Origin of the sequence: Yersinia ruckeri ATCC 29473, from assembly GCF_000754815.1 — a bacterium.
Taxonomy (GTDB): Bacteria; Pseudomonadota; Gammaproteobacteria; order Enterobacterales; family Enterobacteriaceae; genus Yersinia; species Yersinia ruckeri.
On sequence record NZ_KN150747.1, the window covers coordinates 2,922,805 to 2,980,475 of the forward strand.

The window sequence follows — 57,671 nt, forward strand, 5'->3', positions numbered from 1 at the left end:
ATATTGTGGCTAATAATAATCTCAACTCCCTTTATTTCAGGACAGGAGCCAGACGGCATGGGTAGCACAACAATGGGCGTGAAACTGGATGAAGCCACACGCGATCGTATTAAAACGGCAGCACAACGTATTGACCGTACACCGCACTGGCTAATCAAACAGGCCATTTTCAACTATCTCGAACGGTTGGAATATGGCGCTGACATGCCGGAAATTCCTGCACTGGCAGTGGTTCCGCTGGCTGAAACGGACGACATTATGCCGCAATCGGCAGAATCCGCCCACCAACCTTTTCTGGATTTTGCCGAACAGATACTGCCGCAGTCAGTAACGCGCGCAGCCATTACCGCCGCTTACCGCCGTCCAGAAACCGAAGCCATCCCAATGTTGTTGGAACAGGCACGTTTACCCGCAGCACTGGCCGATGCAACCCATAAGCTGGCTTACGGTATTGCTGAGAAACTGCGTAACCAAAAAAGTGCCCATGGCCGCGCCGGTATTGTGCAAGGCCTACTACAGGAATTCTCACTTTCTTCACAGGAAGGCGTCGCGTTGATGTGCTTGGCCGAAGCCCTGTTGCGCATTCCCGATAAACCAACCCGCGATGCGCTGATCCGCGACAAGATCAGTCATGGTAATTGGCATTCCCACTTAGGACGCAGCCCGTCGCTGTTCGTCAATGCGGCAACCTGGGGTCTGCTGTTCACTGGTCGGCTGGTTTCTACGCATAATGAAGCCAAACTGTCCAGCTCGCTGAACCGTATTATTGGCAAAGGTGGTGAGCCGCTGATCCGCAAAGGTGTGGATATGGCAATGCGCTTAATGGGCGAACAATTCGTTACTGGCGAAACCATTGCCGAAGCCTTGGCCAACGCCCGTAAACTGGAAGATAAAGGTTTCCGTTATTCTTACGATATGCTGGGCGAAGCAGCGCTGACGGAAGCCGATGCCCAAGCCTATCTGATCGCCTATCAGCAAGCGATTCACGCCATCGGCAAAGCCTCCAACGGGCGTGGTATTTATGAAGGACCGGGGATTTCTATTAAGCTTTCCGCCCTACACCCACGCTATAGCCGAGCCCAGTATGAGCGAGTGATGGAGCAGTTGTATCCGCGCCTGCTGTCGCTGACGCTGCAAGCACGCCAGTATGATATCGGTATCAATATTGATGCCGAAGAGGCCGATCGTCTGGAAATCTCCCTCGATCTGTTGGAAAAATTGTGTTTTGAACCACAGTTGGCGGGTTGGAACGGTATTGGCTTTGTCATTCAGGCCTATCAAAAACGTTGTCCGTTCACCATTGATGCTGTCATCGATATGGCTCAGCGTAGCCGCCGGCGCTTGATGATTCGTTTGGTGAAAGGGGCATATTGGGACAGCGAAATCAAACGCGCTCAAGTTGATGGTCTGGAAGGCTATCCGGTCTACACCCGCAAAGTGTATACCGATGTCTCCTATCTGGCCTGCGCCCGCAAATTGCTGGCAGTGCCTAGCCTAATCTATCCACAGTTTGCCACCCATAACGCCCACACATTGGCGGCGATTTATCATCTGGCAGGCAATAACTATTATCCGGGTCAGTACGAATTCCAGTGCCTGCACGGTATGGGCGAACCGCTGTATGAACAAGTGGTGGGTAAAGTAGCCGATGGAAAACTCAACCGCCCATGCCGCATTTATGCGCCAGTCGGCACTCACGAAACACTATTGGCCTATCTGGTGCGCCGATTGCTGGAAAATGGTGCCAACACCTCCTTTGTGAACCGGATTGCCGATGCCACCCTGCCGCTGGATGAGCTGGTAGCCGATCCGGTTGCCGCCGTGGAAGCGCTAGCGGCTGCCGAAGGGCAACTGGGGCTGCCACATCCACGCATTCCGTTACCACGGGAGTTGTACGGTAGCGATCGCACAAACTCTAGCGGTCTGGATTTGTCGAACGAACACCGACTGGCCTCGCTATCCAGCGCCTTGTTAACCAGTGCCACACAGGTCTGGCGTGCAGAACCGATTATTGATGCCGAACGGGATCAGGCGGGTGTTGAACAACCGGTGATCAACCCTGCGGAGCCGGGTGATATTGTCGGTTATGTGCGTGAAGCCAGCGCCGATGAAGTCAGCCGCGCACTGGATGCCGCCGCCGCCGCGGGGCCAATCTGGTTTGCGACGCCACCGACCGAACGCGCAGCCATTTTGGTTCGAGCTGCCGAGATGATGGAAGCTCAGATGCAAAGCCTGATGGGGATTCTGGTGCGCGAAGCCGGTAAAACCTTCAGTAACGCCATTGCCGAAGTGCGGGAAGCCGTTGATTTCCTGCACTACTACGCCGGTATGGTACGCGACGATTTCTCCAATGACAGTCACCGTCCACTTGGCCCGGTGGTGTGTATCAGCCCGTGGAACTTCCCGCTGGCGATCTTCAGTGGACAGGTTGCAGCCGCATTGGCCGCCGGTAATAGCGTATTAGCCAAACCAGCAGAGCAAACGCCGCTGATTGCGGCACAAGCGGTACGCATCTTGCTGGAAGCCGGTATTCCACCGGGTGTGTTGCAACTGTTGCCAGGTCAGGGTAATAGCGTGGGTGCACAGCTGGTAAACGATGCCCGAATCCGCGGCGTAATGTTCACCGGCTCTACCGAAGTCGCCAGCATTCTGCAGCGCAGTATTGCAGGTCGTCTCGATCCTCAGGGTCGCCCAACGCCGTTAATCGCTGAAACGGGCGGTTTAAACGCGATGATCGTCGATTCCTCGGCACTCACCGAACAGGTGGTCACAGATGTGGTGGCCTCGGCTTTCGACAGCGCCGGTCAGCGTTGTTCTGCCCTCCGCATTTTGTGCATTCAGGAAGATGTGGCGGAACATACACTGCAAATGTTGCGCGGTGCGATGGCTGAATGCCGAATGGGGAATCCTGAACGTCTGTCTACCGACATCGGGCCGGTTATCGATAGCGAAGCCAAAGCCGGTATTGAGCGACATATTCAGGCCATGCGTGCCAAAGGGCGTAAAGTCTATCAGGCAGTGCAGGCCGACAGTCAGGATGAAAAAGAGTGGCAACGCGGCACCTTTATTAAACCGACGCTGATCGAGCTGGAAAGTTTTGACGAGTTGCAGAAAGAAGTCTTCGGGCCGGTATTGCATGTAGTGCGTTTCCAACGTCAGAACCTAACGGCGCTGGTGGATCAGATTAATGCTTCAGGTTATGGCTTAACCTTAGGGATTCATACCCGTATTGATGAAACCATTGCCCGCGTAACCGAACGAGCCAAGGTCGGTAATCTCTACGTTAACCGTAATATGGTCGGTGCCGTTGTCGGTGTGCAACCTTTCGGCGGCGAAGGCCTGTCTGGCACGGGGCCAAAAGCCGGTGGCCCGCTGTATCTGTACCGCTTGCTGTGCAGCCGTCCAGAGGAAGCCGTCACCACAACGCTGAACCGTCAGGACCGCGAACACTCACAGGATGTGACCGTACGCACGTCATTGCTGACAGCACATCATGCGTTGATCGGTTGGGCCAATGAGCAGAAGCATAACGATCTCGCGGCACTGGGTGAGCGTTATACCGAGCTGGCTCAGAGTGGCACCGTGCGTCTGCTGCCAGGGCCGACGGGTGAGCGTAACACCTATGCATTACTGCCGCGTGAGCGAGTATTGTGTCTGGCGGATAATGAGCAGGATATACTGATTCAACTGGCGGCAGTCATGTCGGTAGGCAGTCAGGTATTATGGCCGGATAACGGTATCCACAAGGATCTATTCCGTCGTTTACCCGTCGCGGTACAGGCACGCATTGCATTGACAGTGGATTGGCAAAGTGACAAATCGGTATTTGACGCCGTGATTTATCATGGTGATGCCGATCAATTGCGTATGCTGTGTGAACAAGTGGCATTGCGTGATGGCGCGATTGTCTCGGTGCAAGGTTTTGCCCGCGGAGAAACCCACATCCTGCTGGAGCGTTTGTTGGTGGAGCACTCTCTGAGTGTCAACACTGCCGCTGCTGGGGGAAATGCCAGCCTGATGACCATTGGATGATGGCTTGATTGTGGATTCTGTATTTGAAAAGAGGCCCTTCGGCGCCTCTGAGGCTCATAACCAATGTGCTCGGCCGCGGTGAAAACCGGCAGGTCGTCAAGACGCCGTGAATACGTCCTTGTCGGCTCGTTCCGCGCTATCCTTGGCGCGGACGCTCGACTCTTTTGCTGGTCTTCCCCTCCAGAGATCGCTGCATCGAGGTGGGTCAGTAGTGATAAGAAACTCCTCGGTGACTCGTAGCTCTGGTACAGACAAAAAAACTTATCTGTTGTTGAGAAACTGATCCAAAAACTGTTTCGTCCTTTGATGCTGAGGGTTGGCAAATAACGCCTTGGCAGAACCTTGCTCCACAATTTGCCCGTGATCCATAAAAATAACGCGATCGGCCACGTCGCGGGCAAAACGCATTTCATGGGTGACAATCACCATGGTGCGTCGCTCTTCCGCCAGAGCACGAATCGTGTTCAACACTTCGGCCACCAGCTCTGGATCCAACGCCGAGGTCGGCTCATCGAACAAAATCACTTCCGGCTGCATTGCCAACGCTCGGGCAATCGCGACACGCTGTTGCTGACCGCCGGAAAGACGCCGTGGAAAAGCATTTTCTTTACCGCTCAACCCCACTTTAGCCAGTAACTCCCGCGCCCGTTTCTCTGCCAGATCGCGTTTCTCACCTTTGACAATAACCGGCCCTTCAATAATATTTTCCATAACCGAACGATGCGGAAATAAATTGAAATTCTGAAACACAAACCCCACTTGCTGCCGCAGCGCCCGTACCTGCTTTTGCTGCTGACTGATCGGTTTATTGCCGTCAATCTCAATATTACCCACGCGAATAGTGCCAGAACCCGGAGTTTCCAACAGATTGATACTCCGCAGCAAGGTAGTCTTACCCGAACCGCTTGGCCCAATGATCGCGACCACTTCGCCAGTATTTACCTGTAAATCGATACCGTGCAGTACCTGTTGACCGTTAAACTGCTTGGTCAATTTTTTCACTTCAATGGTACTCATGGCGACTCCTGATCCTGACGATTAACATGTGCTTCTAAACGATTCTGTAATGTAGAAAGCAACGTCGCCATAATCCAGTAAATCAGCGATGCCGCCAGATACATGGTGAAAACTTCTAATGTCCGCGAGGTGACCAACTGTGCCTGACGAAATAGCTCCGGTACCTGAATGGTGGCCGCCAGCGACGTGTCTTTGACCAGACCAATAAAGCTATTACCCAATGGCGGTAATGCCGTACGCCCCGCCTGTGGTAAAATCACTCGATACAGTGTTTGCCAGCGGGTCATGCCAATACTGGCTGCCGCTTCCCACTGCCCCTTCTCGATTGATGAGATCGCTGCTCTGAGTGTTTCAGAAGTATAAGCCGCCGTATTCAGCGACAAACCCATCAGCGCGGCGGGCATGGGGTCAAGCTCAATACCAAATTGCGGTAATCCGTAATAGATCATAAATAGCTGAGCGATCAACGGCGTACCACGAAAAATAGAAACATAAAAGCGGGAAAACAGTGAAAAAGGTAAAAAAGAAGACAGGCGCATCATCGCCAGCATAAAGCCTAACGCTAATCCCAGAAACATGCCCCCCAGACTGAGCTGGAGGGTTAACCAGGCACCTTTTAGTAAAAAGGGTGCTGAATCCAGCACCAGTTGAATACTTTCTTGCATTATTTAGTGACGTCCGCAGCAAAATACTTGTCAGAAATTTTGGCTAAAGTGCCATCTTTCTGCATTTCAGCAATAGCCTGATTAATAGCCGCCAACAGTTCCGGATTATTTTTACGCAACGCCACACCGGATTCCTGACGAGCAAACGCCGGACCAGCAGCGACCAAGGTATCACCGGTTTTTTTCACCAGATCCAGCGCCGCTAAACGATCGACCAAAATAGCGTCGGTACGACCTATTCGCAGATCCTGATATTTAGTTGGGTCATCATCATAGGTGCGAATATCGACACCTTTCAGATTGGCTCGCAACCATTGTTCATAGTTACTGCCCAAACCCACACCGACTTTCTTGCCCTGTAAGTCTTCCGGTTTGGTAAATTGGCCTTCATTGCCCTTTTTGGTCAGCACCTGAATACCGGATAGGGTGTAAGGCGTGGAGAAATCGTATTTCTTCTTACGATCTGCAGAGATGGTCACCTGATTGATGGCCACATCAATACGTTTGGATTCCAACGAAGCCAACATGCCATCCCATTTGGTGGGTTGCAGTTTGGCTTTTACGCCCATGTGCTGCGCCAGCGCGTTAGCGAAATCCACCTCAAAACCGGTCAACTTGCCATCTTCGCCCTGGAAACTGAACGGCGGATAAGTGCCTTCCAGCCCGACAATCAGGATGCCACGTTGCTTAACTTGATCCAGCAAGTCGCCAGCCGCATAGGATTTTACGTTCAAACCCGTTGCCAGTGCGACCGCCATCATACCCAGAACCATTCGACGACGTACAATTGAAAAGCCCATAGTTACCCCGGTTGTCATGTTTATCGTTTTGATATCGCTACGTTATCACCACCATGAATCAAATAAAGGAATATAACCTGATAACTATAGTTCAAAATGGAATAGCTAATACTCGAATTTATATATCGGGATGATAGGCAAATAGCGCAGGAGCACCACCAGTATGGATAAACAGAACCGGTCCATTATCGCGGAAACGCTGCTGTGCCAACCCATCGATCAAACCAGCCATCGCTTTGCCAGTGTAAACCGGATCAAGCAATACCCCTTCCTGCTGCGCCAATAGCTGCACTGCCGCCATCCCTTCGTCATTAGGAATACCGTATTGTGGGCCGAAGTATTCATCCCATAAATTAATCTCGGATACTGCAGAAATGCCTAACGACAGCGCCAAATCCCGTTGAATCTGCGCCACTTTTGGCCGTTGTTCTGCCGCTTTGCGTGAAACCGTCACGCCAATCAGTTCGACTTCCGGTAACAGTTGTTGCAATCCTACCGCCAGACCGGCATGAGTACCCGCACTACCCGAGGCCACAACCACTGAGCCAAAGTGAACCTGGCCTTGAGACTGGGCGGCAATTTCCAGCGCACACTGTATGTAGCCTAGAGCGCCGAGGGCATTGGAGCCGCCAACCGGCACGACATAAGGGCGGAAACCCTGCCCTTCTAAGCGGGTGGCCAATTCAGCTAACTGAGCATTCGGATCCACCAAGCCATCACACATCACCACTTCGGCACCAAATAGATTTAACAACAACCGATTGCCATTGGTCAGATAGTTCTCGGCCTCAGTACCCATCGGATTTTCCAGCAGTGCCACACAGTGCAACCCGAATTTGGCGGCGACCGCAGCAGTCTGTCGCACATGATTCGATTGAATCGCCCCTGCGGTTACCAAGGTGTCGGCACCTTGTTGTAGTGCATCGGCGACCAGAAACTCCAGTTTACGTAACTTATTGCCACCTAAGGCGATCGGTGTAACGTCATCCCGCTTGATGTATATTTCGCGGCCAAGATAGTCAGACAGTCGGGAGAGTTTCTCTAGGGGCGTGGGATTTCCCACCAGATCCAGACGTGGAAATTGCGCCAATTTTTGCTGAAGTATCACCGAGTCCTCCGAAAGGAATAAAATAGAACGACTCTATAGATTTATCAGATGTCAGAAAATTAATCACTGACTTTTAGCAAAGGTTAAATAGCTTATTAAAAGGATGTAAATAAAAATGCCCAACAGGACATATTTCACCGTCGGGCATTAATCAATATTTAAATAAAATTAGTAAGTTTTTTGCCAGGCTAAATATTGATCGTATTTTCGCAACGCAATACGATAATTATTATGTGCTGCATTAGGCAGATCATCGATAATTCGCTGATGTATAGTCTCGCTGGCAAATTTCTCCGCCGGATAATTGCTGGCCACCAGCATTTCATCCAAACGACGCAGACGCACCACATATTCCCGTACAGTGCTGTGACTCATTTCAGTCTGTTCAAATAAATATTGCTTGAACGCCATAATATCGAAATAACCCGGTGAGCTATTACAGTATATTTCACTGCAAAAGCGGCACAGCGCCGTCAGCTCATTTTGCAGACTCAGCCACACCTGATCATCGATCGGTTGATCCATGCCAGCGATCGCTTCTTTATTGATGATTTGTCCGCGAAAAACCAATGCCATGCGATCTAACTGCTTGTGGCAGTGGGAACAATGGGTTTGCGTGTGTTTGTAGTCTTTGAGGTAACGGCTTAGGGGCCTTTTTTTTAAGATAAGTCCAGACATAAGAAGACCTGCAACAATTAACATGGAGCAAAAAATAAAATTGAGCGAAAATGAATTAAGCGTCGTTATTCAGACGGGCACGTAAGCGTTTAATCGCCTGGCTATGAAGCTGGCTAACGCGAGATTCACCCACCTCCAGCACGGCACCGATTTCTTTCAGGTTCAGCTCTTCCTGGTAATACAGCGTCAGCACCATTTTTTCGCGTTCAGGTAAAGCCTCAATGGCTTCAATCACGCGCTGACGTAGATTCCCTTCCAACAGTTGTTGCAATGGATTGGCATCGTCTAGCCCATCCAGAACAGGTTCAACACTTTCACCATGCTCTTCCCGCCACTCATCATAAGAGAACAGCTGGCTATTATTGGTATCCAGCAAGATCTGCCGATACTCCACCAGACTGATATCCAGAATCTGAGCGACTTCCTGCTCGCTCGCTGGGCGTCCCACTTTCTGTTCAACCTGACGCATTGCTTGTGCCACTTCGCGGGCATTACGACGAACGCTGCGCGGTGCCCAATCGCGGCTGCGCAGTTCGTCCAGCATGGCTCCACGGATGCGCTGTACCGCATAAGTCGTAAAAGCGGTTCCTTGCAGAGCATCGTAGCGCTCTACCGCATTCAGCAGACCAATGCCACCGGCTTGTAGTAGATCATCCAGCTCAACACTGGCTGGCAGGCGTACCTGCAAACGCAACGCCTCATGACGCACTAGTGGAACGTAGCGTTGCCAGAGGGAATTTTTATCCATCACGCCTTCGGCGGTATACAGATCGCTCACGATGACAGGCACCTAGGGTAAGAGAGTCATACCATTATCCTGTCAGGGCATGCAGACAATCGCCGGAATAGACATAGAAAAAGGCGGCTATTTACCTTATGCGCTTTTTTAGTTCGAGAGTGACAAAAAATTTCTGTATAAAATAGTTGGCTCAGATCAATTTAAACCGGCACCACAGCACGTTTGACTACAACAGTCGTTGCAAAAGAGATAAATCGTCGCTCACTTTAACCTGATCGATTTCCTGAATAAAATCGGCGATAGCCTGGGCTATGGTGTTGGCAAAAAGTGTGATCCGTGTAAAAAACCATCAAGAAATTTAATTTTTGCTTTTTATCGCTGTGTGCTACGTACCGATAAGATAAAAGGCGGCGAAATACCGCCTTTTGTTATTTAAAACATAACCCAATTAACGCAGCAGAGACAAGACAGTCTGTGGAACCTGGTTAGCCTGAGCCAATACAGAAGTCCCGGCTTGTTGCAGGATCTGCGCACGGCTCATGTTGGAAACTTCGGTAGAGTAATCCGCATCTTGGATACGGCTACGGGCTGAAGTCAGGTTGTTCACGGTGTTGTTCAGATTAGTGATGGTAGACTCAAAACGGTTCTGGGACGCACCCAGTGAACTGCGCTGAGAATCAACCGCTTTCAATGCCGCATCGATATCAGCCAGTGGGGTTGTACCCGCAGCTGTACCTGCTGCACCACCGGACACGTTACCTTTCAATACGTCAAAACCTTTGGCTTCAACGGAACGCAAATTGCCATTAACCACTGCACCAGTATTGGCATTAGCGGCAACAGCAGCATCTTTAGCTGCTTTAACTTCAGCGGCTGTTTTCGCTACAGTGTAGTTTTCGCCATTTGCCGCAGCGTTATACACGCCACTTTTCACATTGGCTTTCTGCTCAGTAGTCAAATCAGTACCAAACTTGGCTGAGCTGACAGCAGTACCCAAATCAGCACCCGCTTTTAAACCCAGAGCCGTGGTTAACGCCCCTTTTGCCGTGACCACAGCCGCATCATTAGCGGCAGCCTTAACGTCGGTCGTAAATTTGGTCAGTGCAGTGTTGATTTCTGCTTCAGTTTTTCCTGACAGCGTTTGCGCTACCGTTTCATTGGCTTTCTGTACTAAAGTCGCGGTGTTGACAACATCAGATGAAGTACCACCGGCACCGGCAGTCGCCAGGTTCCAGCCCGCGCTTGAACCAATTTCGATATTGATTTTCTGGGCATCTTGCGAACCCACCTGGAAAGCATATTCTGCGTTGGCTGCCGTGCGGTTATCCAAGACTTTAATGCCGTTGAAATCGGTTTGTTTGGTGACGCGGTTGATTTCTTCCATACGCTGGTTAACTTCAGACTGGATGGAATCGATATCAGAGGCAGAGTTAGAGCTGTTCTGCGCCTGCACGGTCAGGTCACGGACACGTTGCAGGTTGTTGTTGATTTCGCCCAACGCGCCTTCAGCGGTCTGAGACAGTGAAATACCGTCGTTGGCGTTACGTGCTGCCTGAGTCAGGCCGTTGATGTTAGAGGTGAAACGGTTGGCAATCGCCTGACCCGCTGCATCATCTTTAGCGCTGTTGATGCGCAGACCGGAAGACAAACGCTCAATGGCGGTGCCTAAAGAGCCCTGGGATTTGTTCAGGTTGTTCTGGGTCAGCAAAGACAGGCTGTTAGTGTTAATGACCGCCATGGTATTAATTCCTTTAAATATGTTTCGGCTAAGGTTTAGGCTGATTGCCTACGGCTTTAATTACCGTCCACATATTTATCGGCAACAACACTGATAGCTTTAATGAATTATTCAATTTTCTCACGAATAACCCACTGAATCGCAGAGACAAAAAAGCCCCCGCCAAAGCGGAGGCTTGATAGCATTGCCAAGCTGAAATTAACGCAGCAGAGACAAGACAGTCTGTGGAACCTGGTTAGCCTGAGCCAATACAGAAGTCCCGGCTTGTTGCAGGATCTGCGCACGGCTCATGTTGGAAACTTCGGTAGAGTAATCCGCATCTTGGATACGGCTACGGGCTGAAGTCAGGTTGTTCACGGTGTTGTTCAGATTAGTGATGGTAGACTCAAAACGGTTCTGGGACGCACCCAGTGAACTGCGCTGAGAATCAACCGCTTTCAATGCCGCATCGATATCAGCCAGTGGGGTTGTACCCGCAGCTGTACCTGCTGCACCACCGGACACGTTACCTTTCAATACGTCAAAACCTTTGGCTTCAACGGAACGCAAATTGCCATTAACCACTGCACCAGTATTGGCATTAGCGGCAACAGCAGCATCTTTAGCTGCTTTAACTTCAGCGGCTGTTTTCGCTACAGTGTAGTTTTCGCCATTTGCCGCAGCGTTATACACGCCACTTTTCACATTGGCTTTCTGCTCAGTAGTCAAATCAGTACCAAACTTGGCTGAGCTGACAGCAGTACCCAAATCAGCACCCGCTTTTAAACCCAGAGCCGTGGTTAACGCCCCTTTTGCCGTGACCACAGCCGCATCATTAGCGGCAGCCTTAACGTCGGTCGTAAATTTGGTCAGTGCAGTGTTGATTTCTGCTTCAGTTTTTCCTGACAGCGTTTGCGCTACCGTTTCATTGGCTTTCTGTACTAAAGTCGCGGTGTTGACAACATCAGATGAAGTACCACCGGCACCGGCAGTCGCCAGGTTCCAGCCCGCGCTTGAACCAATTTCGATATTGATTTTCTGGGCATCTTGCGAACCCACCTGGAAAGCATATTCTGCGTTGGCTGCCGTGCGGTTATCCAAGACTTTAATGCCGTTGAAATCGGTTTGTTTGGTGACGCGGTTGATTTCTTCCATACGCTGGTTAACTTCAGACTGGATGGAATCGATATCAGAGGCAGAGTTAGAGCTGTTCTGCGCCTGCACGGTCAGGTCACGGACACGTTGCAGGTTGTTGTTGATTTCGCCCAACGCGCCTTCAGCGGTCTGAGACAGTGAAATACCGTCGTTGGCGTTACGTGCTGCCTGAGTCAGGCCGTTGATGTTAGAGGTGAAACGGTTGGCAATCGCCTGACCCGCTGCATCATCTTTAGCGCTGTTGATGCGCAGACCGGAAGACAAACGCTCAATGGCGGTGCCTAAAGAGCCCTGGGATTTGTTCAGGTTGTTCTGGGTCAGCAAAGACAGGCTGTTAGTGTTAATGACCGCCATGGTATTAATTCCTTTAAATATGTTTCGGCTAAGGTTTAGGCTGATTGCCTACGGCTTTAATTACCGTCCACATATTTATCGGCAACAACACTGATAGCTTTAATGAATTATTCAATTTTCTCACGAATAACCCACTGAATCGCAGAGACAAAAAAGCCCCCGCCAAAGCGGAGGCTTGATAGCATTGCCAAGCTGAAATTAACGCAGCAGAGACAAGACAGTCTGTGGAACCTGGTTAGCCTGAGCCAATACAGAAGTCCCGGCTTGTTGCAGGATCTGCGCACGGCTCATGTTGGATACTTCGGTAGAGTAATCCGCATCTTGGATACGGCTACGGGCTGAAGTCAAGTTGTTCACGGTGTTGTTCAGGTTAGTGATGGTAGATTCAAAACGGTTCTGGGACGCACCCAGTGAACTGCGCTGAGAATCAACCGCTTTCAATGCCGCATCGATATCAGCCAGTGGGGTTGTACCCGTTGCTGTACCCGTTGCGCCGCCCGTCACGTTACCTTTCAATACGTCAAAACCTTTGGCTTCAACGGAACGGAAGTTACCGTTAACCATCGCACCAGCAGTTTTAGCACCCGCTTGAGCAGCGCTAACTTCAGCTTCAGTTTTTGCTGTAGCGTAATTTGCCCCGTTAATTGCAGCGCTGTAAACACCACTTTTCACGCCAGCGATCTGGTCGACGCTTAAATCAGTACCAAACGCAGCGGAGCTGACGGCGGTACCTAAATCGGCATCCGCTTTTAAACCCAGAGCCGTGGTTAACGCCCCTTTTGCCGTGACTACACCGGCAGCATCGGTTGCCGCCTTAACGTCAGTCGTAAATTTGGTCAGTGCGGTGTTGATCTGTGCTTCAGTTTTCCCTGACAGCGTTTGCACTACCGTTTCTTTAGCTTTACTAATCTGAGTAGAATCGTTCACCACATCAGATGAAGTACCACCGGCACCGGCAGTCGCCAGGTTCCAGCCCGCGCTTGAACCAATTTCGATATTGATTTTCTGGGCATCTTGCGAACCCACCTGGAAAGCATATTCCGCGTTGGCTGCCGTGCGGTTATCCAAGACTTTAATGCCGTTGAAATCGGTTTGTTTGGTGACGCGGTTGATTTCTTCCATACGCTGGTTAACTTCAGACTGGATGGAATCGATATCAGAGGCAGAGTTAGAGCTGTTCTGCGCCTGCACGGTCAGGTCACGGACACGTTGCAGGTTGTTGTTGATTTCGCCCAACGCGCCTTCAGCGGTCTGAGACAGTGAAATACCGTCGTTGGCGTTACGTGCTGCCTGAGTCAGGCCGTTGATGTTAGAGGTGAAACGGTTGGCAATCGCCTGACCCGCTGCATCATCTTTAGCGCTGTTGATGCGCAGACCGGAAGACAAACGCTCAATGGCGGTGCCTAAAGAGCCCTGGGATTTGTTCAGGTTGTTCTGGGTCAGCAAAGACAGGCTGTTAGTGTTAATGACCGCCATAGTTATTATTCCTTAAAATTATTGATTTATGGTTTGGGCGTCTGCCCACGGCTTCATCACCGTCCCAAACTGTATCGGCGCATTTATCCGAACCTTTAGCCATTCAGCAACAATTCTTTTCATCTCAGGAAAAAACTTTGATGATCTTCTTTTCTATTTGATTTCAAATTCAATGGCACAAATAGCCACGGGTAATGCCCCGCTATTCTAACCATTACTATTTGCATTTTATGTGTAAACTTTTTCTCCTCCTGGCCGATAACCCGGTATCGACACTTGAATATTAAGGATTAGACATGGCAAGTATCAGCTCATTGGGCGCCGGTTCAGGATTGCAATTAAGCGAGCTTTTAGACAATTTATCTTCCGCAGAGCAGAAAAAGCTGGTACCGCTGACCCAACAGCAAACCAGCTATAAAGGAAAACTGACTGCGTTTGGCGTGCTGCAAAGCGCATTGGCTAAAGTAGAAACTGCAGCGGCGGCCCTAAAGAAGGCCAATACCATCAATGGCACCTCGGTCAGCAGCAGTAATACCGCCTTTAGCGCAACAACTGACAGCGCAGCTAGCGCCGGTAGTTACTCCATAACCGTTGAACAATTGGCACAATCTCAATCTTTGCTGTCGGCCAAAATGCCGAATGCAACAGATAAATTGGGTAATGATAATGAGTCAAGAACATTGACCATTACTCAGCCAGGCCAAAAAAAACCGATGGAAGTCGTTCTGACAAAAGATCAGACCTCGCTAACGGACATTAGAGACGCCATCAATAAAAAAGAAGGTAACGTTACCGCCAGTATTATGAAAGGCGATGACAATTCCTATTACCTGTCCCTGACCTCGAAAACCACGGGTACCGAGTCAGAGATGACCGTTAGCGTCACTGGCGATGATGATTTAAGCAAAGTTTTGAGCTATACCCCTGAACCTGCTGGTGGCTCAGGTTCAGGTAGTGGTGCAATGACGCAAACAGTGAAAGCGGCAGATGCCAAGTTAACCGTCAACGGTATTAGCATTACTCGACAGAGCAATGTGATCACCGATGCACCAGAAGGCGTAACCCTGACGCTGAAAAGTAAAACCAAAGCTGGCGAGCCAGAAACACTGAATGTCGTCCACGACAGCAAGCCAACTAAAGATGCCATTCAGGCGTTTGTTGATGCCTATAACTCACTGCAAACCACCTTTACCTCACTGACTAAATATACCGCGGTTGAAGCCGGTGCTGATCAGTCTACCAGTAACGGCGCGCTAGTCGGTGATGGTACTCTACGTAATATCCAAACCCAGTTAAAATCTCAATTAGCTTCATCCCAAGCGGGTGATATTAAGACTTTAGCCAGTTTGGGTATTACTCAGGAAATCTCCGGCAAACTGAAAGTCGATTCAGATAAACTGGATAAAGCCCTAAAAGACAAACCCAATGCCGTTACTCAGTTCTTTGCTGGCGATGGCGAAAATACAGGGTTCGCGACCAAGATGGATAAGTTGCTAAATGATGCTCTGGATACCAGTAAAGGCACATTAAAGAATGCAACCGATGGCATTAATAAATCCTTAAAAAACCTGGATAAACAGGTTGTGAGCACCACCGCCAATATTAACGCCACTATCGAACGCTATAAAATCCAGTTTGCCCAGTTGGATAAGTTGGTAACATCATTTAACAGCACCGGCAGCATGCTGACGGCACAATTTAAATAATAAAGGATAGAAACATGTACAACCGGTCAGGGAGCCAGGCTTACGCACAAGTAGGATTGGAAAGCGGGGTAATGAGCGCCAGCCCCCACCAGTTGATCGTGATGCTGTTCGACGGGGCGCAAAGCGCCCTGGTTCGCGCACGTATTTTGATGAATCAAGGGGAGATTGCCGCAAAGGGATTAGCTATTTCCAAAGCTATCAATATTATTGATAACGGTCTGCGTACCGGGCTTGATATGGAAAAAGGCGGCGAGCTGGCAGAGAATCTGTCAGCGTTGTATGACTATATGTCACGACGCTTACTGCACGCCAATTTGCATAATGACGAACAAGCGATTGTTGAAGTAGAAGCCTTGCTTGAAAATATTGCTGATGCCTGGCGGCAGATCGGCCCCAATTATCAACCCAATTAGGACCCCATTTAATGGAACGTCACCAGCACCTTCTATCCGAATATCAACATATCCTGACCCTCAGTGAACAAATGCTAGCCTTTGCCATTGAGGGGAATTGGGATGCGCTGGTTGATCTGGAAATGACTTATCTAAAAGCTGTTGAAAGTACCGCCAACATCACCATTTCTTCCTGTTCATCTCTTTCGTTGCAAGAGATATTAAGGCGGAAATTAAAAATGATTTTAGATAATGAAACTGAAATTAAGCGTTTATTACAACTACGCCTAAATGAGCTCAGTGAATTGGTGGGCCAATCAACTCGGCAGCAAGTGGTGAATAATACCTACGGTCAATTTCCTGACCATGCTCTGTTATTAGGCGAAACACAACAATGATAGCATTATCAAGATAATAACAAAGTAGACATTTCTATCGTACATCCAGATAAAATCATTAACATTGCGGACTTTTTACCTGTTATATGCCTGCGTATGATGTTATCGCCCTACTTGTCCTGCTTCTGAAAGCTATTTTTGTGTGTCAACGACTGAGGTTTTTTTCTCGCAGAAATAGCATCGTGTGTAAAATTTGTATTAAAATAAGTTGCTAGTCTGGCGCGCAACGAGTAAAGATATTCACATGTCAATTCTGTGAAATGAATATCGATGGAACGTGTAATTAATTTTTGTTCGGGGATAGGCAGTTCAGCGCTGGTTATTCAACACACAGAGCTGGAGCTCAACTCGATTTATATTGACCATCCACTACTGATTATGGTTAACCACGGCCATAAAATTGTTCGTTGGGAAAATCAGGAGTGTATTATCCGACCCGGCGAGATCGCCGCCATTAATGGTGGTCAAGCAATTGATATTACTAATGTATTATCTGCTGATGGCGTATACTTTAGCCATACATTGAGTCTCGACCCTCCATTACTTAGCGCATTCGCTCAATCACCTGAAACACATATTCTTCCCACTGTTTCTGGCGTGATGCCAATTCGCGCTCCTTCGGGCGAATTTATCAATGCCTTCAGCTACACATTCAAAGCATTAACCGATAATAATGACATTCCCAATTCGATTATCCGTCATCGTGTAGAAGAGTTATTACTCTGGCTAGCGCTACATGGTGGAAAATTCCTATTAAAAAAAGCGGAAACACTGACAGAAAAAGTACGTCATTGTCTAGCAACCGACCCGCATAAAATATGGACGGCTGCCGAGGTGGCACAAAGGATGTCGATGAGTGAGGTTGTATTACGCCGCAAGCTCTCGGCTGAAAACACAATATTGCGTAATTTAATGATTGATGTTCGCATGACCAGCGCATTAAAAATGCTGCTGTCCACCGATTGGCCAATCTCATTAATTTCCAGTCAGGTTGGTTATGAAAGTTCATCGCGTTTTGCCGAACGTTTTCGTAAGCGTTTTGGTTTCGCACCCACAGCGATTCGTGGTCATCACCGAACCCCCCCCACATCGCTGGTTACCGACTCAGAATATAAGAATGATTTTAAACCCTCTTACTCCTAACTGCTTGGGGAATGACGATGTTATCCACTCAATCTTAAAACGCCTGTTTTACCTTGGCATTTTCGTTCATCAGCAGTTTTCTTCGCGATTAATCGCTGTATTTTATAATAAATAAAGTCTTTATAATCAAAAAATGAAGCACGACATTCCTAATAGCACCTAATATAGAAGTAACCAAGGCAATATGTATCGAGAATACCTATGCTACGTATGACCATCGGTCTGAAAAATCGTTATCCTTTGCATATCCAGATTGCAACGCTCTTCACACTGCTCATTTTGGCCATTGGCAGCGTGATTATTCTATTTAATCACCAGCAACTGACCAAGCTGACTGAACTCAGCACCCTCGAAAAGTATCAAAAAACGGGAGAAGCCATCGCTGTCGAGCTTAACGGCATCACCCGCTCAATGTCGCTATCAGTTAATATTCTAGCCAGTTTGCCGATTACTGAAAACACCCAGTTTGAACAACAGATGACCTCGGTTAACCGGTTAACTGAACTGCTCAATTTAAATAGCTATGCCAGCGCCCTTTATAGTGGCTACGACAACGGTGACTTTTTTCTGTTAAGACGTGCAACCGATCTAAGCAATAAATTATTCTTGGCTCCGGTTAACACCGCATGGATCATACAGCGTAACTATCAAGTTGATGGCGATGCTGTAAAAGACTACCTGTTTCTCGACCTGCAAAAAAATATTATCTCCAGCCGAAAAGTAATGAATGAACCTTTCGATCCCCGTTTACGCAGTTGGTTTACACAGGCTTTGCAAAACAACCGGATGGTTGTCTCTCCTATTTATATTTATAAAGCCACGGGCGAACCGGGAATAACCTTTAGTAAACGAGCGGTAAATCAACATGCCGTAGTCGGCCTGGATATTTCACTGGCGGCACTGAATCAGTTCCTGCAACAGCAAAATCTGCCTACTGGCAGCCACGCGATGATCATTGATGCGCAAAATGAAGTGATCGCCAACTTGCCAGTGCTGGCTAGCCGTGAAACATTAAATCCGGTGCTAAAAACATTATTGGAACTTAATCAAACATCCCCAGAAAAATCGGGGATAAGTCGGTTATTTACCAGTGAAAATGAGTCTTGGTATGGTAGCGTTATTTCAATTGATGAAAATAAATATCAGTTAGTCATCGCTACGCCTGCCGACTATTTAACGATAAATGCCAATCAAATTCGTAATAATTCAACGTTCATCACCTTTATTTTACTACTACTAAGCCTACCGATTATTTGGTTCTTCTCCCTGAAAATATCCCATCCACTCATCCGACTTCGTCAAGACGCCGATGCCATCAGCAATTTGGACTTTGAAAGTCAAGAAGGCGAAAACTCGCTGATTAAAGAGATCGACGAACTGCATTTCTCAATGAGAAAAATGAAACTCACACTTAATCAGTTCATTTCAATGGGAAATATACTCGCAGCAGGCCATAATTTTTCGGCCAAAATGGAAGGGTTACTGTTGGAAACCACACAGATTGCCAATATGTCCGGTGGCGTCATATTCCTGAACGACAGTAATAATCCCGGTTTTTCACCTATTGCATTCCTTTGGAATAATGAGTCCATTGATACGGCATGCATGCCTAAATTGGCACTGGATGACGCTTATTTTACCCCATTTAACTCCGTTCTATGGGGTAAAACATCCACAGGCGTCGTCAATAACGACAACTTATGGCTTCCCTTGCAAAAAATACTCGCCGATAAACTGCCTCTGTACTTTATTGCCGCACCAATCCAGAGTCACGATCATCAGCTATTAGGATTTTTACTGTTATTTAATAGTAATGCCCCTAATCAGCAAAGAGAGTTATCCCGAATTCAGTTAGTCAATGCGCTGGTTGGCAGCCTTTCTATTTCGGTTGAAGCCCAGCATTTATTACAAGAGCAAAAAAATTTACTGGATTCCTTCATCAAACTTATTGCCGGCGCGATTGATGCCAAAAGTGCCTATACCGGCGGACACTGCCAGCGGGTTCCGGTAATAACCGAAATGCTGGCTAAAGTCGCAGTGGAGGCCAAAGAGGGACCCTTTGCCTCATTTACATTGAATGAAGATGAATGGGAAGAACTGCGTACCGCCTGCTGGTTACATGACTGTGGCAAAATTACCACACCCGAATTCGTCGTGGATAAAGCCACTAAACTCGAGACTATTTATAACCGAATTCACGAAGTAAGGTTGCGCTTTGAAGTATTGAAACGCGAGAAAGAAATCAGTTTTCTGCATCAGTGCCTAGCCCATCCTGAACAGGTTGCAGATTGGTCATTATTAACACAGCAACTACTGCAAATAGATGAAGACTTCTATTTTATCGCTCAGTGCAATATTGGACAGGAAGAATTATCTGACGCAGCGATAAGTCGCATTCATCAAATAGCCGAGTACCGCTGGAATCGTACATTGGATGACAGAATCGGTATCGGTCATGAAGAAATGCGTAGGAAAAATCGATCACCGCAAGCCTCATTGCCGGTGTCAGAACCCCTATTGGCCGATAGAGAAGAACATATCATCTACCGGGATGATAAAGGTAAACATCCAGAATATGATGATTTCAAAGTACAACCGCCAACTTATCAATACAATCTTGGTGAAATTTACAACCTGAGTATCAAACGCGGCACGTTAAATGAGGAAGAACGCTATAAAATTAATGAACATATTATGCAAACCATTATCATGCTGAAAAAACTGCCCTTCCCACGCACAATGGCGAATGTGCCAGCGATTGCTGGCGGCCATCATGAGCGCGTGGATGGAAAAGGTTATCCGAATCAACTTCATGCTGAGCAGATGAGTATTACCACGCGAATGATGGCGATTGCTGATGTGTTTGAGGCCTTGACTGCCGCCGACCGTCCTTACAAAACGGGGAAAAAACTCTCTGAGTCTCTGAATATTATGGCGAATATGGTGAATGACCATCACTTGGATCGGCAACTATTCATTCTATTTCTACAGTCGGGGGTGTGGCAGGAATATGCTGGAGTTTATCTCCAACCAGATAAGATCGATGCTATCGATATAGCGGCATTAATGCGTAAAGTGGCCGAATCCTGAGTGATTTCGCAGCCATCTTAAACAAGCACAATAACCGAGGATAGACGATAAGTTATTCTCAGTTATTGTGCTGATGATTAATTGGTTTTCACACTACTGCCAAAAAACATTTCAGTGATCAATTCATTATTTATCGTCTCACCGCTTAGCGTTCTGACCAATAATTCACTGCCCAATAACTGTAGCGAAAATACCATATCAGGATTGACCCGTTTAATTTTAGGCTGATTTTGACTTTCATTAACCAAGGAAATAGTTTTGGTTTCAGGCCCTGCGATTTCTTTGGCTGCCAGCAATGTAAAGACATTTTCCGCATCACTATTACATAAGGTGATAATATATTTAGCCCTGTCAGCTCCCGCATCTTTCAACGTCGCCACCGAAGAAGGATCGCCGGTAACAATATCAGCGCCTTTCGGCAGTTCGATGGCCGTTCCAGTGGCAACCACCAGCGTTACCGCTTCACCACGATCGTGCAGACCATGATAAACATTAAGGGCTAAGGGGGTTATACCAACGATAATATAATGATTTTTACGTATCACGTGAGAGATCCTGCCTTTAACAATTCGCTGAATATTATGACTGATCATTGGACCAACGATTGCGGTAATAGACGCCGCAAAAACGGTGATACCCATAATAATAATCGAAAGTGTAAACATACGGGCGTTAGTGGTGTCAGGAACAATATCGCCAAAACCCACCGTGGACATAGCAACAATCGAAAAATAAATCGCGGTGGCCAGATCTTCGATCGGAGGAGAAAATTCCGCACCCAGATAAAGCGTCCCAATGACGGCATACAGCAATAATGACGAAATGCTGACAATAGCGAATAAACTGCTACTAGCCAGGCTTTGATGATCAAACTCTCGCCAGTAAAACAGTAGACCAACAATAATAGCGATAGATAAACCCGTAATATGCACATCGCTGTTGCCATTCAGAAAATTCAACAATGTCATTGCCAACAGCAGAAACAAGGTGAAAACCCACGCAGTACGGGCTTTGAGTGATAAACCTATAGCCATCAGAATCAGGCCAAGGCCAATAACAAAACGTGGAATCTCCAATAGCCCCAACATGCCGAGCGTTTCTTTCCAGGTACTGAAACTACCCAACGTTTGGGGCATATATTTTAGTGCCCGTGTCAGCACCGGCGCTAATATCAGATAACCATTAATTGCGACCATCACGGCCAGACAAAATACGGGGGATATTCGCCCTTTAATCCTATGAAATAATCTCATCAATAGACTAACCATGAGTGGCAAAGTGAGTTTAGTATAGGTTTAATCCGAATAAAAATATAGGGTTAAGCACCAAGTCACTTACAGCTTATTCGTGTGAAAACCCGGTAATCCTACCCCGGATTATCTCTATCAGATAAATATCAGGCTGAATAACCCGATAATTTACTTCAAGCCTTGAGCGGCGCACAGCCCATTCGTTCGGATAATACCCCCGGTGTATTTTTCAGGCTGCTCTGAATTTCCGTCGGCAAACCCGACCATATAACCAAACCTGTCCGCCGTTCGACATCCGTTACCGTGGCTTGAAAATCGCAGAAGTTGGCCGAGGTCGGTGTATCTTGATCCAGGATAAAAGTCGCGTAGTGGTTCACGGCTGGACTGTGATTAATAAAGATGATTTTCCAATACCCGCTGGGAATACGATGTGGTTTTTTCGCATTCGGCAGTGTACCCATATTTCGTTCATATAACGGGCCAGTAACGGTATAGACCGCTCTGATATCAGCACGATTTGCCAGAATACGTTCCTGATTCTCGAGTTTCGCCCACGCCCCCTGATTCAGCATGGCTTTCTGCGGAGTGATATTGGACAGGTAATTCAGACTCGGCCAGTCCGTGGCGGCGGCCAGACTGGCTAACGGTGCCTGATGACCGCGATCAATATTTAGCACCTTACTGGCACCTTGATAATCTTCTGGATCGAGGGTGTCGGCCGCAGGCAGGTCTGGATCGGTTTTCCAATGACGTGGCCGCCCACTCGCCTGTGTTGTGCGCGTAATTTTATATGCCACCCAATGGGCAAATTTGGTGGCCGCACTGTTATTCAGCGTATAGGTCTCTCGAATCAGTATTTCATCACTGCCGCTGCCCGTTGGGCACCCTACGCCACAGTTGTCAATTTCGTGCCGGGTCAATAAGGCCTGTGGCACGCGCAGCGATTGAGTCGAAGTACAGGCGACAATCAGCAATACCTGTGTAAACACAATGATTTTAATGATTAATTTGATACTCATGGATTCTTCCTTGATCGGTTTAAAATAATTGCGTGCATCTACAGTGAAATATTTAATTATGAATGCTGCCAACTAGCCAAAATGATAAAAATCCCTTTATTATATTCACGCCAATATTTATTCCAACACTCACATCACCAATAATACTATATTATTAGAAACTCATTTTTAATTTCATCTAAAAAATAACTCACCGCCTCTACTCCCGCCAGATAAAAAACATCATTCCACCCGCATGATGAAATCGTTTTATTAAATACAGAATAAATCGATGAATTTACCCTCTTTATCGAACTCACTGACGTGAAGTTAGCTATAAATATATATTTTTATATAAAATATATAACAATAAACAATTCAAATGACATGGAAATATAACAATGAAGAATGGGTTAAATAAATGGGTTGCCAGTCTGGCTGTATTAACCTCTATCGGAGTGAGTTTGCCGGTGGCTGCAAATGAATCTGACAGGTTTGTTCCACCCACGTCATATCGCTGCATGGCTTATAAAGGTGTCGAGCATATGCGTATCTTGAATATCGAAGCTGAGAATGAAAGGATCGCTGTTGCTGAGGCTCAATCCAGACAATCATCGGGCTGGGAAGTACACTCTTGCGTTAAAAACTGATAAAAATAAACCACGGAGCAATAGCCGCAACTATTTATTTTTAAGATTTATTTTTGAGGACTTGCCCCGCGGAATACCCCGGGGCTTGTTCGTCATGACTAGCAGGTTTACACGCCCATGTTCATCACTTCCTGGTAGGCGGATACCAGTTTATTTCGAACCTGAATGCCCATTTGCAGGGAAATAGAGGATTTTTGCATATCAACCATCACGTCATTCAAACCGACGCCTGGCTTACCCAACTCAAAATTCTGCGCCTGAGTGCGAGCGGTGGTTTGCACTTCACTGATTTTTCCCAGCGCGGCTTTCAGCTCACTGGCAAAACCCGGCTCGGCTGGCATGATTTTGTTCGTGCTACCGGCAGCCTGCAACGCACTGACCTGCATTTGTTGTAAAACACCTTCAATACCTTGAACGGACATAAAAACCTCAGTGAAAACCCGTGCTCAGGACAGAAAAACACCATGTCCGGCACAGATTGGTATTTTCAGGCTGACACCCTAACACACCCTTTCTCAGCTAAACCGGCTAATTAGATACAAAAACACCGCCTTATTGACTCATCAAATTATCCCGATCCGGCAAATAATGGCATGCCCGTAAAAGGGGAGACCGGCGATTGTTGCTTTGTCGCTTACGTACCAGGGAGTCTGTTTTGTTTCGATACACAACTTACATAATTAATAGCAACGTCAGTGTTGTCCAGCCTGGCAAGGAATGCGTATGAATGCCTCGATAACTGGCGTAGAAAATCGTGAGAATGGCTTTACCGGGCTGTTGAACCGCCTACGCGCCAATCCAAAGATTCCTTTGCTCGTCGCCGCTGCCGCCGCAGTATCTATTGTCGTCGCTCTGATGTTATGGGCAAAAAGCCCCGACTATCGCGTCCTTTACAGCAATCTGAGCGATCGCGATGGCGGTGCCATCGTCACCCAACTGACTCAGCTTAACATTCCTTATCGCTTTGCCGAAAACGGCGGTGCATTGCTGATCCCCGCAGACAAAGTGCATGAAACACGCCTGCGCCTAGCCCAGCAAGGTCTGCCGAAAGGCGGAGCTGTGGGTTTTGAGTTGCTGGATCAGGAAAAATTTGGCATTAGCCAGTTTAGTGAACAAATTAACTATCAACGGGCGTTGGAAGGGGAATTATCCCGTACCATTGAAACTCTCGGCCCGGTACTGAACGTTCGCGTTCATTTGGCTATGCCGAAACCCTCTCTATTTGTACGCGAGCAAAAATCGCCTTCTGCTTCCGTGACGCTGACTCTGCAACCTGGGCGCGCACTGGATGACGGCCAGATCAATGCCATTGTTTATATGGTTTCCAGCAGCGTAGCCGGTTTGCCGCCGGGTAACGTCACTGTCGTTGACCAAACCGGGCGTTTGCTGACTCAGTCAGATAGCGCGGGTCGCGATCTGAATGCAGCACAACTTAAATTTACCAACGAAGTTGAAGTACGCTTCCAGCGCCGCATCGAGTCGATTCTGGCACCGATGGTAGGTAACGGGAATGTGCATGCGCAGGTCACTGCCCAGGTTGATTTTGCCACTCGTGAACAGACCGACGAAGAATACAAACCAAATCAGCGGCCTGAACAGGGTGCGGTGCGGTCACAACAATTAAGCCAGAGCGAACAGGTTGGTGGCACTCCCATCGGCGGCGTTCCCGGTGCGTTATCCAATCAGCCTTCCGCTACACCGGCTGCACCGATTGAAACACCTGCTGCTCCAGGTGCCACCGGTGCCGCAGCAAATACTGCCACCGCGACGCCAGCCACCCGCAATACCAGTGCCGGAACCGCTGGCAAAAATGCGGTGCCGGGCAGCAGTCGCCGGGATGAAACGACCAACTATGAGGTTGATCGGACCATTCGTCACACCCAACAACAGGCCGGGATGGTACAACGCCTGTCTGTTGCGGTGGTGGTCAACTATCTGGGTATCGATAAAAAAAGCGGTAAACCGATCGCACTGAGTAAAGATCAATTGGCACAGATTGAAGCGCTGACCCGCGAAGCGATGGGCTTCTCTACCCAACGTGGGGATACGCTGAACGTAGTAAACACACCGTTTACCGAAGCCGAAGAAACCAATAGCGCGCTGCCATTCTGGAAATCGCAATCCTTCTTCGATCAAGTGTTGAATGCCGGTCGTTATCTGTTGATTCTGCTGGTTGCCTGGATTCTGTGGCGCAAACTGGTGCGTCCATTGATGGCCAAGAAAATGGAAGTCAATCCGGTTATCGCTGCCGCCAAAACAGTGGCGCAGACAGCAGAAGCGGCTGAATCAGCGAAACAAAGTAATGACGAGCTGGCCCAACGTAAGAAATCACAGCAGCGTGTGAGCGCTGAAGTTCAGGCCCAGCGTATCCGCGAACTTGCAGATAAAGATCCGCGCGTTGTCGCGCTGGTAATCCGCCAATGGATGAGTAATGACCAATGAGCCTGACCGGAACTGAAAAGAGCGCCATCATGCTGATGACGTTAGGCGAAGACCACGCCGCTGAAGTGTTCAAACACCTCTCGTCACGAGAGGTGCAGCAACTGAGTACCACGATGGCGAGTATGCGTCAGGTTTCTCATCAGCAATTAATCGATGTATTGGTTGAGTTTGAAGACGATGCTGAGCAGTACGCGGCGTTGAGCGTCAACGCCAGCGATTACCTGCGTGGCGTACTGGTTAAAGCCTTGGGCGAAGAACGTGCAGCCAGCCTGCTGGAAGATATTCTGGAATCTCGTGAAACCACCAGTGGCATGGAAACCCTCAACTTTATGGAACCGCAGATGGCAGCGGATCTGATTCGGGATGAGCATCCGCAGATCATTGCCACAATCTTGGTACACCTGAAGCGCGGTCAGGCTGCCGATATTCTGGCACTGTTCGACGAACGCCTGCGCAACGACGTTATGCTGCGTATCGCCACCTTTGGTGGTGTTCAGCCAGCGGCATTGGCCGAGTTAACCGAAGTCTTGAACAATCTGTTGGATGGCCAGAATCTTAAACGCAGCAAAATGGGCGGTATCCGTACTGCGGCCGAGATTATCAACCTGATGAAAACCCAGCAGGAAGAAGCGGTTATGGACGCCATGCGCGAGTACGATGGCGAACTGGCGCAAAAAATCATCGACGAAATGTTCCTGTTCGAAAACCTGGTCAGTATCGACGACCGCAGCATTCAACGTTTGCTGCAAGAAATCGACTCCGAATCTCTATTGGTTGCATTGAAAGGCTCGGATCAGGCATTGCGCGAACGCTTCCTCAGCAACATGTCTCTGCGTGCAGCCGAGATCCTCCGCGACGACTTGGCAACACGCGGGCCGGTACGGATGTCTCTGGTGGAAAACGAACAGAAAGCGATCCTGCTTATCGTCCGTCGTTTGGCGGAGAGTGGCGAAATCGTGATTGGCGGTGGCGAGGACATCTATGTCTGATCAGCTTAACGCCCTGCCCTGGCAGCCTTGGTCACCCAAGGATTTTGCCAGCCAATTTGAAACTGCGCCCATCCCCCTACCTGAGGTAATACTCACGCAGTTTGATGGCGCAGAAGATGAGGAACAGCAACCCGATCAGCAGCAAGTGTTGCAAAGTCTACAACAGCAGGCGGAGCAACAAGGCCGCCAGCAAGGTTTTGCCAAAGGATTGCAGGAAGGACTGGATCAAGGTTATCAGACAGGTCTGGCCGAAGGGCGTGAGCAAGGTATGCTGGAAGCACAAAAATTACAGGAACCGATGACGGCCCATTGGCAATCATTAGTCACTGATTTCCAGAACACTCTTGATTCTCTCGACAGCGTGATTGCTTCGCGTTTAATGCAACTGGCGCTGACGGCAGCCAAACAAATTCTCGGGCAACCAGCGATTTGCGACGGCACTGCGCTACTGGGGCAAATCCAGCAATTAATTCAGCAAGAGCCCATGTTTAACGGTAAACCGCAACTGCGGGTGAATCCGGACGATTTGGCAATGGTCGAGCAACGTTTGGGCGCGACCCTTAGTCTGCACGGCTGGCGGTTGTTGGCCGATAGTCAGATTCACGCAGGCGGTTGCAAAGTCAGTGCGGAAGAAGGCGATCTGGATGCCAGCGTAGCGACACGTTGGCATGAACTGTGCCGCCTGGCCGCACCGGGAGAGGTGTAATGACCGCCCGTCTTGGCCGTTGGTTGTCTACATTGGACAAATTGGAAGAACGGATTGTTCAGTCACCGACGGTACGCCGTTATGGTCGACTGACTCGTGCAACCGGTCTGGTACTGGAAGCCACCGGTTTGCAGTTGCCGCTAGGCGCGACCTGCCTGATTGAACGCCACGATGGCGGTGAAGTGCAGGAAGTGGAAAGCGAAGTGGTCGGTTTCAACGGCCAGCGCCTATTTCTGATGCCACTGGAAGAAGTTGAAGGGATTGTGCCCGGCGCGCGGGTGTATGCCCGAATCACCGCCAATGGCAACTCTGCCAGTAAACAACTGCCTCTCGGCCCGGAATTACTCGGACGTGTGCTGGACGGTAGCGCCAAACCACTGGATGGCCTGCCAGCACCAGAAACCGGTTATCGTGCTCCGTTGATGACACCGCCGGTTAACCCATTGCAACGTACCGCTATCGAACAGGTTCTGGATGTGGGCGTACGCACCATCAACGCCTTGCTGACTGTAGGTCGCGGCCAGCGTATGGGCCTGTTTGCCGGCTCAGGGGTAGGTAAAAGCGTCTTGCTCGGCATGATGGCTCGCTATACCCAAGCGGACGTCATTGTCGTTGGGCTGATTGGCGAACGTGGTCGTGAAGTCAAAGACTTTATTGAAAATATTCTGGGCGCTGAAGGTCGTGCCCGTTCAGTGGTGATTGCCGCACCGGCTGATGTTTCTCCGCTCCTGCGGATGCAGGGTGCCGCTTACGCGACCCGAATTGCCGAAGATTTCCGCGATCGCGGTCAGCACGTATTGCTGATTATGGATTCTCTGACCCGCTACGCCATGGCGCAACGTGAAATTGCCCTGGCCATTGGGGAGCCACCGGCAACCAAAGGCTACCCGCCGTCCGTGTTTGCCAAATTACCGGCCTTGGTGGAACGCGCCGGTAACGGCGTCAGCGGTGGCGGCTCAATCACCGCTTTTTATACCGTGCTAACCGAGGGTGATGATCAGCAAGATCCGATTGCCGACTCTGCCCGAGCCATTCTGGATGGCCATGTGGTGTTATCCCGGCGTCTGGCTGAATCCGGTAACTATCCAGCCATTGATATCGAAGCGTCAATCAGCCGTGCCATGACATCGCTGATTGATGACAATCACTATAGCAAGGTTCGTCAGTTCAAGCAGTTGCTGGCGAGTTATCAGCGGAATCGTGACTTGGTTAGTGTCGGTGCTTATGCGGCGGGCAGTGATCCACTGCTGGATCGTGCGATCCTACTTTATCCGCAAATGGAAACTTTCTTGCAGCAAGGAATGTTTGAGCGAAGTGACTATGAAGATGCCTGTAAACATCTTAATGCACTGCTTCCCGGCTAATCGGACGTCAGCATGCTGACGCCGGTTTTCATTCTGTAATGAATGTGGAACACGATGAAAAGTCAATCACCTCTTGTTACTCTGCGCGATTTGGCGCAGAAGGCCGTCGAAAAGGCCAGTACACAGTTGGGGCTGGTGCGCCAGTCGTACCTCCAGGCCGAGCAGCAATTAAATATGCTGCTTAACTATCAGGATGAGTATCGGGTCAAGCTAAACCATACCTTGTCCGATGGAATGGCTTCCTCAACCTGGCAGAATTACCAACAATTTATTCAGACGCTGGAACAAGCCATCGATCAGCATCGGCAGCAATTGTTGCAATGGAACCAACGGGTAGATCAAGCCGTGAAACATTGGCAAGAGAAACAGCAGCGGTTAAATGCGTTCGAAACATTGCAGGAACGGGCGGAAATCACCCAACGCCACCATGAAAACCGTATGGATCAAAAACTGATGGATGAGTTTGCTCAACGCAGCTCACAAAGGAGCCTTAATTCATGAATCTGTCTGTACTGCCCGGCGTTAGCACTCCCGTTGAAACTGACGGTGCAGCCTCTTCATCAATTGCCACGCTGTTCAGCGATGCCGGTTTACCGGCCGATTTTGCCGAACTCCTGGGCGGGCAACTCAGCCAATTGGCACAAAAACTGGATGCCACAGACGCCAGATCGTTGAAATCTTCGTTAGCTGCCGTCACCGGCCAAATTGCCGATACTGACGCAGAGATGACCCATCAGGGCAGTAGCAAACTGAATCAATTACTGGCGGCACTGGGTGATATGACGGCCACCCTGCCCGCCGGATTGACTCATGCCGGGCAGACTGACGCAGCCGGAGCCAAGAAAACAGCCGTTGATGATGATAAGAAAACCGATGTTCGAACGGATAAACCAGAACTGAATCCATTGCATACCCTGCTGGCGATGCTGCCGCATCAGGTAGCAACGACCCTGGCCAGCGGAAATAGCCTGAAATCTGCTTTGACCGCACAGGAAAATCTGTCGGCCAAGGGACCCGCATCCGGCAAAGACCAAGCTCTGATTGGCCTGTTGGGAGTCTCTGGGCAGGATAATGAATTGGGTACATTATTGAGTCGCGGTCAGCAAGATACCAATGGTAAAGCCACCGCCGATTTATTGGCCGGTGTCAAAACTAAAATCGATAAAGCCGATGTACGCCCGGATCGAGCTAACGCTCAGTCTCACGACAGCGCAGCCAGTAAAACAGCAGCCTTGAATGCATTAGTGGCACCGACCGATGCGACCAATAACGCGGATAAAACCTTACTCACCAGCACAATCACACCGTCGCTGCCTCCGGTATCCAGCCCGGTAATCGCGGCACCCACCGGTGGTCAAGTAATGGCACCGGTGGCCGGTCACCTGACAGCACAGTTAGGCAGTCAAGAATGGCAGCAGGCGTTAGGCCAGCAAGTGTTAATGTTTAGCCGTAATGGCCAGCAAAACGCAGAGTTGCGTTTGCATCCGCAAGAATTAGGCGCCCTGCAAATCAGTCTGAAGATTGAAGATAATCAGGCACAGTTGCACTTTGCTTCAGCTCACGGTCAGGTGCGAGCCGCACTGGAAGCGGCACTGCCAGGTTTACGTCATGCGCTGGCAGAAAGTGGCATTCAGTTGGGACAAAGTAGCGTCAGCAGCGAAGGTTCTTCGCAGTGGCAGCAAGCCCAACAACAGCAGCAACAACAAAATCAGCAAAATTATGCCGCCAATGGTCAACCGTCATACGGCGAAATCAGCGGGGAAAGCGATATGTTAACGCCGCTGACTACGCCAGCCGCGTTACAATCTTTGGCTTCTGGCAACGGTGGTGTTGATATTTTCGCCTAAAATTGAACAAACGGGCGAGCTAGGCCGTTTTTCCCCACCTATTCTGCCTATTGCTGGCCGGGATACGCGGGATAATCATAGCCAATATTCGTTTAGCGCGGGCAGGTTGTCGGAAGTGGCCAAGGTGGCGTCATCCTTCAACAGGTATACCCGCGTTATTATGCAGATACACGAAACAGGAATTTGTCTTCCCCATGTCTGATAATACCTTCCCGGCCAAGCGTAAAAGTTCAATCTGGGTAATTCTGCTGGTTCTGATCGCCGTGGCATCTGCTGCGGGCGGTGGCTATAGCTGGTGGATGCTGCACAACAGTAAACCGATCAATGCTAAACCCGCCCCAGTCGCACCGGTGTTTATGGCTCTCGATACCTTCACGGTTAATCTGATTACACCAGACAATAACCTGGATCGCGTACTGTATATTGGTTTGACTCTACGCCTGCCTGATGAAAATACCCGCCGCGCGTTGAATGACTATTTACCGGAAGTACGCAGCCGTTTACTGTTGCTGTTGTCTCGCCAAACTGCGGAAAGCTTGACCAATGAAGAAGGCAAGCAATTGTTAATCAAGCAAATTAAAACCGTCCTCAGCCCGGCAATGGTTAAAGGCCAACCTAATCAGGTAATCAGCGACGTGCTGTTTACCGCATTCATACTGCGATAATCATTATGGGCGACAGCATACTTTCACAAGCAGAAATTGATGCACTGTTAAACGGCGATAGCGGTAACGATGAACCGGTTGCCGTGGTTGGCAACGACAGTGATGTCAAACCATACGATCCAACAACCCAGCGCCGTGTGGTGCGTGAGCGTCTTCATGCGCTGGAGATCATCAATGAACGTTTTGCCCGTCACTTCCGCATGGGGTTGTTTAACCTGCTGCGTCGCAGTCCGGACATAACGGTCGGGCCGATTAAAATTCAGCCTTACCATGAATTTGCCCGCAACCTGCCGGTTCCTACCAACCTGAACCTGGTGCATCTCAAGCCACTGCGCGGTACCGCGCTGTTTGTGTTTGAGCCAAGCTTGGTATTTATTGCCGTGGATAACCTGTTCGGCGGGGATGGTCGATTCCCCACCAAGGTTGAAGGCCGCGAGTTCACCCATACTGAGCAGCGGGTGATTACCCGAATGTTGCGTTTGGCGCTGGACGCTTACCGCGACGCTTGGGGCGCGATTTACAAAATCGATGTGGAATATGTCCGTTCCGAAATTCAGGTGAAGTTTACCAACATCACGACTTCGCCAAACGACATTGTAGTCACGACTCCATTCCATGTAGAGATCGGTGCACTGAGCGGCGAATTCAACATCTGTATTCCTTTTGCCATGATTGAACCGCTGCGCGAGTTACTGACCAATCCACCATTGGAAAACTCCCGTCAGGAAGATAGCAACTGGCGCGAAACCCTGGTGAAACAGGTTCAGCACTCTGAGCTGGAATTGGTGGCCAACTTTGCCGAGATTCCGCTGCGATTATCCCAGATTCTAAAACTGAAACCGGGTGACGTATTACCGATAGACAAGCCGGACCGGCTAATTGCCCATGTTGACGGCGTGCCGGTACTGACCAGTCAGTACGGGACATTAAATGGGCAATATGCCCTCCGTGTTGAACATCTGATTAACCCTATTTTGAATGCTCTGAATGAGGAACAGCCTAATGAGTGACCCTAAGCTGCCGTCTGGCGATGGAAAGGAATCCGTGGAGGATCTGTGGGCTGATGCATTTAATGAGCAGCAAGCTACAGAAAAACCAGCGGCAACAACCGAAGGCGTATTTAAGTCGCTTGAGGCACAGGATGCACTAGGTAATTTGCAGGAAATCGATCTGATCCTGGATATTCCAGTGAAACTGTCTGTTGAACTGGGTCGCACCAAAATGACCATCAAAGAACTGCTGCGTCTGTCTCAAGGCTCGGTCGTGTCTCTGGATGGGTTGGCGGGTGAACCATTGGATATCCTGATTAACGGTTATTTGATTGCTCAGGGCGAAGTTGTCGTCGTCGCCGATAAATACGGTGTCCGTATTACCGATATTATCACTCCGTCTGAACGTATGCGTCGTCTGAGCCGTTAATGAGCGAAGCGCAAACGCCGGTGACCGGATTCGCCAGCACTCACCCCGGCGTAAGTAGCCAGAGTAGTGTTCCCGCCGCACCAGCTATGCCGGCGGGTTCAGTATTGACCCAGGTCGGTAGCGTTCTCGGCGGCGTTATTTTGCTGATTTTATTCGGAGCCTGGTTGATAAAACGACTGGGTTTTGCACCACAGGCACGTAACAACAAATTGCTGAACGTGCGCGGCAGTTGCCAGGTAGGTCAACGTGAGCGGGTGGTGATTGTTGAAGTCGATAACACCTGGCTGGTGCTGGGCGTCACGGCACAGCAAATCACGCCGCTGCATACTTTATCCAGCCCACCACCTGAGTTAACCGCCACGCCAGACAGCACTAAACCGGCTGATTTTCGTCAGCTGTTGCAAAAAATTCTGAAACATCCGGAAAAATCAGCATGATGTCCCTGCACTGTGAATCCAAAGCCACTTTCGCCCTAACGGTACGGATACGTCGTCTGTTGACCACGCTATTGACTTTCGCCACGCTGCTGGTTTCACCTGCGGTGTGCGCACAATTACCGGGCATCATCAGCCAACCGCTAGCTAACGGCGGACAGAGCTGGTCACTACCGGTACAAACATTAGTCCTCATCACGTCCCTCAGCTTCTTGCCGGCGGCATTGCTGATGATGACCAGTTTTACCCGCATTATTATTGTCCTCGGTCTATTGCGTAACGCCTTGGGTACGCCGTCTGCGCCACCCAATCAGGTGATGCTCGGACTGGCACTGTTTTTGACTTTCTTTATCATGTCACCGGTATTCGACAAGGTTTATCAGGATGCTTATCTGCCGTTCAGTCAGGATAAGATCAGTATGGATATTGCGATTGATAAAGGGGCACAGCCGCTGCGGGAGTTTATGTTACGCCAAACCCGCGAAACCGATTTGGCGCTGTACGCGCGTCTGGCAAATATGCCGGCATTTGAAGGCCCGGAAGCAGTACCGATGCGAATTTTGCTACCCGCCTATGTCACCAGTGAATTGAAAACTGCCTTCCAGATCGGGTTTACCGTTTTTATTCCTTTTCTGATCATTGACTTGGTAGTGGCCAGCGTATTGATGGCTCTCGGTATGATGATGGTACCGCCGGCAACCATATCGCTACCCTTTAAGCTGATGTTGTTTGTTCTGGTCGACGGCTGGCAACTGCTGCTCGGATCGCTGGCGCAAAGTTTCTACAGTTAATCTCCCACGACATCGGCAACACACTTTACAGAAGGTAGGCAATGACTCCTGAATCGGTAATGGCACTTGGCACCGAGGCCATGAAAATTGCCTTGGCACTGGCCGCTCCACTGCTACTGGCGGCGTTGATCAGCGGTTTGCTGGTCAGTTTGCTACAGGCAGCGACGCAGATTAACGAAATGACCTTATCTTTCATTCCGAAGATTCTGGCCGTTTTTGCCACCATGGTCATCGCTGGGCCGTGGATGTTGAACCTGATTTTGGATTATATGCGCAATCTGTTCACCAGCCTGCCAACGCTGATCGGCTAAGTATGCTCTCTTTTGATACCAGCCAACTCAGTCATTTGGTCAGCCAGTATTTCTGGCCGTTGGTGCGTGTGCTGGCATTGATCAGCACCGCGCCGGTTCTGAATGAAAAATCTATCAACCGCAAGGTCAAGGTCGGTTTGGCCGTGATGATCACCATTCTGATCGCCCCTTCCCTGCCACCCATTGCAATTCCTGTCTTTTCTGTCGGCGCTATCTGGGTGTTGATGCAGCAGGTCTTAATTGGCATTGCCATCGGCCTGACCATGCAGTTTGCCTTTGCGGCAATCCGCCTGGCGGGGGAAATCATCGGTTTGCAAATGGGGCTGTCCTTTGCCACTTTCTTTGATCCCTCCGGTGGCCCTAACATGCCAGTATTGGCTCGTTTGCTCAATTTACTGGCCATGCTACTGTTTTTATCGTTGAACGGACATCTCTGGATGATTTCGATGTTGGCTGACAGTTTCCATACGCTACCGATCCAATTTGCACCGCTTAACGGCGGGGGATTCCGCGCGCTGACCGAAATCGGATCGCTGATTTTCCTCAGCGGATTGATGCTGGCTCTACCGATGATCACCATTCTACTCACCCTGAACATGGCGCTGGGTATGCTGAACCGCATGACGCCACAGTTGTCGGTGTTCGTGATCGGTTTTCCTCTGACGCTGACTATCGGCATGCTAACGCTGGGTCTCATCATGCCTGCGCTGGCACCTTACTGCGAACACCTATTCGGCGAATTCTTTGATCGGCTGGCCGGCGTAGTCGGCGGCATGGCCGGATAAATCCCCCGCTGAATCCGTGGTCTGAGTCGTTTTGCTGGGTTCCGCCTTGATCAAGCCGCGGATAAAAAAGAAGGTATGCCATCCCAAACCTTAGTGGGAAAAGATGGCATACCGAAAAGTGTACCCGGTTTAAGCACACCTAAGGGGAACCCGCCGAACGCGTCAGCGGGGTAAGAACGCGGATTAACGATTAAGCTGGAACAGAGACATGCCTTGCATATCAGAGAAAGACTTATAAGAAGCTTGTAGTGCAGCTTGCTGCATAACATAGGACGAAATGGCAGCATTCCAGTCCACGTCCACCAAATCACTGAGGCGCTGTTTATTCACCAGCGTGCGATCACTGCCCAAGCTATCCAGACTGTCTAACTCCTGCAATTGCGTACCGATCTCAGCCTGCACTGATAACATATTATTCAATGAGTTATCTAACCCGCGGATCCCTTTATCCAGTTCAGCAGAGGCTTGCTGCTTCACCGCATCTGATGCTCCGGCCATCGGCGTTTTCAGTGATTTCAGTACTGTATCAATCGTATTGAAAATATTGCTTTCCGAGGCTGGCGTAGCGCCAGTCACTGGATCGGTAGGTTCAGGACGTGAATTAGCGGTCAGGGAAGTAAAGACGCCAGAACCGGTGTGACCCACAGCCATTGAGCGGCTGGAATCAACCTGTTGAGTCTGAGCTACATCGCCACCTTTATAAGTCACTGCGCCAGTCACCGGATCCGCAACGAAAGGTATTGTATCGTTTTTAAATCCGGCGAACATATAACGCCCGTTGCCGTCAGTGGAGTTAGCCTGATTCAGCAATTGGTCTTTTAAACCCTGTAGCTGAGTAGCATAAGATGCACGGTCATCGTCACTCAAAGAATCTTTACTGGCACTGATAACCAGAGTCTGAATCTGCTGCACCGTGCTGGTCACCTGAGATAACACCGTGGTTTCCAACGATGAGCTTTGGCGCGCATAGCTACGAGCCAGTCCATACTGACTATTCTCTGATTCGGCCTGAGATACCATAACCGCCTGTGAGGCCGCCATTGGATCATCCGAAGGGTTAATTACCCGTTTGCCAGCAGATAATTGCTCACCTGAGTGCAACCACAGGGATTGGGCATCAATGATGCCTCGCATATTTTGCTGATACAGCATGCTGGTACTTAAGCGCACGATGTCAGTTCCTTTTAGCGACTGTTCTGCATGATATTTCGCAGAACAGTGATTGAATATTTACCCCCGAAGGGATCGGTTTTAGCGAATAGCCAGCAAAGCATCAAACAACTTGGACGAGGCCTGAATGACCTGTGAATTAGCCAGATAATATTGCTGGAAGCGCAGTAAATCGCCATACTCTTCATCCAGGTTAACCCCAGAAATAGATTGCTGCTCCATATTAAGCTGCTTCACAATGTTCACTTTTGCGGTGGCATTCACCTTGGCAGTACTGGTCTGGTTACCGACGGTACTCACCAAGCCGGCGTAAGCGCCCGACAACGTCGCCTTGCCATCAACCAGTTTTTCTGTTTGCAGACCCAGCAACGCTTTAGCGTTAGTGTTATCACCTACACCACCGTCTTTACTGCCCGCGGCAGCAATTTTTGACGAGTCTTGAATCGCAACATCAAGATTGGAAATTACACCCGATACCGGTTTCACGGTGAATTTGTCACCCAGCACGGCTCCGGCACCGACCGTCACGTTCAGGCCATCAAAGCTCAGACTACCGTCGGCTTCGGTCTTTGGCATAATCTTGCTTTTATCTGACAAACGCGTGATTTGCCAGTTAGTGCCATCAAACTCCATGCTGTAATCGCTGGCTTTAACTTGGCTGCTATCGGCGAAAGTCACATTCAGGCTGCCCGTTCCCGTATTATTGCTATTGCTGATAGTGCTTGGCTGGGTAAAGTTAAAGAATTTTTCGCCTGCATCACCCTGTAGATCAAAGCCTTTCTCATGTTGCTGATTGAAACTGTCAGCCATGGCCAAAGCGAGCTGGCCCAATTGGTTACGGGCATTATCCAATGCTTCACTACGGAACTTCAGCGTACCGCCTAGAGAACCGGTACTGATGCGAGATTCATCTACTTCAGCCACCTCGCTGCCATTACCACGATCATAGCCCAGAGTCAGACGAGTCCCGTCAGCGCTGGAAGGCACTGCGCGAACATTGTATGACTCTGAACCCTGAACCAGCGCTAAACCGCCAGCAAAGGAAACGTTGTAAGCATCGCCATCTTGCTGGGTCACACTGACAGGAATGATAGTATTCAACTCGCTGACCAACTGATCACGCTGATCCAGCAACGCATTAGGCTCGCTACCGCTGCTACCGCGTAAACGGGTGATTTGATCGTTTAGGTTGGCGATTTGTTCGGCATAGTTATTAATCTTGGTCGCGCTATCATTAATACTTTGGTTAATACCGTTATTCATGTCCTGCAAATATTTATCTGCATTTTTGAACTGGTTGACTAAACCTTCCGCTTTACCCAGCACCGTCTTGCGTGCCGCATCATCGCTGGAGTTACTCGCCAGATTTTGTAGGTTGCTGAAGAAGTCTTGCAGGGTGACTGACAGATTATTGCTCTTGTTCGCCAACAGATTATCAATCTGCGAAACCTGGTTGTAATAAGTGGTCAGCCCGGCACTTTCAGTTTGTGCCGAGCGCAGCTGATTACTGATAAACGAATTGTATTCGCGATTAATGCCAGTAATGGTCACACCATTACCAATAAAACCAGCCGGTGACAAGATGCCGCCATTTTGAGCAAAAATAGCATTTTGGCGGTTATAACCTGTTACCTGGAAGTTACTAATGTTGTTACCGACGGTGCTCAGGGCATACTGCGCGGCGCTCAGACCACTCATCGCAGTGTTAATCAGGTTGTTGGACATAAAGAAATCCTTTTACTGCAGGTGCTCTAACGTATGTCACCTGCGGTGATGAATAGGGTTACTGGGACAGACTAATTAGCCTCCGCGCAGCCTGTATTATTTATCGGCTCATAATTGAAAAACTTGAGTGGGAATTTTGCAAAAAAACCCATTAATTCCGTCGAATAAACCTGCCATGAGTGTAAAAAAACCGCCCACAGACAAGTCTATGAGCGGTGGGTAGATTGAACAGCCGATCGACTCCGTCTACTCAGAAAATCTGGCTTAAATCATGGGTATAGGCTTTAACCACTTGGCCACCGGCATTTTTCATCTGCTGGATCACGCCAACCAGTTTCTGCGCATACTGCGGGTCGGTAGCATAACCGGCCCGTTGCAGAGCATGAGCGGCTTGCTCAGGGGTACTGGCCGCGGCCACTTCGGCATAACGCGGATTCTTGGTCAGCAATTTAACGTAATCGCTAATCGCCTCCACATAGGAACCGTAAACACGGAAGCTGGCTTTGGTTTTCTTCGCCACCCCTTGCTCATATTCAGTGGTTGTGATTTCACTCACCGGGCCATCCCAGTTACTGCCAGCCTTGATGCCAAACAGGTTGAAACTGGTTTTACCTTCAGCCGTTGGGATCTCACGCCGTCCCCAACCGGATTCCAGCGCTGCCTGAGCCACAATCAATTGATGAGGAATACCGCTCTGCTGGCTAGCCACTTTGGCTGGAATCGACAAGCGGGAGACAAAGTTATGATTATTCAGCGATAGTGGGCTGGCACCATCGGCAGGGGGGGTCGGAATAGCCCGACGCATCATCTGCGCCAAAGCCTGAGCAGGCAGGCTCTGCATCACTTCTTTATCCAGCGCCATCGGTACTGTTCCGGATGTTTCACTCGGTGACTGACTGCCGGAAAGCTGTTTGACCATCATATCGGCCAAACCCAAGCCTTTGACTGACATTTCCTGCGCAATCTGCTGGTCATACATCGAGGTGTACAGCCGAGACTGATCACTGCTCAATGGACCATCTTCCGGCATCGCTGAACGCATGCTTTTCAGCATCATTTGTACAAACATTCCCTCAACCTGCTGGGCTACCTGCTTCAAGTTGCCCTGCGGATCTCTGGCCACATCACGCTTTAACGCGTTCAGTGATTGGGCGTCGTAAGCCGCCCCAGACATCGCCATTAAATCACTCATCAGATAATTTCCAGCTTGGCGTGCAGGCAGCCAGCACTTTCCATTGCCTGCAAAATAGACATCAGATCGATTGGCGTTGCGCCGAGGGTGTTCAGCGCCCGAATAACGTTGTTCAGGTTCGGACTGGCATTCACTTTCTGCAATGCTCCACCTTCCTGACGAACTGAAATTTGGGTGTTCGGCGTCACCACGGTTTGACCACCACCGAATGGTGTATCCGGCTGGCTGACGGTATTTTGCTTATCAACCACCACGGACAGATTGCCCTGTGCAACGGCACAAGAGTCCAGCACCACATTACGGTTCATCACCACCGAACCGGTGCGGGAATTGATAATGACTTTGGCGTCTCCCGGATCAACGTTCACCGGAATATTCTGGATATCCGCCAGGAAACGCACCTGAGAACTGCCACCGGTGGGAACCAAAACCTGAATGGTACGCGCATCAATCGCGGTAGCCGAACCAAAACCGCGTGAACGGTTGATAGCATCGCTGATTTGCTGCGCCAGCGTGAAATCTTCGTTATTTAACTGAAGGTTAATCACACCGCTGTTACCAAAGGTGGTCGGTAATTCTCGCTCGATGGTCGCGCCGTTACTGATTCGTCCACCAGCAAGCTGATTGACCGTCACGCTGCTGCCGCCGGATGATGCGCCAGCGCCACCCACCAGCACGTTACCCTGAGCTAGTGCATAGACCTGATTATCAACGCCTTTCAGCGGTGTCATCAGTAAGGTGCCACCACGGATACTCTTGGCATTACCCATTGAAGAAACTACCACATCGATAGTTTGTCCAGTACGGGAGAATGCCGGTAGTTTGGCCGTCACCATCACCGCAGCCACGTTTTTCAATTGCATATTGGTGCCCGGTGGCACAGTAATACCCAATTGAGACAACATGTTACTCAGGCTTTGTGTGGTAAACGGCGTTTGCATGGTTTGGTCGCCGGAGCCATCCAGCCCAACGACCAGCCCGTAGCCAATCAGGGCGTTATCCCGCACACCCTGAACGGTAACCAAGTCACGAATTCTTTCGGCCGATGCCGGCAACCACACCAACGATAACAATGCGGCAAAGAGCGGGATCAGAGATTGTTTACGCATTAAAAGGCCTCTTAGTACGGCGAAACGTTAAGGAAGAACCGCTGCAACCAGCCCATGTTCTGCGCTTCATTGATATAACCATTACCCACGTATTCAATACGTGCATCTGCCACCTGAGTGGACGTCACCGTATTGCTGCCGCTGATGGTGCGCGGATTCACAACCCCGGAGAAGCGGATAAACTCGGTTCCCTGATTGATTGCAATCTGTTTTTCACCGACAACGTGCAAGTTACCATTAGCCAGAACCTGGTTTACCGTCACGGTAATCGTACCGCTAAAGGTGTTGTTGGCATTGGCCCCACCTTTGCCGCCGAAGGAATTATCACCGGAGATATCCATATCTGCACGGGCATTGCCCAGCAGCCCTTCCAGGTAGCGCGGCGCTGTTGCTACACCAAATTTACTGGAGCCATTACGGCTGGCATTGGCCGAGGAGCTTTTGCTGGCACTGACATTTTCCTGCAAAGTAATGGTCAGTGTGTCACCGACATTACGAGGGCGACGGTCTTCAAATAACGGCTGGTAGCCATAATTCATCGGCTGAACAGCCTGAAAGATTGAGCCATTCGGCAAGGGCGCACTCGCTGGCGCGGGTTGCGCAGAGGTGGTGCCATCCACCAGTGGTTTATGCGGAATATACGCACAGCCATTGAGCAGCAGCATCGCCATAGTTGGCGCACAAACCCATCTCAATCCACCTAACGTTCTGAACGGCGAAGTATCCATCTCTGATTTTATTACCTATAACCAAGGGGGTAAGTGAACTTGAACCCCAAAAAATCAATCGGCTTCACGCAATCAGGGGGCAATCCTGCCCCCCGAAAACGGTCTTATAGCTGGGTCAGTTTCTGTAGCATCTGATCCGAGGTTGTGACTGCTTTACTGTTGATCTCATAGGCACGCTGGGTCTGAATCATATTGACCAGTTCTTCCGCCACATTGACGTTAGACGTTTCAACATAGCCCTGATACAGCAAGCCCGCGCCATTCAGGCCCGGCGTACTTTCATTCGGTGCTCCTGAACTGGCGGTTTCCTGATACAGGTTTTCGCCCACGCTTTCCAAACCGGAGTCGTTGATAAAGGTGGTCAGCGTCAACTGGCCGACCTGCTGGGCGGCGGTTTGCCCTTGCTGGGTCACGCTGACAATACCGTCACGCCCTACCGTAATGCTCAAGGCGTTAGCCGGGATAGTGATGGCAGGTTGTACCTGGAAACCACTGGCAGTGACTAATTGACCATTCTGATCCATCTGGAATGAACCATCGCGGGTATAGGCGTTGGTACCATCAGGCAACTGCACCTGAAAGAACCCCTGCCCTTTGATGGCGATATCTTTACTGTTATCCGTCTTCGACAAGTTACCCTGACTATGTAACCGCTCAGTGGCGACCGGACGAACACCAGTACCTATTTGCAGACCAGAGGGTAGAGTCGTCTGCTCCGAAGACTGCGCGCCCGGCTGACGCATGGTTTGGTACAGTAAATCTTCAAATACCGCACGCTGGCGTTTAAAACCGTTAGTGCTGACGTTTGCCAGGTTGTTGGCAATGACATCCATATTGGTTTGCTGGGCATCCAAACCGGTTTTGGCAATCCATAATGATCGGATCATCAGTGTATTCCTCTGCGCCTGGGCGCTTAGCTCATTGCTAACAGTTGATTAGCACGCTGTTCATTCTCATCCACGCTGTGGATGACTTTCATCTGCATTTCAAAACGACGGGCGTTGGCGATCATATCGACCATGGTTTCCACCGGTTTGACGTTACTGCCTTCAAGAACGCCGGGCATTACTTTGACCAGCGGATCGTTTGGCAGCGTTGCGCCACGCTGCTGTAGGGCAGCTGGCGTCAGATGGAATAAACCATCATCACCACGATTCAGTTCATTGCCTTGTGCCTGAACCAGCTTTAACCGACCGATCTGCGCGATAGTGTTCGGCGGATCGCCCGCATTCAGCGCCGAGATGGTGCCATCAGCCGCGATGGTCACTTCAGCCTGTGGCGGTACATCAATCGGACCGTTATCGCCCATTAACGGATAACCTTGCACCGTCATCTGGCCATTAGCAGCCACCTGAATGTTACCGTTGCGGGTATAGGCTTCAGTGCCATCTGGCAGTTGTACTGCCATAAAGCCGTCTTGCTGTAACGCCACATCCAGCGGACGACCGCTGAAATTCATCGGTCCTTGACTCATGTCCGCGCCGGGTGTGGATGCGGTCACCAAAGTGCGTGTCGCCATACTCGGCCCGTCAATAGGCACGGCCCGTAGCGCAGATAACTGCGCCCGGAACCCCGGCGTCGAAGCATTGGCCAGATTGTTCGCGGTAACGGCCTGCTGTTCCAACGTCTGCCGGGCGGCGCCCATCGCGGTATATATTGCGTGATCCATGCTGCTATCCCGTTAGCGCGATTAACGCAGGTTAACCAAGGTCTGTAAGATCTGATCCTGGGTTTTGATGGTCTGGGCGTTGGACTGGTAGTTACGCTGGGCCACAATCATGTTCACCAGTTCTTTACTCAGATCCACGTTAGAAGACTCCAGCGCACCACTGGTCAGGGTACCGAAACCACCGCCACCCGCCGTGCCAATAATAGCCGCACCCGAAGAGCCCGTTTCTTTCCACACGTTGTCGCCTTGTGGAGACAGACCTTCAGGGTTGGCAAAGTTGGTCAGAACGATCTGGCCCAACAGTTGTTTCTGCTGGTTGGAGTAAGTTCCGACGACAGAACCGTCTTTTTCAATTTGGAAGCCAGTGAATTCACCTGCGGCATAACCGGTTTGAGTTTGAGCAGAAACGCTGTCACTACCCGTATTCTGCTGCATGGCACCCGCCATATTCAGCGCAAAACCAGCAACATTGGCATCAGCGCCATTCAGTGCGCCCATCGGAATATTCAGGGTGAAAGGTGCCGCACTTGCCGCCCCAGCGGTATCTTTGGTGCCGGTCAACACACCTTCGTTATTAAAGTTCATGGTGCCGCGTTTTGCTGCTGCTGCGGGATCAGCAGGATCGAACGGTTTAGCCGGATCAGTCAGTTTAGCGCTGGTATCCTTGGAATACACATCCCAAGTATTGTTAGCCGTTTTAACGAAGTACATGCTGACAACGTGGCTATTACCCAGACTATCAAAAGTCGTGATGTTATTTACGAAGCTGTAGGTATCAGGCTTGTTTGGATCGAAGGTCTTGGCAGCATCGATCACATCATGGCTGGAGTTCAAATTGACCACCATAGTCCCGGCGGTGGTGGCTTTCGCAGCGATCATACCTTGTGGAATCGTCAGCGGAACCGGGTTGGCACCCTGCTGAACTGTTGGCGGTGTCCCTGTCGCCGGGTAGCCGGTAAGATGCAGACCCTGTTGGCTCACGATGTTACGGTTTTCATCCAGTCTAAACTGGCCGTTACGGGCGTAAGAAATACCGCCGCTACTGTCTTCCAAACGGAAGAAACCGCTTTGGCTGATAGCCAGATCCAGGCGGCGGTTAGTAGTGGTTGGCGTACCGTCGTTAAAGTCTTGGGTGATACCAGCCACTTTTACGCCCATACCGGTTTGAGAACCGGCAAACATATCAGCAAAGGAAACAGAACCTGACTTAAAGCCGGATGTCGCTGAGTTGGCAATATTGTTACCGATAACATCCAGGTTGCTGGATGCGGCGTTTAAGCCACTGACTGCTTGAGAAAAACCCATGTTGCTCTCCGTTAAGATTCGAGGCGTTGATACAGCATCAAAACGCCGGGTAAATGAGAGAACCAAATCACTGTCTGGCCCACTGCTTTAGCTAAACTGCTTTCCGTGCGCGAAGCAGCGGACTTACAGGATCTGACGAACCTCATCCATCGTGACGGTGCCACGCGTGCCGAGATCCAGTTTGGTACCGTCAGCACCTTTGGTGACAGCGTTAACCACCCCAAAGGTCAATGCCGTTGCAGCCAGAGAGTCCACACCGCTACTCGCCGCGATACTCACGGTGTAAGCGCCATCCGGTGCGTTACTCCCGTCTTCCAATTTGCCGTCCCAGGTAAAGACATGAACACCCGCCTTCAAACCGCCTGGGAATTCGATGGTTTTGATCGCCTGACCATTAGAGTCACTAATGGTTGCCGTGACTTTATCTGCCCCACGCATCAATTCCATACCAAACGGCGTGGTGCTGATTTCGCCATCTTTCGAACCGGCCAAAATACTGTTGCCCGGCACCATAACGCCGTGGCCCAACAAGGCACTGGCTTGCAAGGATTGGTTGCTATCGATCTGACCGGAAATGGAACCCAGCGTCGTATTCAGTTTTTCAATACCCTGAACCGTACTGATCTGCGCCAACTGACTAGTCAATTCGTTATTCTGTAGCGGATTGGTCGGATCCTGATTTTTCAACTGCGCCACCAATAGTGTCAGGAAGCTGTTCTGCATCTCTTCGCTGCTACCGGCTCCGCCGAGGGTTTGTTTGGTCTCAAGCTTGGCTGACGTATTGGGGATCGTGTTATCCAGGCTATCGTTCATTGAGCTAGAAATTGCCATTATTGCCTCCGGTTATTGACCTAATGTCAGCGTCTTGAGCATCATGGATTTGGTGGTATTCAACACTTCCACGTTGGCCTGATAACTGCGGGAAGCGGAAATGGTATTGACCATCTCACCCACCACATCAACGTTGGGCATACGCACATAACCTTTGGCATCGGCTAACGGATTACCCGGCTGGAATACCAGACGGTCCGGTGACGTATCCTCAACAATCTGCGCAACGCGCACACCGCCCGTTTCCTGAGCACCCTGATTGGCAACCTGAAATACCACCTGCTTGGCGCGGTACGGTTGGCCGTCCGGCCCGGTCACACTATCGGCATTGGCCATGTTACTGGCACTGACGTTCATCCGTTGGGACTGCGCGGACAACGCGGAGCCGGCGATATCAAAAATATTCAGTAAAGACATACGCCTTATCCTTGTTGTAACACTGACATCATCCCTTTGATCTGACCGCCAAGAATGGTCAAATCGGTTTGATATTTCAGGCTGTTATCGGCGAAATTGGTACGTTCACGGTCCATATCTACCGTGTTGCCGTCCATCGAGGGTTGGTCTGGAACGCGGAAAAGCAGATCCAGATCCGGCGGCTGAATATTTTGTGCCGGAATATGGCGGGCTGCCGTCAAACTGAGTGACATCCCGCTGCCGTTGACACGCCCTTGCTCCATGACTTTTTGCAATTGACTGGAGAAATCGATATCACGAGCCTGAAAGCCCGGTGTATCGGCGTTGGCAATATTGGCAGACAAAATTTCCTGCCGCTGAGCGCGAAGATTTAGCGCCTCTTGTTGAAAGCGCAGAGCACCGTCCAGTTTGTCGAGCATTACCCCCCCCGCGAGGTTAGAATTTGGAGTCGACAGCATAAACGCCGTAAGGGAAAGCCCATCGCCAGAATAAAGGCTAAATGCGTCGCTATTTATCCCCTTAACCCATTTCAGCTACAGGTACACTAGACGCAAGAATTTAACTGGCTGGGATCGCACCGACAGCATCCGAGTTTGGGGGAAAGGTAATGAAGGAATACGCTAATATCACGCTGGCATTAGCATTGCTATCGGCGGGAAATGTGCAGGCAGCCGATCTGGCCGGCCAGATTGACCAATTCTTTCGAAACCAGTTCCCAGCAGAAACCCGTCAGGTTCAGGTGAAGATCAAAACACCACAAAATCAGTGGCCAGAATGCGAAAACCCAGAACTCAGGTTACCAGCCAATGCGCGGCCTTGGGGAAATGTCAGTTTGTCGGTACGTTGCGGTCAGCAGCGTCGTTTTTTGCAGACTCAAGTGCAGGTGAGCGGAAAATATCTGGTGGCAACTCGCCAACTCGCCGCAGGTGAAAAACTCACGGAAAAAGAGATGACCTATAAAGAAGGTCGTCTGGATACCTTGCCACCGGGAGCGCTGCTCGATGCGCGGTTTGCCAAGGGAACTCTGGCTTTGCGCCATATTAACGCAGGGCAGCCCCTCACCCGTACGATGCTCCGGCGCTCGTGGGTCGTGAAAGCGGGTCAGGCGGTTCAAGTCGTCGCTGAAGGCGAAGGCTTTAACGTTAATAGTGAAGGCAAAGCGATGAACAATGCGGCGTTGCAGGATAATGTCCGGGTGCGTATGGTATCGGGCCAGATTGTCAGCGGCACCGTGGGTGACGATGGCGTAATTCGCATTATGTTATAGTCGTTAAAGTTTTTTCTATCATTGCCGATAACCACTAACAAGCAGTTATTCGCGGGCAAATTAGCGTCAATCCCGCCACCAGTTTGCGGGTCACTAATCTAAATCCCGCTATGAAGGGAGTAACACCATGAGTATCGATCGCACTCAGCCACTATTGCCAGTCAGCCCAGTGCAGCCGCGTGAAACCCATGAAGCTGCACAACAAATGCGTAAGTCTGCGCAGGCTAAAACACCGGTCAGCGGCACACAGGTCAAACTGAGTGATGCCCAGGCAAAGCTGATGCAGCCCGGTAGCCAGGATATTAACGTAGAACGTGTAGAAACCTTGAAACAGGCAATCCGTTCCGGTCAACTGACCATGGACACCGGCAAAATTGCCGATGCGCTGCTTAAAGACGCTGCGGATTATCTTAAAAATAATTAACGATAAAAGGATAAGTGGCGGTGGAAAGATTACAGACCAATCTGGATCAGCAGCTGGAGTGTTTGGATTCACTGTGTGCGGTACTCGCTGAAGAACAGCGTTTACTGTGTGACGGGCGGATTCACGGCGTGGTTCTGCAAGGAGTAACGGAGCAAAAAAGTTCGTTATTAGCCACTTTGGATTATCTGGATCAAAGCCGTTTGACGACCGAAACTGCGGTCAGAATCAAAGCGCCTTACCAGCAAGCTCCTGCGCTGGCGGAACGCTGGGAACGTATGATGCAAAAAGCCGAAAAGATGCGTTATACCAATATGCACAATGGTTTTTTACTGAATCAGCATATTAGCTACAATACTGAAGCGCTGAATATTCTGAACACACGCCATGGTAAATCGTTGTATGGCCCCGATGGTCAATCTCGCGGTGCCAGTTTGTTAGGGCGTAAAATTGGTGTTTAAAGCTTTACCGCGGTTGAGCCATCACCACGATAAATCTTCCTCATTACAGGGTTTTAATGTCTTGATTTGACAACGGTGATGGCGGTTATTACCGGTCACCGTTGAAGATGATTGTTTCCTTTTTTTCCCTTCTTTCCCTTCTTTCCTTTCTATCCCTTCTTTCCTTTCCGCCTTCACTGCTTTATTTTTCAAAAAAACTATCACTGATAATTCACTATTACCTGATTACTCATTACCTGTAACGGTGGATTCACTCGCCCCTGCCCTTGAATCAGATAGACAAATGTCATCGGGCTGGCGGCTGATTCTCCAGCAAGCCCACGACTTTGACCACTGTCACTATCCAGAGCGATACAACGACTCGGCGTACACAGTTTCACCAGCAAACCGCTTGGCGCAGCGGAAAGAAACTGGATACGCCAACTGACTGAAACAATACGATTCGCTGGCGTCACATTAGGACCGACCGGGTGTAAGGGAGCAGATGAAGTCGGTACGCCACGTAACCCTTGCGTTACACCGATATTATCAGCAACCCAAGCACCCGAAGCGCCCTGAGCCAACCACGGCAATCCGAGAAGAACGACCATCATGCTGTGGCGAATACCCATTAAGCCGCTCCAATGGTAGATGTCATACGAATTTGGCGGTTATCACCGATCTCTAGATTGGATAGCACCACCATCTGCGGCAGACTACGGCGCAGGAATCGAGCCAATAATGCGCGTAATGCGTGGTTAACCAATAACACTGGCGGAGCACCCAGCATTTCCTGACGCTGTAGTGCCTGTTTAGCCTGTTCCAATAGACGATCAGCCAAACCCGGCTCAAGACCACCACCGCCTTGCAAAGCTTGTAGCAACAAACGCTCCAGTGCCGCATCCAAGCCAATAACCTGAATCTCACCGGTGCCAGGGAACCACTGTTGGGCAATGGAACGTCCCAACGCCACACGGACTACCGCTGTCAATTCGTGCGGATCGGTTTGTGTCGGCGCATGTTCTGCCAACGTCTCAATGATGGTGCGCATATCGCGAATCGATACTCGCTCAGAGAGCAGATTCTGTAGCACTTTATGGAAAATGGTCAGTGATACCACGCCTGGAATAAAGTCTTCGGTCAGCTTCGGCATTTCCTGCGTGACACGCTCCAGTAACTGCTGAGTTTCCTGACGACCAAACAGTTCGCTGGCAAACTGACTGATCAGATGGTTAAGGTGAGTTGCTACCACGGTACTGGCTTCGACCACGGTAAAGCCCTGAATTTGCGCCTGTTCACGCAAGGCGCTTTCAATCCACACGGCGGCCAGGCCAAAGGCAGGATCTTGCGTTGCCTCGCCAGGTAAGGTGCCAACGGCATTACCTGGGTTAATCGCCAGCCAACGCCCCGGATGTGCCTCACCGCTGCCAATTTCAACCCCTTTCATCAGGATACGGTAGCTGGCTGGCGGCAGTTCCAGATTATCGCGAATATGCACGACTGGCGGCAAATAGCCCATTTCCTGGGCAAATTTCTTACGAATACTGCGGATACGCCCCAACAGTTCGCCGTTTTGCTGGAAATCGACCATAGGAATCAATCGGTAACCGACTTCCATACCGAGGGGATCTTCCAACTGAACGTCAGACCAAGTTGCTTCTGTCGCTTGTTGTTGATCCTGCACCACCGGTTGTTCAACCACCGGTTGCTGCTGGGTCTGTTTACCACGCAGATGCCAGGCCAAAGCCAGCAATGCCGCCGTAAACAGCAGGAAGACGAAGTTCGGCATCCCCGGCACCATGCCCAATAACCCGAGAACGCTGGCACTCAGCACCATCACGCGGGGATTATTGAACAGTTGGGTCACCATCTGCTGACCCACGTCTTGATCGGTACCGACGCGAGTCACTATCACACCGGCGGCGGTGGAAATAACCAACGCAGGAATCTGTGCAACCAGACCATCGCCGATAGTCAGCAAGGTATAGGTTTCTGCTGCATGGCCGACAGCCATATTATGTTGCATGACCCCGACCAACAAGCCGCCCACCACGTTAATCACCATGATGAGTAGCCCGGCAACCGCATCGCCACGAACGAACTTACTGGCACCGTCCATCGAACCGTAGAAATCCGCTTCCTGCGTGACTTCAGAACGACGTTTTTTGGCTTCATCCTCACCGATCAATCCGGCATTCAGATCGGCATCGATAGCCATCTGTTTACCCGGCATACCATCCAGGACAAAGCGCGCGCCCACTTCGGCGATACGCCCAGCACCTTTGGTGATAACCATAAAGTTAATCACCACCAAAATGATAAATACCACTATACCGATGGCGAAGTTGCCGCCGACCAGGAAGTGGCCAAAGGCTTCAACGACCCGCCCAGCTGCTGCGGCACCGGTATGGCCATCCATCAGGATGATACGGGTTGAGGCTACGTTGAGCGATAGACGTAATAAGGTGGAAAACAACAAAATGGTCGGGAATGCAGCAAATTCCAGCGTGCGTTTGGTAAACATCGCGACCAGCAATACCATGATGGACAGTGCGATGTTAAAGGTAAACAACAGATCCAGAATGAACGGCGGTAATGGCAAAACCATCATCGACAGAATCATTAATATCAGGATCGGACCGGCAAGTACCTGCCACTGCGTGTCTTTAAAATTGCCCGGTAAACGAAGCAGGGCGGCCAAGTTAGCCATTAGTATCACTCTCTCCAGCAAAATCCAGTGCGTCCGGCACTGGCAGATGTTCAGGTTTCTTAGGAATCAGCCCACCTTCCCGTTTCCAGCGTTTTAGCTGATAAACCCAGGCAAGGACTTCAGCCACTGCAGCATACAGCGTGGCCGGAATATGCTGCCCGATCTCGCTATGTCGGTACAGCGCACGCGCCAATGGCGGGGCTTCCAGCATCGGAATTCGGTGTTCAGCGCCCAGTTCGCGAATACGCAGGGCAACTTCTCCCGCACCTTTGGCCAAGACTTTAGGCGCGCTCATTTTGTTCTCGTTATATTGTAATGCCACTGCATAGTGAGTCGGGTTAGTGACAATCACATCGGCCTGGGGTACATCGGCCATCATTCGCCGACGAGCCATTGCCCGTTGTTGCTGACGGATTCGTCCCTTAACATGGGGATCACCTTCCTGATCTTTGAATTCATCGCGAATTTCCTGTTTGGTCATACGCAACTTTTTGATGTGACTCATAATTTGGTAGAACACATCAAAACCCACCATAGGCGTTAACCCCAACACCACGATAAAACCGCAAAACAAAATCAGATGCAGTGCATCCCCTAAGGCGGCAATCGGTGGTGCGGCAATCAATCGCAGCATATCGGGCCAGTAATGCCATAAAAACATCCCGGTGACCCAGCCCACCAGGGTTGCTTTCAGAATCGCCTTCAGTAATTCAGCCAAAACTTGCGAAGAAAACATACGTTTCAACCCGGATATCGGGTTCATACGTTTCAGGTCAAACTTGAATGACTCACCGCTAAATGCAATACCACCTAATAGCATCGGTACCGAGATGGCGACCAGAACCAGTCCAATAAAGACGGGCAATAGCGCCTTGACGGTTTGCATCAGCAACATACCAACCTGCCGTAGCATCTGCTTTTCATTGCCAATAACACCGTGGTTGAATTGCAGTCCCTGAGCAATCATGGCGGCAAGTTGGCGGCCAATTGATTCACCAAAAACCCACAGGATCGACAAACCGGCCCCGAGCATCAGCATCGAGGTCAACTCTCGCGAGCGTGGAATCTGGCCTTTTTCTCGAGCTTTCTCCAGCTTATGAGCTGTGGGTTCCTCGGTCTTTTCCAGATCACTATCTTCAGCCACTGTGGGTCTCTCGGTTCAGCTTGTGCGTTCCTGTTATAAGACAAAGAAAATGACTGCCTAGCATGACAAAGATTCGCCGAGGTTATGGGCGGAACAAAGCTGCAATTAGGGGGTTATTTCTCGGATGAAGCGCGATCTTGAGCTGCCGTTTTAGCCATTTATGCCCTCTTCTTCTCCGCTCGCCAAATTCAACTATCGCCATAAACCAGCCGCCGTTATAGGAAAATACTTTATTTTATTTCTCTTGTTTATTTATTTCTCGGTTAAAAAATACATTCATATAATAAGCAAACTATCACAAGACTAATAACAGAAATAATTAAGCGCTATTTTTATAGAAAAATAACCGCCTCAGTGATATAAATTTAAAAAAGACCTCGCCATTAATGACATTGTCATAATGAGTACCCAATAAAAACAAGACCACTCATATATATTCACAAAGAAAATAAAAAAGGAAATAAAATGAAAAAATTTGATGTTACTTATGAAATTATAGATAACCAGAAAAAAACATTATCAATCATAAAATCCTCTGACACCATTATTGTCAGGATGCATCAAGGCAAAGCGTTTTTCCCAGTAATTAACAACGCAATAAAAAACAAGGCAATGGATTATCGCTTGGTGTTCAACATCGGCCCAGTCAATGTTTACGTGGTTCACGTTAATGGAAATGACAATGAAATCAATAAATTAAAGGATGATATTGCCAAAGAAAAAGATGTTCGCTTTGCTGGCTTAGGGTTTAAACCCGTAAACTCGGCAGATCCGATTATCTATACGGAAAATCTGTTCATTAAGTTTAAAGATGATAATTCAACGATAGACTGTGAGAACATCATTAAAAAAAACCACCTTTTTATCAAGAAAAAAATAGCATTTCTGAAAAATGCCTATTTCTTATCGGTAAAAGAAGACACTGGAGACGATATATTTTCTATCGTGGATAAAATAGCCGAAAACAAAGAAGTAGAAAACTGTCATCCGGAATTAATTCACAGCAAAGCAAATAAGGCTATTCATCCGAATCAGTGGCATTTAAAAAAAACCGTGGTCAGAACCGAAACGGTTATTGATGCCAGTGCCAACGTTGAGGCAGCACACACTATCACTATTGGTAATGGTGTAACTATTGCCATAATCGATGATGGCTTTGATATTCAGCACCCCGAATTTATGCGCGCAGGCAAAGTAGTTCACCCACGCAACTATGCTGGCCCCTACAATGATTACGATCCTATGCCCGCAGAGGGTGACCGACATGGAACCGCCTGTGCCGGTGTCGCCTGTGCAGATGGTTATTATGGTGCATCAGGCGTCGCCCCCGGCGCCCATTTGATGCCAATTCGTCTGGTTGAGGGATTAGGGTCATTTGGTGAGGCGCTGTCTTTTATCTGGGCCGCCGATAACGGTGCCGACATTATTTCCTGTAGCTGGGGGCCAACGGATGGTCTTTGGTATCTCCCCAACGATCCCAGACATAAAACTCGCGTGGAACTGCCAGCCTTTACCCGATTGGCGATAGATTACGCGGTCAAAAATGGTCGTAACGGCAAAGGATGCGTGATTGTCTTCGCGGCAGGCAATGGTAATGAATCAGTAGAAAATGATGGTTATGCCAGCTATGACAAAGTCATCGCTGTCGCAGCCTGCAATGATCACAGCACTCGCTGTATTTACAGCGATTATGGTCAGTCCATTTGGTGTGCGTTCCCCAGCGGCGACACAGCCAGCCCCACTGAAGCCCATCCAGCACCTCTTACCTCTGGCATCTGGACCACCGACCTACGCCATCAATATGGCTACAACCCAGGTTTGACTCTGACTGGCGATATCTTTGGCAACTACACCAACCGGTTTAACGGCACTTCCAGTTCCTGCCCTGGCGTCGCGGGTGTTGCGGCGCTGATTCTTTCTGCCAATCCCGATCTCGGCTATGCCGACGTCAAAACTATCATCCGCGACTCTTGCGATAAAATTGATCAGGAAAGCGGTCATTACGATAAGAATGGTCACAGCCATTGGTATGGATACGGCCGGGTGAATGCCGAAAATGCCGTTATTCTAGCCAAAAGCTGGAATACCGAAGTGAGAGGCGTAGTGTAGCCGTTCAGCGGGGAAAATGTGTTTAACATCAATTATCAGAGAAGGTAAAGGCCAGTTTTGCAGATGAGGGTAGCCCTCATCTGCAAAACGGCGTACAGGGTACGTCCGTGGCATTTATGCAATTCAAATTAACTCGAACTACTTTAACTAAAATTTAAAAATCGTCTTGATGACATTCAGCATATATTTAAGCGATTAGCTTTCCATTTATTATCTTATTTATATCAGCGTAGTGCTTTATGGTGAATTTGCCTATGTTTGTTTTTCTTCGTGTCTTTTAATTCATTACTTTGTAATAATTAAAATCCATATAAATAACTGTTCCTTCCCTCCCAAAAAAGAGGTAATAAAAGTCAAAAACTCACCCGACAGCAGTACTTCATAAGTAAAAAATAAATAGAGGAGCTATGTTAACTATAACTACGATAGATAGTGATATTTTTTATATGCATTCCCTACATTTATTACTGGATCAGCACTTTAAAAGTCAAAAAATTAAGGTTCACTTTACTGAGCCTGATTATGTGTTTTATTCAATCTCAGACCTGACATTTATAGCCGTCGATTGCGTAACTGATAATCTGCTCGCTTTACCATTTTTTAACTGCAGTTTTATAGGGACAACCTTCCTCATACTGAAGTGTGAGAATAACCAAAAACACGCTGATATTATACATTCCTGCATTAAGGATTTACCTATTATCTATCGGAAAGATAGAGCATCGGTTGTCATCGATAAGATTAGCAAGGCTTTTTCTTTGCACGAAAAAAGCACGGTTCCTGATGCAGACGTTACCCATAAAAAATGTCATCTATGTTTCCAGTATCAACTTGCTCCTCAGGAAAATAAGGTTATTAGGCTAATTGCTAAGGAATATACTCTGACGGCGATATCTTCCATAATGAAAAAAAGTATCAAAACAGTGTATGCTCAAAAAAAATCCGCGATGAACAAATTAGGAGTCAGCAGTAATTTTGAGCTTTATGCCTTTCTTCGTATCAACAGTAAGCTATTTCAGTAGCCTGGGTGAAAAAATTAATGTTACTCATATAACGTATTAAGTTAACAATGAGTGCCTCTGGAACCATGCAGTGATCTGCATGGTTATTTAAAGTCGAGTGATGTTACCGAGATTCCGCAGGCTGAACGGCGACCCGCGAAAAGCGTGGATCCTCTGGGAACAGACCCTGTGCTTCTTGATGTATACGCTTATATGATTCCATATCCTGTTGGTACTGCGCGATACTTAACCAAGTGGCATACACATTCATATCAATTCGCCGAGAGAGATAATCTTGAGCCCAATGGCGATATTCTTCAAGTAGACGGGGATCCTGAGTCCGATTAAATACCAATAATGAATACATCTGTTTATCGTAATGCCAACGTTCGCTATTAACCCATGGATCAAACTTTATGGCTCGACGTGCCGGTTCAATATCCACCCAGTGATTACGCTCTAAGGAGGTTAAAGCCAGATTAGCATAGAGGGCACCACCCGATAGCACCATCACCCCTAGCGAAATCGCCAGGATTGCACCACCAAGAAATGTACTTATTATCGGTGACAATGAACGCCATTCTGAAACAGTACTAACTTGACGATCCAACTGTGCGAATAACAGTAAAAATATCACCCAATGTGCGGCTGAAAGGCTAAAAGGATATTCCGTTTGGGTATGTAACAATATAGGAATGAGTACAAATGTCAGTGCAATGTTGAAGTCAACAACCTGTTGATTTAGCCCTTGCGTTTGGCGGCTCTGTCTCCAGACTTGCCACCCTAGCCGGGTGCCTGCAAAAATCAGTATCAATATTCCGATGGCAGCAACAACGCCGCCTTCACTCCACCATAGCAGTATCTCGTTATGAGGATGACGGACAACATCAAGGCCTGAAGTAGATAATCCCTGGGCCAACCGATAGTGTTGAAAATTGTACTCAAACCCGCCATAGCCCCATCCTAACCAAGGTTTTTCAGCTATCATCCTCAGGGTATCGTGCAATATTATCAGACGGGCATGGGTAGATGCCGTATGTTCAATGTTTTCAATTGCGCCCCTATTCTGCAACAGAATAGCGAAAACCATACCGAGTACGATCAACCCTGAAGCGATTAAAGTCTGTCGCTTATCCGTTCGGTATCCCAGCAGCAAGAGCATGGCTCCCGCAATCCCCCCGCCCAGCCAACCAATCCGTGACTGTAACCACACTAAGAGTACAGAAAAAAGAACCAATATTAACCCTAATAAACATTTTCGGCTTCGCTCCAATGTATTACGAGCCAAGGCAAAGCCGGGTAACAAGAACAATAGCAATACCAGAGCCAGACCTGTAGCAATAAAGCTGGCTAGCACATTCACCTGCTGAAATACACCATAAGGACGATTTTGTACTATAGGATAAACGAACCAAGCAGGTACGTAATCGGGTGCAATAAACTGCAATAAGGTAATAGAGGCTTGAACTGTTACTGCCCCCAATACGCCATATAACACCCACGAAAACCATCGGTGTGATAGGCCAGATTGTAACCATGAGAGATAAAAAACCACACCGGTAGCCAGTCCAAGCCAACGGGAAAATGCGGCATCACGCCAATGTGGGGCGGTATACAGTAACGGGATCGCCAGAATCAATACGCCCAATAATATCCAATGAGACGTGACGGTAAAATGTATAATTTTCCGTGCCGGCATAGTTAACCAGAGGGTTGCCGTGATTGCGGCAATCACTCCACAAGTGATGATATTTTGTGGCAATTTCAGCCCACTACCGCCCATATTTGGCAAATAAATCGGCATAATAAATATCAGCCAAAATAACAATATCCCCAGAGTAATCAGACTCCAGTCATGGTAATTTCGATGTGTATTTTTTTTCTGATGATAACTCATGTAACAACATAGCCTCACTCTGTTTCTAAAACTCTACAATTACCTATATTTACGGCACCTTACGGATTATTGTATCGTTTTTTGACATTAAATACGTTATGCGTCTTTTACTTTACAATAAAATAGTATTTTCATCTAATTTAGAATTATAAATTAGTGATTGGCTTTTCATTTATTATCTTATTTATTCCAATGCAGCCTTTTGTGGCGAAAATGTACCGAAATAGTTTTCATCCTTTCTTTTAACTGACTATATTGCAATAATCTACCTCGGTGAAAAAGATTGCAAATTTGTATATTTATCCACCAGCACGGTAAATAAGGAATATCAAGTGAAACTGAATAAAATTGTATTAGGTATTACTTTAGTTTTTGGGATTGCAGCTTTTTCTCAAGCAGCAACTGACCCTACTGCCGATCTTGGCCACGGTACCGTAACTTTTACCGGATCTATTATTGACGCACCATGTTCTATTGACTCTGGAACTATTGACCAGACCGTTGACCTAGGCCCGGTATCTAAAGTAGCACTGGATAATAAAGGAACCTCTACACCAAAAGATTTCAAAATTAAGTTGGAAAAATGCAACATTGGCGATAAAGGCAAATCTGTTACCGCCAAATTCACCGGTGCTGAAGGCAATACTACAGGTTTACTGGGTATTACCGGCACAGCAGCAGGTGCTAGCGTCGTCATGAAGGATGGTAAAGGCGAGCTAATTGAATTAGGTAAATCAAGTGATGCGCAAAAATTGCAGAATGGCAATAATACGCTGCTATTCTCTGCCTATTTACAAGGTAATGGCGCTTCAGGCGGTGTGGTACCTGGCGATTTCTCAAGTGTAGCCAACTTCACCCTTGATTATCAATAAAATCATTATTTTTCATGCATGTGGGATTTCTCACATGCATTTCGTTCTAATTTAATACTGAAGAGCCTGGATATGTATATAACATTAAGTCGTTCTACGCTCCTCCTATTGTTGAATCTGAGGTGTATAACCCAAGCTAGGTCTACGATTATTAAAGCAGGGAGTGCTATAGGCACAGACAGCGATGGCAAAAACATTAATCTTGACGCTCTGAGGGTGGGTTATATACCCAACAATAGTCAATGTCAGATACGTCTATTTTCGATTCGCTTGATAAATTCCATTTTAGAGAGAATTGATACGTTATTAGCTGACTGGCTACGGTTGCAAATTACCCTTGATGGTGGTCATGGTGCTGGATTATTTCCCACTGTAGATAATTATAAATATATCGATCTGCAACTTACTGATCAAAAAAGGTGTTTCGCAACGTAAAATATACTGTCACCTATCGTTAAAATAGACTCAAAAGAGGTGCTAATACATTAGTAACTTACGGAAAACAACTAAATTACATTGTAATTTTCTGTGGGAAATACCTCT

At 49.0% G+C, this 57,671-nt stretch carries 53 protein-coding genes; 26 read left to right on the forward strand and 27 right to left on the reverse strand.

Annotation, left to right across the window (positions count from 1 at the left end):
- Positions 1–57: 57 nt before the first annotated feature.
- Positions 58–4,032: a trifunctional transcriptional regulator/proline dehydrogenase/L-glutamate gamma-semialdehyde dehydrogenase gene (gene putA, locus DJ39_RS13090; RefSeq protein ID WP_038240774.1), complete on the forward strand. Its 3,975-nt coding sequence runs from the start codon at positions 58–60 to the stop codon at positions 4,030–4,032.
- A 261-nt stretch (positions 4,033–4,293) separates the two neighbouring features.
- Here putA and tcyN read toward each other — a convergent pair whose 3' ends face one another.
- The 9 genes from tcyN to DJ39_RS13135 all read right to left on the reverse strand — a co-directional run bounded on the left by tcyN (position 4,294) and on the right by DJ39_RS13135 (position 13,741).
- Positions 4,294–5,049 carry an L-cystine ABC transporter ATP-binding protein TcyN gene (gene tcyN / locus DJ39_RS13095; protein ID WP_038240772.1) on the reverse strand — a complete coding sequence of 252 codons (756 nt, stop codon included), beginning with the start codon at positions 5,047–5,049 and terminating at the stop codon, positions 4,294–4,296.
- A complete protein-coding gene (gene tcyL, locus DJ39_RS13100; protein WP_038240768.1) occupies positions 5,046–5,714 on the reverse strand; it encodes a cystine ABC transporter permease in 669 nt (222 codons plus the stop codon). The genes tcyN and tcyL overlap by 4 nt, the downstream gene beginning before the upstream one ends.
- Positions 5,714–6,514 carry a cystine ABC transporter substrate-binding protein gene (gene tcyJ, locus DJ39_RS13105; protein WP_038251461.1) on the reverse strand — a complete coding sequence of 267 codons (801 nt, stop codon included), beginning with the start codon at positions 6,512–6,514 and terminating at the stop codon, positions 5,714–5,716. The genes tcyL and tcyJ overlap by 1 nt, the downstream gene beginning before the upstream one ends.
- A gap of 118 nt (positions 6,515–6,632) precedes the next feature.
- A complete protein-coding gene (locus DJ39_RS13110) occupies positions 6,633–7,622 on the reverse strand; it encodes a D-cysteine desulfhydrase (RefSeq protein ID WP_004723363.1) in 990 nt (329 codons plus the stop codon).
- Positions 7,623–7,790: 168 nt separating this feature from the next.
- On the reverse strand, positions 7,791–8,300 hold the full coding sequence (gene fliZ / locus DJ39_RS13115; RefSeq protein ID WP_038240764.1) for a flagella biosynthesis regulatory protein FliZ: 510 nt from the start codon (positions 8,298–8,300) through the stop codon (positions 7,791–7,793).
- A 55-nt stretch (positions 8,301–8,355) separates the two neighbouring features.
- The gene (locus tag DJ39_RS13120) at positions 8,356–9,078 is read right to left on the reverse strand and encodes an RNA polymerase sigma factor FliA (protein WP_004723361.1); all 723 of its coding nucleotides are present in this window, start codon (positions 9,076–9,078) and stop codon (positions 8,356–8,358) included.
- Positions 9,079–9,487: 409 nt separating this feature from the next.
- Positions 9,488–10,777, reverse strand: coding sequence for a FliC/FljB family flagellin (locus DJ39_RS13125; RefSeq protein WP_038241977.1), 1,290 nt, complete (start codon positions 10,775–10,777; stop codon positions 9,488–9,490).
- 198 nt (positions 10,778–10,975) lie between these two features.
- Entirely contained in the window at positions 10,976–12,265 is a 1,290-nt protein-coding gene (locus DJ39_RS13130; protein WP_038241977.1) for a FliC/FljB family flagellin, read from the reverse strand.
- Positions 12,266–12,463: 198 nt separating this feature from the next.
- Positions 12,464–13,741 (reverse strand): FliC/FljB family flagellin, encoded by a 1,278-nt coding sequence (locus DJ39_RS13135; RefSeq protein WP_038251462.1) that lies wholly within the window; start codon positions 13,739–13,741, stop codon positions 12,464–12,466.
- A gap of 296 nt (positions 13,742–14,037) precedes the next feature.
- Between DJ39_RS13135 and fliD the strand changes: the two genes are divergently transcribed.
- The 5 genes from fliD (at position 14,038) to DJ39_RS13160 (ending at position 20,470) form a co-directional block, all read left to right on the forward strand.
- On the forward strand, positions 14,038–15,447 hold the full coding sequence (fliD, locus tag DJ39_RS13140) for a flagellar filament capping protein FliD (RefSeq protein WP_004720682.1): 1,410 nt from the start codon (positions 14,038–14,040) through the stop codon (positions 15,445–15,447).
- 14 nt (positions 15,448–15,461) lie between these two features.
- Positions 15,462–15,860 (forward strand): flagellar export chaperone FliS, encoded by a 399-nt coding sequence (gene fliS / locus DJ39_RS13145; protein ID WP_038241981.1) that lies wholly within the window; start codon positions 15,462–15,464, stop codon positions 15,858–15,860.
- Positions 15,861–15,871: 11 nt separating this feature from the next.
- A complete protein-coding gene (gene fliT, locus DJ39_RS13150) occupies positions 15,872–16,237 on the forward strand; it encodes a flagella biosynthesis regulatory protein FliT (RefSeq protein WP_004720686.1) in 366 nt (121 codons plus the stop codon).
- Positions 16,238–16,507: 270 nt separating this feature from the next.
- Positions 16,508–17,380 carry a helix-turn-helix transcriptional regulator gene (locus tag DJ39_RS13155; protein ID WP_004720688.1) on the forward strand — a complete coding sequence of 291 codons (873 nt, stop codon included), beginning with the start codon at positions 16,508–16,510 and terminating at the stop codon, positions 17,378–17,380.
- A gap of 201 nt (positions 17,381–17,581) precedes the next feature.
- Positions 17,582–20,470, forward strand: coding sequence for an HD domain-containing phosphohydrolase (locus DJ39_RS13160; RefSeq protein ID WP_038241986.1), 2,889 nt, complete (start codon positions 17,582–17,584; stop codon positions 20,468–20,470).
- 77 nt (positions 20,471–20,547) lie between these two features.
- Here DJ39_RS13160 and kch read toward each other — a convergent pair whose 3' ends face one another.
- On the reverse strand, positions 20,548–21,723 hold the full coding sequence (gene kch, locus DJ39_RS13165) for a voltage-gated potassium channel protein (RefSeq protein WP_038241989.1): 1,176 nt from the start codon (positions 21,721–21,723) through the stop codon (positions 20,548–20,550).
- Between the two features lie 170 nt (positions 21,724–21,893).
- Positions 21,894–22,739 (reverse strand): DNA/RNA non-specific endonuclease, encoded by an 846-nt coding sequence (locus DJ39_RS13170; RefSeq protein WP_038251463.1) that lies wholly within the window; start codon positions 22,737–22,739, stop codon positions 21,894–21,896.
- A 380-nt stretch (positions 22,740–23,119) separates the two neighbouring features.
- Here DJ39_RS13170 and DJ39_RS13175 point away from each other — a divergent pair, with 380 nt between their 5' ends.
- Complete coding sequence (locus DJ39_RS13175; protein ID WP_004720694.1) at positions 23,120–23,368, forward strand: hypothetical protein; 249 nt, start codon at positions 23,120–23,122, stop codon at positions 23,366–23,368.
- A 107-nt stretch (positions 23,369–23,475) separates the two neighbouring features.
- Here the strand turns inward: DJ39_RS13175 and fliE are convergent, their stop codons facing one another.
- Positions 23,476–23,790 carry a flagellar hook-basal body complex protein FliE gene (fliE, locus tag DJ39_RS13180; protein WP_004720696.1) on the reverse strand — a complete coding sequence of 105 codons (315 nt, stop codon included), beginning with the start codon at positions 23,788–23,790 and terminating at the stop codon, positions 23,476–23,478.
- Positions 23,791–24,091: 301 nt separating this feature from the next.
- On the opposite strand from fliE, the gene fliF reads away from it, so the two are divergent.
- The 13 genes from fliF (at position 24,092) to fliR (ending at position 35,121) form a co-directional block, all read left to right on the forward strand.
- The gene (fliF, locus tag DJ39_RS13185; protein WP_038251464.1) at positions 24,092–25,810 is read left to right on the forward strand and encodes a flagellar basal-body MS-ring/collar protein FliF; all 1,719 of its coding nucleotides are present in this window, start codon (positions 24,092–24,094) and stop codon (positions 25,808–25,810) included.
- Positions 25,807–26,799 carry a flagellar motor switch protein FliG gene (gene fliG, locus DJ39_RS13190; RefSeq protein ID WP_038241999.1) on the forward strand — a complete coding sequence of 331 codons (993 nt, stop codon included), beginning with the start codon at positions 25,807–25,809 and terminating at the stop codon, positions 26,797–26,799. Before fliF ends, fliG begins: the two co-directional genes overlap by 4 nt.
- Complete coding sequence (gene fliH / locus DJ39_RS13195) at positions 26,792–27,505, forward strand: flagellar assembly protein FliH (RefSeq protein ID WP_038251465.1); 714 nt, start codon at positions 26,792–26,794, stop codon at positions 27,503–27,505. Before fliG ends, fliH begins: the two co-directional genes overlap by 8 nt.
- Complete coding sequence (gene fliI, locus DJ39_RS13200) at positions 27,505–28,869, forward strand: flagellar protein export ATPase FliI (protein WP_004720702.1); 1,365 nt, start codon at positions 27,505–27,507, stop codon at positions 28,867–28,869. The genes fliH and fliI overlap by 1 nt, the downstream gene beginning before the upstream one ends.
- A 54-nt stretch (positions 28,870–28,923) precedes the next feature.
- On the forward strand, positions 28,924–29,370 hold the full coding sequence (fliJ, locus tag DJ39_RS13205) for a flagellar export protein FliJ (protein ID WP_038242007.1): 447 nt from the start codon (positions 28,924–28,926) through the stop codon (positions 29,368–29,370).
- A complete protein-coding gene (locus tag DJ39_RS13210; RefSeq protein WP_038251466.1) occupies positions 29,367–30,716 on the forward strand; it encodes a flagellar hook-length control protein FliK in 1,350 nt (449 codons plus the stop codon). Before fliJ ends, DJ39_RS13210 begins: the two co-directional genes overlap by 4 nt.
- A 194-nt stretch (positions 30,717–30,910) precedes the next feature.
- Entirely contained in the window at positions 30,911–31,381 is a 471-nt protein-coding gene (gene fliL / locus DJ39_RS13215; protein ID WP_004720709.1) for a flagellar basal body-associated protein FliL, read from the forward strand.
- A gap of 5 nt (positions 31,382–31,386) precedes the next feature.
- Positions 31,387–32,391, forward strand: coding sequence for a flagellar motor switch protein FliM (gene fliM / locus DJ39_RS13220; protein WP_004720712.1), 1,005 nt, complete (start codon positions 31,387–31,389; stop codon positions 32,389–32,391).
- Positions 32,384–32,800: a flagellar motor switch protein FliN gene (gene fliN / locus DJ39_RS13225; RefSeq protein WP_038242011.1), complete on the forward strand. Its 417-nt coding sequence runs from the start codon at positions 32,384–32,386 to the stop codon at positions 32,798–32,800. The genes fliM and fliN overlap by 8 nt, the downstream gene beginning before the upstream one ends.
- Positions 32,800–33,237 carry a flagellar biosynthetic protein FliO gene (gene fliO / locus DJ39_RS13230; protein ID WP_045844150.1) on the forward strand — a complete coding sequence of 146 codons (438 nt, stop codon included), beginning with the start codon at positions 32,800–32,802 and terminating at the stop codon, positions 33,235–33,237. The genes fliN and fliO overlap by 1 nt, the downstream gene beginning before the upstream one ends.
- Before the next feature lie 47 nt (positions 33,238–33,284).
- Positions 33,285–34,025, forward strand: coding sequence for a flagellar type III secretion system pore protein FliP (fliP, locus tag DJ39_RS13235; protein ID WP_069971761.1), 741 nt, complete (start codon positions 33,285–33,287; stop codon positions 34,023–34,025).
- A gap of 41 nt (positions 34,026–34,066) precedes the next feature.
- Positions 34,067–34,336, forward strand: a complete 270-nt coding sequence (gene fliQ, locus DJ39_RS13240) for a flagellar biosynthesis protein FliQ (RefSeq protein WP_038242013.1) — start codon at positions 34,067–34,069, stop codon at positions 34,334–34,336.
- A gap of 2 nt (positions 34,337–34,338) precedes the next feature.
- The gene (gene fliR, locus DJ39_RS13245; RefSeq protein WP_004720718.1) at positions 34,339–35,121 is read left to right on the forward strand and encodes a flagellar biosynthetic protein FliR; all 783 of its coding nucleotides are present in this window, start codon (positions 34,339–34,341) and stop codon (positions 35,119–35,121) included.
- Between the two features lie 183 nt (positions 35,122–35,304).
- On the opposite strand, the gene flgL is transcribed toward fliR, so the two are convergent.
- The 11 genes from flgL to flgB form a co-directional block, all read right to left on the reverse strand.
- Positions 35,305–36,291: a flagellar hook-associated protein FlgL gene (gene flgL / locus DJ39_RS13250; protein ID WP_038242015.1), complete on the reverse strand. Its 987-nt coding sequence runs from the start codon at positions 36,289–36,291 to the stop codon at positions 35,305–35,307.
- 81 nt (positions 36,292–36,372) lie between these two features.
- Positions 36,373–38,016 (reverse strand): flagellar hook-associated protein FlgK, encoded by a 1,644-nt coding sequence (flgK, locus tag DJ39_RS13255; RefSeq protein WP_004720722.1) that lies wholly within the window; start codon positions 38,014–38,016, stop codon positions 36,373–36,375.
- A gap of 250 nt (positions 38,017–38,266) precedes the next feature.
- Positions 38,267–39,208 carry a flagellar assembly peptidoglycan hydrolase FlgJ gene (gene flgJ / locus DJ39_RS13260; RefSeq protein ID WP_038242018.1) on the reverse strand — a complete coding sequence of 314 codons (942 nt, stop codon included), beginning with the start codon at positions 39,206–39,208 and terminating at the stop codon, positions 38,267–38,269.
- Positions 39,208–40,317: a flagellar basal body P-ring protein FlgI gene (locus DJ39_RS13265; protein WP_004720723.1), complete on the reverse strand. Its 1,110-nt coding sequence runs from the start codon at positions 40,315–40,317 to the stop codon at positions 39,208–39,210. The genes flgJ and DJ39_RS13265 overlap by 1 nt, the downstream gene beginning before the upstream one ends.
- An 11-nt stretch (positions 40,318–40,328) precedes the next feature.
- Complete coding sequence (gene flgH, locus DJ39_RS13270; protein ID WP_038242024.1) at positions 40,329–41,045, reverse strand: flagellar basal body L-ring protein FlgH; 717 nt, start codon at positions 41,043–41,045, stop codon at positions 40,329–40,331.
- Between the two features lie 104 nt (positions 41,046–41,149).
- Positions 41,150–41,932, reverse strand: coding sequence for a flagellar basal-body rod protein FlgG (gene flgG / locus DJ39_RS13275; RefSeq protein WP_004720726.1), 783 nt, complete (start codon positions 41,930–41,932; stop codon positions 41,150–41,152).
- Between the two features lie 26 nt (positions 41,933–41,958).
- On the reverse strand, positions 41,959–42,714 hold the full coding sequence (locus tag DJ39_RS13280) for a flagellar basal body rod protein FlgF (protein ID WP_004720729.1): 756 nt from the start codon (positions 42,712–42,714) through the stop codon (positions 41,959–41,961).
- Between the two features lie 21 nt (positions 42,715–42,735).
- A complete protein-coding gene (gene flgE / locus DJ39_RS13285) occupies positions 42,736–44,019 on the reverse strand; it encodes a flagellar hook protein FlgE (protein WP_004720730.1) in 1,284 nt (427 codons plus the stop codon).
- Positions 44,020–44,142: 123 nt separating this feature from the next.
- On the reverse strand, positions 44,143–44,850 hold the full coding sequence (gene flgD / locus DJ39_RS13290; RefSeq protein WP_038242029.1) for a flagellar hook assembly protein FlgD: 708 nt from the start codon (positions 44,848–44,850) through the stop codon (positions 44,143–44,145).
- A gap of 12 nt (positions 44,851–44,862) precedes the next feature.
- On the reverse strand, positions 44,863–45,267 hold the full coding sequence (gene flgC / locus DJ39_RS13295; RefSeq protein ID WP_004720734.1) for a flagellar basal body rod protein FlgC: 405 nt from the start codon (positions 45,265–45,267) through the stop codon (positions 44,863–44,865).
- Between the two features lie 5 nt (positions 45,268–45,272).
- Positions 45,273–45,686, reverse strand: coding sequence for a flagellar basal body rod protein FlgB (gene flgB, locus DJ39_RS13300; protein ID WP_004720736.1), 414 nt, complete (start codon positions 45,684–45,686; stop codon positions 45,273–45,275).
- Between the two features lie 188 nt (positions 45,687–45,874).
- Between flgB and flgA the strand changes: the two genes are divergently transcribed.
- The 3 genes from flgA to DJ39_RS13315 all read left to right on the forward strand — a co-directional run bounded on the left by flgA (position 45,875) and on the right by DJ39_RS13315 (position 47,416).
- Positions 45,875–46,534, forward strand: a complete 660-nt coding sequence (gene flgA, locus DJ39_RS13305; protein WP_004720738.1) for a flagellar basal body P-ring formation chaperone FlgA — start codon at positions 45,875–45,877, stop codon at positions 46,532–46,534.
- Positions 46,535–46,661: 127 nt separating this feature from the next.
- Positions 46,662–46,958 carry a flagellar biosynthesis anti-sigma factor FlgM gene (gene flgM, locus DJ39_RS13310; protein WP_004720741.1) on the forward strand — a complete coding sequence of 99 codons (297 nt, stop codon included), beginning with the start codon at positions 46,662–46,664 and terminating at the stop codon, positions 46,956–46,958.
- A 14-nt stretch (positions 46,959–46,972) separates the two neighbouring features.
- A complete protein-coding gene (locus DJ39_RS13315; protein WP_004720743.1) occupies positions 46,973–47,416 on the forward strand; it encodes a flagella synthesis protein FlgN in 444 nt (147 codons plus the stop codon).
- Between the two features lie 200 nt (positions 47,417–47,616).
- Here DJ39_RS13315 and DJ39_RS13320 read toward each other — a convergent pair whose 3' ends face one another.
- The 3 genes from DJ39_RS13320 to flhB are packed head-to-tail and all read right to left on the reverse strand — an operon-like array spanning position 47,617 to position 51,249.
- Positions 47,617–48,027 (reverse strand): flagellar protein FlhE, encoded by a 411-nt coding sequence (locus DJ39_RS13320; RefSeq protein ID WP_038242036.1) that lies wholly within the window; start codon positions 48,025–48,027, stop codon positions 47,617–47,619.
- Complete coding sequence (gene flhA, locus DJ39_RS13325) at positions 48,027–50,105, reverse strand: flagellar biosynthesis protein FlhA (protein WP_038242039.1); 2,079 nt, start codon at positions 50,103–50,105, stop codon at positions 48,027–48,029. The genes DJ39_RS13320 and flhA overlap by 1 nt, the downstream gene beginning before the upstream one ends.
- Entirely contained in the window at positions 50,098–51,249 is a 1,152-nt protein-coding gene (gene flhB / locus DJ39_RS13330) for a flagellar biosynthesis protein FlhB (protein ID WP_004720749.1), read from the reverse strand. Before flhB ends, flhA begins: the two co-directional genes overlap by 8 nt.
- Before the next feature lie 465 nt (positions 51,250–51,714).
- Between flhB and DJ39_RS13335 the strand changes: the two genes are divergently transcribed.
- Complete coding sequence (locus DJ39_RS13335; RefSeq protein WP_004720751.1) at positions 51,715–53,358, forward strand: S8 family peptidase; 1,644 nt, start codon at positions 51,715–51,717, stop codon at positions 53,356–53,358.
- A 407-nt stretch (positions 53,359–53,765) separates the two neighbouring features.
- Positions 53,766–54,380 (forward strand): helix-turn-helix transcriptional regulator, encoded by a 615-nt coding sequence (locus DJ39_RS13340; RefSeq protein ID WP_038242043.1) that lies wholly within the window; start codon positions 53,766–53,768, stop codon positions 54,378–54,380.
- Positions 54,381–54,483: 103 nt separating this feature from the next.
- Here the strand turns inward: DJ39_RS13340 and DJ39_RS13345 are convergent, their stop codons facing one another.
- Positions 54,484–56,256 carry an O-antigen ligase family protein gene (locus DJ39_RS13345; RefSeq protein WP_004720754.1) on the reverse strand — a complete coding sequence of 591 codons (1,773 nt, stop codon included), beginning with the start codon at positions 56,254–56,256 and terminating at the stop codon, positions 54,484–54,486.
- Positions 56,257–56,588: 332 nt separating this feature from the next.
- On the opposite strand from DJ39_RS13345, the gene DJ39_RS13350 reads away from it, so the two are divergent.
- On the forward strand, positions 56,589–57,128 hold the full coding sequence (locus DJ39_RS13350) for a fimbrial protein (protein WP_004720755.1): 540 nt from the start codon (positions 56,589–56,591) through the stop codon (positions 57,126–57,128).
- The last annotated feature ends 543 nt before the right edge of the window (positions 57,129–57,671 follow it).

Excerpts from the sequence above, each read along its gene's own strand:
- fliS (WP_038241981.1), top strand. The coding sequence starts at position 15,462 with ATGTACAACCGGTCAGGGAGCCAGGCTTACGCACAAGTAGGATTGGAA.
- DJ39_RS13170 (WP_038251463.1), bottom strand. The coding sequence starts at position 22,739 with ATGAGTATCAAATTAATCATTAAAATCATTGTGTTTACACAGGTATTG.
- flgK (WP_004720722.1), bottom strand. The coding sequence starts at position 38,016 with ATGTCCAACAACCTGATTAACACTGCGATGAGTGGTCTGAGCGCCGCG.
- kch (WP_038241989.1), bottom strand. The coding sequence starts at position 21,723 with ATGAGATTATTTCATAGGATTAAAGGGCGAATATCCCCCGTATTTTGT.
- fliZ (WP_038240764.1), bottom strand. The coding sequence starts at position 8,300 with ATGTCTGGACTTATCTTAAAAAAAAGGCCCCTAAGCCGTTACCTCAAA.
- flgH (WP_038242024.1), bottom strand. The coding sequence starts at position 41,045 with ATGGATACTTCGCCGTTCAGAACGTTAGGTGGATTGAGATGGGTTTGT.
- DJ39_RS13340 (WP_038242043.1), top strand. The coding sequence starts at position 53,766 with ATGTTAACTATAACTACGATAGATAGTGATATTTTTTATATGCATTCC.
- DJ39_RS13335 (WP_004720751.1), top strand. The coding sequence starts at position 51,715 with ATGAAAAAATTTGATGTTACTTATGAAATTATAGATAACCAGAAAAAA.
- putA (WP_038240774.1), top strand. The coding sequence starts at position 58 with ATGGGTAGCACAACAATGGGCGTGAAACTGGATGAAGCCACACGCGAT.
- DJ39_RS13345 (WP_004720754.1), bottom strand. The coding sequence starts at position 56,256 with ATGAGTTATCATCAGAAAAAAAATACACATCGAAATTACCATGACTGG.
- fliN (WP_038242011.1), top strand. The coding sequence starts at position 32,384 with ATGAGTGACCCTAAGCTGCCGTCTGGCGATGGAAAGGAATCCGTGGAG.
- fliG (WP_038241999.1), top strand. The coding sequence starts at position 25,807 with ATGAGCCTGACCGGAACTGAAAAGAGCGCCATCATGCTGATGACGTTA.
- fliT (WP_004720686.1), top strand. The coding sequence starts at position 15,872 with ATGGAACGTCACCAGCACCTTCTATCCGAATATCAACATATCCTGACC.
- DJ39_RS13160 (WP_038241986.1), top strand. The coding sequence starts at position 17,582 with ATGCTACGTATGACCATCGGTCTGAAAAATCGTTATCCTTTGCATATC.
- flgB (WP_004720736.1), bottom strand. The coding sequence starts at position 45,686 with ATGCTCGACAAACTGGACGGTGCTCTGCGCTTTCAACAAGAGGCGCTA.
- fliF (WP_038251464.1), top strand. The coding sequence starts at position 24,092 with ATGAATGCCTCGATAACTGGCGTAGAAAATCGTGAGAATGGCTTTACC.
- tcyL (WP_038240768.1), bottom strand. The coding sequence starts at position 5,714 with ATGCAAGAAAGTATTCAACTGGTGCTGGATTCAGCACCCTTTTTACTA.
- flhA (WP_038242039.1), bottom strand. The coding sequence starts at position 50,105 with ATGGCTAACTTGGCCGCCCTGCTTCGTTTACCGGGCAATTTTAAAGAC.
- flgA (WP_004720738.1), top strand. The coding sequence starts at position 45,875 with ATGAAGGAATACGCTAATATCACGCTGGCATTAGCATTGCTATCGGCG.
- flgD (WP_038242029.1), bottom strand. The coding sequence starts at position 44,850 with ATGGCAATTTCTAGCTCAATGAACGATAGCCTGGATAACACGATCCCC.
- fliH (WP_038251465.1), top strand. The coding sequence starts at position 26,792 with ATGTCTGATCAGCTTAACGCCCTGCCCTGGCAGCCTTGGTCACCCAAG.
- fliR (WP_004720718.1), top strand. The coding sequence starts at position 34,339 with ATGCTCTCTTTTGATACCAGCCAACTCAGTCATTTGGTCAGCCAGTAT.
- DJ39_RS13130 (WP_038241977.1), bottom strand. The coding sequence starts at position 12,265 with ATGGCGGTCATTAACACTAACAGCCTGTCTTTGCTGACCCAGAACAAC.
- flgE (WP_004720730.1), bottom strand. The coding sequence starts at position 44,019 with ATGGGTTTTTCTCAAGCAGTCAGTGGCTTAAACGCCGCATCCAGCAAC.
- flgM (WP_004720741.1), top strand. The coding sequence starts at position 46,662 with ATGAGTATCGATCGCACTCAGCCACTATTGCCAGTCAGCCCAGTGCAG.
- flgJ (WP_038242018.1), bottom strand. The coding sequence starts at position 39,208 with ATGAGTGATTTAATGGCGATGTCTGGGGCGGCTTACGACGCCCAATCA.
- fliJ (WP_038242007.1), top strand. The coding sequence starts at position 28,924 with ATGAAAAGTCAATCACCTCTTGTTACTCTGCGCGATTTGGCGCAGAAG.
- DJ39_RS13265 (WP_004720723.1), bottom strand. The coding sequence starts at position 40,317 with ATGCGTAAACAATCTCTGATCCCGCTCTTTGCCGCATTGTTATCGTTG.
- DJ39_RS13135 (WP_038251462.1), bottom strand. The coding sequence starts at position 13,741 with ATGGCGGTCATTAACACTAACAGCCTGTCTTTGCTGACCCAGAACAAC.
- fliE (WP_004720696.1), bottom strand. The coding sequence starts at position 23,790 with ATGTCCGTTCAAGGTATTGAAGGTGTTTTACAACAAATGCAGGTCAGT.
- DJ39_RS13210 (WP_038251466.1), top strand. The coding sequence starts at position 29,367 with ATGAATCTGTCTGTACTGCCCGGCGTTAGCACTCCCGTTGAAACTGAC.
- fliD (WP_004720682.1), top strand. The coding sequence starts at position 14,038 with ATGGCAAGTATCAGCTCATTGGGCGCCGGTTCAGGATTGCAATTAAGC.
- DJ39_RS13320 (WP_038242036.1), bottom strand. The coding sequence starts at position 48,027 with ATGGGTATTCGCCACAGCATGATGGTCGTTCTTCTCGGATTGCCGTGG.
- fliO (WP_045844150.1), top strand. The coding sequence starts at position 32,800 with ATGAGCGAAGCGCAAACGCCGGTGACCGGATTCGCCAGCACTCACCCC.
- fliM (WP_004720712.1), top strand. The coding sequence starts at position 31,387 with ATGGGCGACAGCATACTTTCACAAGCAGAAATTGATGCACTGTTAAAC.
- tcyN (WP_038240772.1), bottom strand. The coding sequence starts at position 5,049 with ATGAGTACCATTGAAGTGAAAAAATTGACCAAGCAGTTTAACGGTCAA.
- tcyJ (WP_038251461.1), bottom strand. The coding sequence starts at position 6,514 with ATGGGCTTTTCAATTGTACGTCGTCGAATGGTTCTGGGTATGATGGCG.
- flgG (WP_004720726.1), bottom strand. The coding sequence starts at position 41,932 with ATGATCCGATCATTATGGATTGCCAAAACCGGTTTGGATGCCCAGCAA.
- DJ39_RS13280 (WP_004720729.1), bottom strand. The coding sequence starts at position 42,714 with ATGGATCACGCAATATATACCGCGATGGGCGCCGCCCGGCAGACGTTG.
- flgC (WP_004720734.1), bottom strand. The coding sequence starts at position 45,267 with ATGTCTTTACTGAATATTTTTGATATCGCCGGCTCCGCGTTGTCCGCG.
- DJ39_RS13125 (WP_038241977.1), bottom strand. The coding sequence starts at position 10,777 with ATGGCGGTCATTAACACTAACAGCCTGTCTTTGCTGACCCAGAACAAC.
- DJ39_RS13175 (WP_004720694.1), top strand. The coding sequence starts at position 23,120 with ATGAAGAATGGGTTAAATAAATGGGTTGCCAGTCTGGCTGTATTAACC.
- fliL (WP_004720709.1), top strand. The coding sequence starts at position 30,911 with ATGTCTGATAATACCTTCCCGGCCAAGCGTAAAAGTTCAATCTGGGTA.
- fliQ (WP_038242013.1), top strand. The coding sequence starts at position 34,067 with ATGACTCCTGAATCGGTAATGGCACTTGGCACCGAGGCCATGAAAATT.
- DJ39_RS13155 (WP_004720688.1), top strand. The coding sequence starts at position 16,508 with ATGGAACGTGTAATTAATTTTTGTTCGGGGATAGGCAGTTCAGCGCTG.
- fliI (WP_004720702.1), top strand. The coding sequence starts at position 27,505 with ATGACCGCCCGTCTTGGCCGTTGGTTGTCTACATTGGACAAATTGGAA.